The sequence below is a fragment of the Bacillus sp. FSL P4-0334 genome, assembly GCF_038004825.1.
GTDB lineage: Bacteria > Bacillota > Bacilli > Bacillales > Bacillaceae > Bacillus > Bacillus velezensis.
Map to the genome: position 1 here is coordinate 1257844 of NZ_JBBORX010000001.1, position 56542 is coordinate 1314385.

The 56542-nt window shown below is 46.9% G+C and carries 58 protein-coding genes, 2 pseudogenes and 1 other annotated feature (2 of these 61 running past the window's edge); of the genes and pseudogenes, 43 read left to right on the forward strand and 17 right to left on the reverse strand.

Going from position 1 to position 56542, the window contains the following annotated elements:
- The 8 genes from NSQ37_RS06535 to NSQ37_RS06570 all read left to right on the forward strand — a co-directional run.
- On the forward strand, window positions 1–209 hold the end of the coding sequence (locus tag NSQ37_RS06535) for a response regulator (RefSeq protein ID WP_015239065.1). It extends 436 nt beyond the left edge of the window; only the last 209 of its 645 coding nucleotides appear in the window; its start codon lies beyond the left edge, outside the window; its stop codon occupies window positions 207–209.
- Between the two features lie 141 nt (window positions 210–350).
- Window positions 351–1286, forward strand: coding sequence for an ABC transporter ATP-binding protein (locus tag NSQ37_RS06540; RefSeq protein ID WP_059366484.1), 936 nt, complete (start codon window positions 351–353; stop codon window positions 1284–1286).
- Between the two features lie 8 nt (window positions 1287–1294).
- A complete protein-coding gene (locus NSQ37_RS06545; RefSeq protein ID WP_341123423.1) occupies window positions 1295–2482 on the forward strand; it encodes an ABC transporter permease in 1188 nt (395 codons plus the stop codon).
- Window positions 2479–3621, forward strand: coding sequence for an ABC transporter permease (locus NSQ37_RS06550; RefSeq protein WP_253612695.1), 1143 nt, complete (start codon window positions 2479–2481; stop codon window positions 3619–3621). The genes NSQ37_RS06545 and NSQ37_RS06550 overlap by 4 nt, the downstream gene beginning before the upstream one ends.
- A 13-nt stretch (window positions 3622–3634) precedes the next feature.
- Entirely contained in the window at window positions 3635–3814 is a 180-nt protein-coding gene (locus NSQ37_RS06555; protein WP_032865246.1) for a hypothetical protein, read from the forward strand.
- Between the two features lie 103 nt (window positions 3815–3917).
- Window positions 3918–4394, forward strand: a complete 477-nt coding sequence (locus tag NSQ37_RS06560) for a DUF4879 domain-containing protein (RefSeq protein WP_007408988.1) — start codon at window positions 3918–3920, stop codon at window positions 4392–4394.
- A gap of 80 nt (window positions 4395–4474) precedes the next feature.
- Window positions 4475–4723, forward strand: a complete 249-nt coding sequence (locus tag NSQ37_RS06565; protein WP_031378862.1) for a sigma-G-dependent sporulation-specific acid-soluble spore protein CsgA — start codon at window positions 4475–4477, stop codon at window positions 4721–4723.
- A gap of 109 nt (window positions 4724–4832) precedes the next feature.
- On the forward strand, window positions 4833–5531 hold the full coding sequence (locus tag NSQ37_RS06570) for a YqeB family protein (RefSeq protein ID WP_043021522.1): 699 nt from the start codon (window positions 4833–4835) through the stop codon (window positions 5529–5531).
- A 45-nt stretch (window positions 5532–5576) separates the two neighbouring features.
- Here NSQ37_RS06570 and NSQ37_RS06575 read toward each other — a convergent pair whose 3' ends face one another.
- Window positions 5577–5837: a hypothetical protein gene (locus tag NSQ37_RS06575; RefSeq protein ID WP_003156732.1), complete on the reverse strand. Its 261-nt coding sequence runs from the start codon at window positions 5835–5837 to the stop codon at window positions 5577–5579.
- Window positions 5838–6022: 185 nt separating this feature from the next.
- Here NSQ37_RS06575 and NSQ37_RS06580 point away from each other — a divergent pair, with 185 nt between their 5' ends.
- From NSQ37_RS06580 to NSQ37_RS06595, 4 genes are all read left to right on the forward strand, one after another.
- Window positions 6023–7642 carry an APC family permease gene (locus tag NSQ37_RS06580; protein WP_007408992.1) on the forward strand — a complete coding sequence of 540 codons (1620 nt, stop codon included), beginning with the start codon at window positions 6023–6025 and terminating at the stop codon, window positions 7640–7642.
- Window positions 7642–7770: a hypothetical protein gene (locus NSQ37_RS06585; RefSeq protein WP_256994855.1), complete on the forward strand. Its 129-nt coding sequence runs from the start codon at window positions 7642–7644 to the stop codon at window positions 7768–7770. Before NSQ37_RS06580 ends, NSQ37_RS06585 begins: the two co-directional genes overlap by 1 nt.
- Before the next feature lie 431 nt (window positions 7771–8201).
- Window positions 8202–9425 (forward strand): hypothetical protein, encoded by a 1224-nt coding sequence (locus NSQ37_RS06590; RefSeq protein WP_085341695.1) that lies wholly within the window; start codon window positions 8202–8204, stop codon window positions 9423–9425.
- Window positions 9426–9478: 53 nt separating this feature from the next.
- A complete protein-coding gene (locus NSQ37_RS06595) occupies window positions 9479–9727 on the forward strand; it encodes a DUF2651 family protein (protein WP_041482172.1) in 249 nt (82 codons plus the stop codon).
- Window positions 9728–9908: 181 nt separating this feature from the next.
- Here the strand turns inward: NSQ37_RS06595 and NSQ37_RS06600 are convergent, their stop codons facing one another.
- Both NSQ37_RS06600 and glpT read right to left on the reverse strand, forming a co-directional pair.
- Entirely contained in the window at window positions 9909–10796 is an 888-nt protein-coding gene (locus tag NSQ37_RS06600; RefSeq protein ID WP_341123426.1) for a glycerophosphodiester phosphodiesterase, read from the reverse strand.
- Window positions 10797–10891: 95 nt separating this feature from the next.
- On the reverse strand, window positions 10892–12226 hold the full coding sequence (gene glpT, locus NSQ37_RS06605) for a glycerol-3-phosphate transporter (protein WP_003156725.1): 1335 nt from the start codon (window positions 12224–12226) through the stop codon (window positions 10892–10894).
- 334 nt (window positions 12227–12560) lie between these two features.
- On the opposite strand from glpT, the gene NSQ37_RS06610 reads away from it, so the two are divergent.
- Window positions 12561–12803, forward strand: coding sequence for a DUF2651 family protein (locus tag NSQ37_RS06610; protein ID WP_007408994.1), 243 nt, complete (start codon window positions 12561–12563; stop codon window positions 12801–12803).
- Between the two features lie 55 nt (window positions 12804–12858).
- Here NSQ37_RS06610 and hpaB read toward each other — a convergent pair whose 3' ends face one another.
- From hpaB to NSQ37_RS06625, 3 genes are all read right to left on the reverse strand, one after another.
- Entirely contained in the window at window positions 12859–14304 is a 1446-nt protein-coding gene (gene hpaB / locus NSQ37_RS06615) for a 4-hydroxyphenylacetate 3-monooxygenase, oxygenase component (protein WP_025284162.1), read from the reverse strand.
- A 147-nt stretch (window positions 14305–14451) separates the two neighbouring features.
- Window positions 14452–14877, reverse strand: a complete 426-nt coding sequence (locus tag NSQ37_RS06620) for a hypothetical protein (RefSeq protein WP_072588752.1) — start codon at window positions 14875–14877, stop codon at window positions 14452–14454.
- A 72-nt stretch (window positions 14878–14949) separates the two neighbouring features.
- Window positions 14950–17124 (reverse strand): glycoside hydrolase domain-containing protein, encoded by a 2175-nt coding sequence (locus NSQ37_RS06625; RefSeq protein ID WP_124692610.1) that lies wholly within the window; start codon window positions 17122–17124, stop codon window positions 14950–14952.
- A gap of 373 nt (window positions 17125–17497) precedes the next feature.
- Here NSQ37_RS06625 and NSQ37_RS06630 point away from each other — a divergent pair, with 373 nt between their 5' ends.
- The 9 genes from NSQ37_RS06630 to trhO all read left to right on the forward strand — a co-directional run bounded on the left by NSQ37_RS06630 (window position 17498) and on the right by trhO (window position 24739).
- Window positions 17498–17941, forward strand: coding sequence for a hypothetical protein (locus NSQ37_RS06630; protein WP_025284165.1), 444 nt, complete (start codon window positions 17498–17500; stop codon window positions 17939–17941).
- A gap of 264 nt (window positions 17942–18205) precedes the next feature.
- Window positions 18206–18676 carry a helix-turn-helix transcriptional regulator gene (locus NSQ37_RS06635; RefSeq protein WP_003156718.1) on the forward strand — a complete coding sequence of 157 codons (471 nt, stop codon included), beginning with the start codon at window positions 18206–18208 and terminating at the stop codon, window positions 18674–18676.
- A 71-nt stretch (window positions 18677–18747) separates the two neighbouring features.
- Window positions 18748–19815 (forward strand): iron-containing alcohol dehydrogenase family protein, encoded by a 1068-nt coding sequence (locus tag NSQ37_RS06640; RefSeq protein ID WP_025284167.1) that lies wholly within the window; start codon window positions 18748–18750, stop codon window positions 19813–19815.
- Between the two features lie 81 nt (window positions 19816–19896).
- Window positions 19897–21051: a phosphoribosylglycinamide formyltransferase 2 gene (gene purT / locus NSQ37_RS06645; protein WP_032870218.1), complete on the forward strand. Its 1155-nt coding sequence runs from the start codon at window positions 19897–19899 to the stop codon at window positions 21049–21051.
- A gap of 476 nt (window positions 21052–21527) precedes the next feature.
- Window positions 21528–22061 (forward strand): CDP-diacylglycerol--serine O-phosphatidyltransferase, encoded by a 534-nt coding sequence (pssA, locus tag NSQ37_RS06650; RefSeq protein ID WP_007409002.1) that lies wholly within the window; start codon window positions 21528–21530, stop codon window positions 22059–22061.
- Window positions 22052–22540 (forward strand): DedA family protein, encoded by a 489-nt coding sequence (locus NSQ37_RS06655; RefSeq protein WP_003156711.1) that lies wholly within the window; start codon window positions 22052–22054, stop codon window positions 22538–22540. Before pssA ends, NSQ37_RS06655 begins: the two co-directional genes overlap by 10 nt.
- The gene (locus tag NSQ37_RS06660) at window positions 22533–23348 is read left to right on the forward strand and encodes a phosphatidylserine decarboxylase (protein ID WP_007409003.1); all 816 of its coding nucleotides are present in this window, start codon (window positions 22533–22535) and stop codon (window positions 23346–23348) included. Before NSQ37_RS06655 ends, NSQ37_RS06660 begins: the two co-directional genes overlap by 8 nt.
- Before the next feature lie 42 nt (window positions 23349–23390).
- Window positions 23391–23666: a hypothetical protein gene (locus tag NSQ37_RS06665; protein ID WP_160222813.1), complete on the forward strand. Its 276-nt coding sequence runs from the start codon at window positions 23391–23393 to the stop codon at window positions 23664–23666.
- 104 nt (window positions 23667–23770) lie between these two features.
- Window positions 23771–24739 (forward strand): oxygen-dependent tRNA uridine(34) hydroxylase TrhO, encoded by a 969-nt coding sequence (gene trhO, locus NSQ37_RS06670; protein ID WP_052827005.1) that lies wholly within the window; start codon window positions 23771–23773, stop codon window positions 24737–24739.
- Window positions 24740–24775: 36 nt separating this feature from the next.
- On the opposite strand, the gene gltP is transcribed toward trhO, so the two are convergent.
- Window positions 24776–26026 (reverse strand): glutamate-aspartate/proton symporter GltP, encoded by a 1251-nt coding sequence (gltP, locus tag NSQ37_RS06675; RefSeq protein WP_007409006.1) that lies wholly within the window; start codon window positions 26024–26026, stop codon window positions 24776–24778.
- Window positions 26027–26395: 369 nt separating this feature from the next.
- Between gltP and NSQ37_RS06680 the strand changes: the two genes are divergently transcribed.
- Window positions 26396–27463, forward strand: coding sequence for a branched-chain amino acid aminotransferase (locus tag NSQ37_RS06680; RefSeq protein WP_341123432.1), 1068 nt, complete (start codon window positions 26396–26398; stop codon window positions 27461–27463).
- Window positions 27464–27503: 40 nt separating this feature from the next.
- Here NSQ37_RS06680 and NSQ37_RS06685 read toward each other — a convergent pair whose 3' ends face one another.
- The 4 genes from NSQ37_RS06685 to NSQ37_RS06700 all read right to left on the reverse strand — a co-directional run bounded on the left by NSQ37_RS06685 (window position 27504) and on the right by NSQ37_RS06700 (window position 32528).
- On the reverse strand, window positions 27504–28907 hold the full coding sequence (locus NSQ37_RS06685; RefSeq protein WP_161620106.1) for an amino acid permease: 1404 nt from the start codon (window positions 28905–28907) through the stop codon (window positions 27504–27506).
- 113 nt (window positions 28908–29020) lie between these two features.
- Window positions 29021–29968: a homocysteine S-methyltransferase gene (mmuM, locus tag NSQ37_RS06690; RefSeq protein WP_053104613.1), complete on the reverse strand. Its 948-nt coding sequence runs from the start codon at window positions 29966–29968 to the stop codon at window positions 29021–29023.
- A gap of 115 nt (window positions 29969–30083) precedes the next feature.
- Window positions 30084–31520: an alanine/glycine:cation symporter family protein gene (locus NSQ37_RS06695; RefSeq protein ID WP_025284172.1), complete on the reverse strand. Its 1437-nt coding sequence runs from the start codon at window positions 31518–31520 to the stop codon at window positions 30084–30086.
- Window positions 31521–31544: 24 nt separating this feature from the next.
- Window positions 31545–32528: a glutaminase gene (locus tag NSQ37_RS06700; protein WP_007409011.1), complete on the reverse strand. Its 984-nt coding sequence runs from the start codon at window positions 32526–32528 to the stop codon at window positions 31545–31547.
- 243 nt (window positions 32529–32771) lie between these two features.
- On the opposite strand from NSQ37_RS06700, the gene NSQ37_RS06705 reads away from it, so the two are divergent.
- The 5 genes and pseudogenes from NSQ37_RS06705 to NSQ37_RS06725 form a co-directional block, all read left to right on the forward strand.
- Entirely contained in the window at window positions 32772–34064 is a 1293-nt protein-coding gene (locus NSQ37_RS06705) for a sensor histidine kinase (RefSeq protein WP_326364959.1), read from the forward strand.
- Window position 34065: 1 nt separating this feature from the next.
- Window positions 34066–35013 (forward strand): DNA-binding domain-containing protein, encoded by a 948-nt coding sequence (locus NSQ37_RS06710; protein WP_011996260.1) that lies wholly within the window; start codon window positions 34066–34068, stop codon window positions 35011–35013.
- An 8-nt stretch (window positions 35014–35021) separates the two neighbouring features.
- A pseudogene (locus tag NSQ37_RS06715) lies at window positions 35022–35411 on the forward strand (phosphotransferase); the annotation flags it as partial.
- 48 nt (window positions 35412–35459) lie between these two features.
- Window positions 35460–35709, forward strand: a binding site (T-box leader).
- 88 nt (window positions 35710–35797) lie between these two features.
- Window positions 35798–35962, forward strand: coding sequence for a tryptophan RNA-binding attenuator protein inhibitory protein (locus tag NSQ37_RS06720; RefSeq protein WP_007409016.1), 165 nt, complete (start codon window positions 35798–35800; stop codon window positions 35960–35962).
- 115 nt (window positions 35963–36077) lie between these two features.
- Window positions 36078–36272: pseudogene (locus NSQ37_RS06725) on the forward strand (IS5/IS1182 family transposase); the annotation flags it as partial.
- Window positions 36273–36416: 144 nt separating this feature from the next.
- Here NSQ37_RS06725 and NSQ37_RS06730 read toward each other — a convergent pair.
- Complete coding sequence (locus NSQ37_RS06730) at window positions 36417–37310, reverse strand: cation diffusion facilitator family transporter (protein ID WP_011996263.1); 894 nt, start codon at window positions 37308–37310, stop codon at window positions 36417–36419.
- Window positions 37311–37738: 428 nt separating this feature from the next.
- Between NSQ37_RS06730 and NSQ37_RS06735 the strand changes: the two genes are divergently transcribed.
- The 4 genes from NSQ37_RS06735 to NSQ37_RS06750 all read left to right on the forward strand — a co-directional run bounded on the left by NSQ37_RS06735 (window position 37739) and on the right by NSQ37_RS06750 (window position 40360).
- Window positions 37739–38359 carry a nitroreductase family protein gene (locus NSQ37_RS06735; protein WP_011996264.1) on the forward strand — a complete coding sequence of 207 codons (621 nt, stop codon included), beginning with the start codon at window positions 37739–37741 and terminating at the stop codon, window positions 38357–38359.
- Window positions 38360–38383: 24 nt separating this feature from the next.
- A complete protein-coding gene (locus tag NSQ37_RS06740) occupies window positions 38384–39322 on the forward strand; it encodes a ring-cleaving dioxygenase (protein WP_059366501.1) in 939 nt (312 codons plus the stop codon).
- 130 nt (window positions 39323–39452) lie between these two features.
- Window positions 39453–39842, forward strand: a complete 390-nt coding sequence (locus NSQ37_RS06745; RefSeq protein WP_007609195.1) for a DoxX family protein — start codon at window positions 39453–39455, stop codon at window positions 39840–39842.
- 179 nt (window positions 39843–40021) lie between these two features.
- The gene (locus tag NSQ37_RS06750) at window positions 40022–40360 is read left to right on the forward strand and encodes a thioredoxin family protein (protein WP_007409022.1); all 339 of its coding nucleotides are present in this window, start codon (window positions 40022–40024) and stop codon (window positions 40358–40360) included.
- A gap of 63 nt (window positions 40361–40423) precedes the next feature.
- On the opposite strand, the gene NSQ37_RS06755 is transcribed toward NSQ37_RS06750, so the two are convergent.
- Window positions 40424–40807, reverse strand: a complete 384-nt coding sequence (locus NSQ37_RS06755) for a DUF2512 family protein (protein WP_003156684.1) — start codon at window positions 40805–40807, stop codon at window positions 40424–40426.
- Between the two features lie 153 nt (window positions 40808–40960).
- Here NSQ37_RS06755 and NSQ37_RS06760 point away from each other — a divergent pair, with 153 nt between their 5' ends.
- From NSQ37_RS06760 to tatC, 4 genes are all read left to right on the forward strand, one after another.
- Window positions 40961–41389, forward strand: a complete 429-nt coding sequence (locus NSQ37_RS06760; protein ID WP_011996267.1) for a cell wall hydrolase — start codon at window positions 40961–40963, stop codon at window positions 41387–41389.
- Between the two features lie 263 nt (window positions 41390–41652).
- A complete protein-coding gene (locus NSQ37_RS06765) occupies window positions 41653–43404 on the forward strand; it encodes an alkaline phosphatase D family protein (RefSeq protein WP_341123435.1) in 1752 nt (583 codons plus the stop codon).
- Between the two features lie 12 nt (window positions 43405–43416).
- On the forward strand, window positions 43417–43614 hold the full coding sequence (locus NSQ37_RS06770) for a twin-arginine translocase TatA/TatE family subunit (protein WP_003156681.1): 198 nt from the start codon (window positions 43417–43419) through the stop codon (window positions 43612–43614).
- A 61-nt stretch (window positions 43615–43675) separates the two neighbouring features.
- Window positions 43676–44401 carry a twin-arginine translocase subunit TatC gene (gene tatC, locus NSQ37_RS06775; protein ID WP_007409026.1) on the forward strand — a complete coding sequence of 242 codons (726 nt, stop codon included), beginning with the start codon at window positions 43676–43678 and terminating at the stop codon, window positions 44399–44401.
- On the opposite strand, the gene pcp is transcribed toward tatC, so the two are convergent.
- Complete coding sequence (gene pcp, locus NSQ37_RS06780) at window positions 44398–45045, reverse strand: pyroglutamyl-peptidase I (RefSeq protein ID WP_341123436.1); 648 nt, start codon at window positions 45043–45045, stop codon at window positions 44398–44400. The two genes, tatC and pcp, sit on opposite strands and share 4 nt — an antisense overlap.
- 71 nt (window positions 45046–45116) lie before the next feature.
- Here pcp and NSQ37_RS06785 point away from each other — a divergent pair, with 71 nt between their 5' ends.
- Complete coding sequence (locus NSQ37_RS06785) at window positions 45117–46244, forward strand: aminotransferase class V-fold PLP-dependent enzyme (protein WP_326146293.1); 1128 nt, start codon at window positions 45117–45119, stop codon at window positions 46242–46244.
- Window positions 46245–46279: 35 nt separating this feature from the next.
- On the opposite strand, the gene lmr(B) is transcribed toward NSQ37_RS06785, so the two are convergent.
- Entirely contained in the window at window positions 46280–47719 is a 1440-nt protein-coding gene (gene lmr(B) / locus NSQ37_RS06790; RefSeq protein WP_038455963.1) for a lincomycin efflux MFS transporter Lmr(B), read from the reverse strand.
- Window positions 47720–47755: 36 nt separating this feature from the next.
- Window positions 47756–48322 carry a TetR/AcrR family transcriptional regulator gene (locus NSQ37_RS06795; RefSeq protein ID WP_007409030.1) on the reverse strand — a complete coding sequence of 189 codons (567 nt, stop codon included), beginning with the start codon at window positions 48320–48322 and terminating at the stop codon, window positions 47756–47758.
- Between the two features lie 177 nt (window positions 48323–48499).
- Here NSQ37_RS06795 and NSQ37_RS06800 point away from each other — a divergent pair, with 177 nt between their 5' ends.
- The 4 genes from NSQ37_RS06800 (at window position 48500) to NSQ37_RS06815 (ending at window position 52726) form a co-directional block, all read left to right on the forward strand.
- Window positions 48500–49615, forward strand: coding sequence for a type II asparaginase (locus NSQ37_RS06800; RefSeq protein ID WP_076425776.1), 1116 nt, complete (start codon window positions 48500–48502; stop codon window positions 49613–49615).
- A gap of 196 nt (window positions 49616–49811) precedes the next feature.
- Window positions 49812–50456 (forward strand): esterase/lipase family protein, encoded by a 645-nt coding sequence (locus NSQ37_RS06805; protein WP_025284183.1) that lies wholly within the window; start codon window positions 49812–49814, stop codon window positions 50454–50456.
- 136 nt (window positions 50457–50592) lie between these two features.
- Complete coding sequence (locus tag NSQ37_RS06810) at window positions 50593–51663, forward strand: helix-turn-helix domain-containing protein (RefSeq protein ID WP_308973414.1); 1071 nt, start codon at window positions 50593–50595, stop codon at window positions 51661–51663.
- A 130-nt stretch (window positions 51664–51793) separates the two neighbouring features.
- The gene (locus NSQ37_RS06815) at window positions 51794–52726 is read left to right on the forward strand and encodes an aldo/keto reductase (protein ID WP_257726585.1); all 933 of its coding nucleotides are present in this window, start codon (window positions 51794–51796) and stop codon (window positions 52724–52726) included.
- Window positions 52727–52769: 43 nt separating this feature from the next.
- Here the strand turns inward: NSQ37_RS06815 and NSQ37_RS06820 are convergent, their stop codons facing one another.
- Complete coding sequence (locus NSQ37_RS06820; protein ID WP_025284186.1) at window positions 52770–53765, reverse strand: DUF5105 domain-containing protein; 996 nt, start codon at window positions 53763–53765, stop codon at window positions 52770–52772.
- A gap of 126 nt (window positions 53766–53891) precedes the next feature.
- On the opposite strand from NSQ37_RS06820, the gene NSQ37_RS06825 reads away from it, so the two are divergent.
- Window positions 53892–55292 carry a YcdB/YcdC domain-containing protein gene (locus NSQ37_RS06825; protein ID WP_341123437.1) on the forward strand — a complete coding sequence of 467 codons (1401 nt, stop codon included), beginning with the start codon at window positions 53892–53894 and terminating at the stop codon, window positions 55290–55292.
- Between the two features lie 200 nt (window positions 55293–55492).
- A protein-coding gene (locus NSQ37_RS06830; RefSeq protein WP_160222827.1) for a YcdB/YcdC domain-containing protein crosses the window boundary here: on the forward strand, window positions 55493–56542 show its 5' portion. Its footprint extends 309 nt past the window's final position; only the first 1050 of its 1359 coding nucleotides appear in the window; it begins with the start codon at window positions 55493–55495; the stop codon falls past the right edge of the window.

The following is a 56542-nucleotide window of genomic DNA, read 5'->3' on the forward strand; positions in this document are numbered from 1 at the left end:
AAGAGCCGCGGACAAAGCTGAAGGAGATTCTCACGCCGAGAGAGCTTGATGTGGCGAAACACATTATGGAAGGCAAAAGCAATAAACGCATTGCCGCAGACTTATTTCTGACTGAAGGCACTGTGAAAAACTATGTATCCAGAATCCTCGATAAACTAGAAGTGTCAAACAGAACTGAGCTTACCTTATATTTGCAAAAATTGCTATAACCCCGCTTCACCCTCCTCTCTCCCTTTTTATCACTAAACATATGACGAAAGTAATACCCATATCGAGTACGAAAGTGAATAGAAAACAAGGATTGCCGAGAGTAGAATAAGTGCAGACATGACACAAGGAGTGCTGCCCGAATGCTCGAATTAACGGATTTGACAAAGAAGTACGGCGATTTTACCGCTGTCAATCATATATCACTGCGCGTCGAAAAAGGAGAGATATTCGGTCTCCTGGGACCAAACGGCGCCGGTAAATCAACAACGGTGTCGATGATCAGCACCGTGCTCCCGCCGACGGGCGGAACAATCTGCATTGACGGAACCTCATTACAGGAGCAGCCTGCGGCCATAAAAAAAGTGATGGGCGTCGTCCCGCAGGAAATCGCTTTATATCAAGCGTTAAGCGCAAAGGATAATTTGGCTTTTTTTGGGAGTCTGTACGGACTTTCCGGTAAGGAACTTTGTAAACGGGTTGATGAAGTGCTGGACATCATCGAATTAAAGGAACAGCGACATCAAAGGATATCTGAATTTTCAGGCGGAATGAAAAGACGGGTGAATATCGGGGCCGCGCTAATGAATGAACCGAAACTATTCATTTTAGATGAACCGACCGTCGGAATTGATCCGCAATCCAGACACCATATTCTTGAAACCGTGAAGACGTTAAATCAAGAAAAAGGGATGACCGTCATCTACACGAGTCATTACATGGAAGAGGTTGAATACCTCTGTGAAAAAGCGGCGATCATGGATCACGGCTCAATCATTGCCTGCGGGACGAAAGACGACTTGAAGAAGTCAGCCAAAGCCTCTGATACCCTGATCGTGAATGCAGAGGGGCTGAATGATGATGCCGTTAAAAAAATCCGCCGCATTCCCGGTGTTGCCGAGGCTGCTGTCAGCCAGCAGACCATTACGATGCTCGTCTCTGCGGCAGATCGCAATATCCTTGATATTGCGGATGATATCAGGAAAACCGGTATCACCATTAAAGGCATTCATTTCGAGGAAGCCAATCTGGAAAGCATTTTCCTCCGGCTCACCGGCAAAACGCTGCGGGATTCATAGGGGGCGTCATGAAAATATTATTCAGGCTGATCTTATTAGATTTTCGGTTATTGGCCGGAGCAAAGTCTTTCTATATAAAACTGATTCTGTTTCCGGCACTGATGATTTTTATTTTAGGAACGGTTTTTCACGGCGATTCGAAAGTGAAGCCATTTCAGACCGCGTTTTATAATGCGGATCACGCGGAGAGTTCTTTGGGCGACGTATTAAAGAATGACGTGCTGAAACAAACTGATCTCATCCGTGTTAAAGACATAGGCAGTTACCAAGAAGGGAAACAGCTTGTCAAAAGCGGCAAAGTCTCCGTTTTTGTATACGTGCCGAAAGGCTTTGCAAAAGCGGCAGAACACAATGAAAAAACAAGTATCAAAGTCATCTCGGACCAACAAGGCTCTGTAAACGGAGACATTGTGGAAATGATGGCCGATTCGTTTGTCACCAGAGTAAAAGCGGAGATCAGTGAAGAGAAAGCGGTGCTGAAGCAGTCGGGACATCTGTCAAAGGAAGATGCCAGCAAAATCATCAGCGGCCTTTCGGGTGAACGTGAACAGGCTGTCACCATTCCGAAACAGTCGGCCGGCAATCACGCGGCCCCGATTGATGCGATGCAGTATTATTCAATCGCAATGGTCGTCATGTTCTCCATTATGACCGCGTTTGCGCTCATTCACGGGATAGTGGAAGAGAGACAGCAGCACACGTTATTCAGAATCAAATCAATGCCTGTTTTACGTATCCAGTACGTGGCGGGTAAGCTTTTGGGAATCATGCTTGCCATCCTTATGCAAATGGCTGCCGTCATCATCGCAAGCGGCATCTTGTATCAGGTAAAATGGGGCAATTTGTTTGAAATATTACTGGTTACGATCGTTTATTCATTTGCGATCGGCAGTATCGTGCTTCTTTGGGGGTTTACTGCAAAAAACCACGAGACCGTCTCAAGCATGGCGGCTCCCATTTTATACGGATTCAGTTTTTTAGGCGGAAGCTTTATCGCAAAAGACGGCTTGCCTGACAGTTTGAAAATCGTGCAGGAGCTGATACCGAACGGCAAAGCGATCAACAGCTATGTCAGTGTCACGCAGCATGCCGGTCTGAGCGGTATTTCGACGGATTTGGCAGAGCTTGCCGCCATCGGCGCCGTGTTTTTATGTTTGACCATCTGGGTGTTTAAACGGAAGGAGGCTGTTTCATGACGCAGCTGTTATTCATGATCAGACATCAGCTGAAACTGATGCTGCAAAATCGGGCTGCCATCTTTGCGACGATTTCCGCCCCGCTCCTTCTCACATATTTCTTTTCCTTTTCTGCGGATGGCAGTCAGCAGAAGGAAGTATATGTAGCTGATGAGGATCAGAGCGCCTATTCAGCGCAATTTATGAAAATGATTCAGAAAGCCGGCCATATAAAAGTCACGAAGGTCACGGAGGACGTATTAAAAACAAAGGTTCATCATCAGGATATATCCTTTGGATTGCTGATCGGCTCTCATTTTGAAGAGACGTTATTTTCCGGAGATGAATTGAACGTTTCATTTATTCAGAATGAAGAAAAGGGTGATGCTGTTTTGACAGAGCAGCTGATTGCGCAGCAGGCGGGCGCGCTGAAAAAAATAGTCCGCGATGCAAAAGTGATATCCCGCACGCTGCACACCGACGGGAAGCAGGCGGCAGCTGATCTCTTGAAGGATATTCAGGGTCATTCCGCCGTCAATGTTGACCGCCATCACGTTTATGAAGGCGGACAAGCAGCCGACAGACTTATCGGGTTTTTAGTGATGTTTATCTGGTTCGTTGCAGTCCAAAGCCTGCGATCATTTATAGATGAACAAGAAAATCATACATATGACAGATTGCTGAGCACGCCCGTTTCCTATACAGCATATGCAATCTCTAAGTTTGCGGCGGCGTATCTTTTCGGACTTCTCCATATTATCGTAATCCTCGCTGCCGGAACATTCATGCTGCATATCCGTTTTGCTGATCATGTTTTTGCTGCGGGAGCGGTGCTTGCGGCCTGCTCGTTTGCGCTGACTGCTGTAACGATGGCCGTGATACCGTTCATGAAGAGCCAAAAGCAATTCACGTCGCTTGCTTCGGTTTTTATAGCTGTCACGGGTTTATTGGGAGGGGCTTTCTTCACATTAGACGCGGCTCCGGAGTACATGCGCATGCTGTCGTTGTTTACTCCTGAAAAATGGGCGATCGGCGCGTTTCAAAACAATGGCGGAGGCAGCATGCAGATAGTGCCGCTGAGCCTGTTTCTTGCTGCCGGTGCAACGTCATTGGTCTTATCACTTTATATGATAAGCCGTCATATGAAAAAAAACGGTTAGAAGGGTGGCTGCTTTGTATATGGCAGAAATGATCGGAATCATAGAATTGCTCGCGGGAGTTGCAATGAACGTATGGATCGGGCGGCTCGGAAAAACCTTTTTCGGTAAAGATGACAGAAGTTCGAGAGTCGTGTTAAGAATCTGCGGCATCTTTCTCATGATCAACGGCGTTTCAAGAGCGTTTCATATCTAGTTCACAAAGTGTTCCGGACTCTTTTATAAAATGTAATCTTTTTCCTTGTAAATCGTGTAAAATAGTATAGGATTCTACGAAAAGAATAAGAGGGGGAAGAAACATGAAAAAGAGACTCGTTATGCTATTCGCGGCGGCCGCCGCTGTTTTGTTGCTTGTGAGCGGGTTGTGGGCTCCATCAGCGTCTGCGGCGCCGGCTCCTGCTTTAACACAAATCCGTATTATCGGTGTGACGTCTGACGGTCAGAGTTACCAATGGGAAAATATCGGGCCGAACCAAATCAGCGCATCAAAACCGATGAAGGGTACAACGGGTTATTTAGCCGTATATTTCCAAGGGTATCCGAACAATAACACGATCCAGGCATTTAACAACGGAACGAATATTACAAATCTTACGTCAAAAGCGCTGGAAGATGAATATACGAAAAACGGCAATATCGTTACAGGCTACATTAAATATTACAGTGTTCCTCTTTCTTATGTCAGTTCAGGAACGTTCTCTTTCTCCGCAACGGGGCTGAACGGGCCGTACACGCCGTTAAGCAGCGGATTTTTCTCCATTCAGGTACAGAGTTAAAACAGCCGCCCGGTGCTTTCATGTATAGTTTTTCTCTCTTTCCGGGAAGCTATTCCTATAGAAAAGGGAGGGCTTACATGATGGACAGGACACTCGGATATTTGCGCGAGTCGCTTTCGAACCACTTGGAGCATGATGTGTGCCGAGGGATTTATAAAAAGCTTCAGGTGAAGCATTATGCAAATGAGGGCGAGTTTGTGAAAGATCTAAATGATTTGGAAATGGATGCGCTGAATCAGCTGCTTGAAAAGGAAATCAAATATGCTGAGAACGAGCAGGATGAGAAGCGCACGATGGAATTGAATGAAGTATATGAGCTCCTGTTTTAAAAAGCCTCCCGGCGGTCGGGAGGCTTTTTATTGTTTCGGAAACAGTTTACAGAATCATCCAACCCTTTGTATAATGGATAGTTGTGAAAAACACAGACGGAGGAGAAACATGAACGAAATAAAAAAACAGACGGTTCTTGAGTTGTCATCGGTTGAAAAAACTTTGGTTTTTCTGGTGCCGCCATTATTGGGGCTGGTCATCGGATGGTTTCTGCCGGTCATTGCGAAGTGGGCCGTAACATTGGATTGGCTGCCTTTTCACGGGCCGCTGGACATTATCGCTTCTTTTCACGGATGGAAGGCTGCGGCTGCAACCGCCGTTATCGGCTTAATCGGGGGAGTGTGGCTGACGCGGGCAGCTTTTAAAGAAACTCTTGTGGCAGTCGTGACGGACAGCGAGGTGTCCTTAACCATATATAATGAAGAAAGCGTGTTTTCGAAAGACAGCATTTCCGGTGTGTTTACGGATGAAAAGCATCTTGTCTTATTGGGGACTAAAGGGCAGGAGCTTTTTCGGGAGAAGCTTGAGCCCGCGGTTGAAAAAGCGGCTGATGCGTTTCGCGCGCATGGGTATATCTGGCTGGGGACGGAAGATCCTTTTAAAGAAGAATACAAACGGTGGGTGCCGGACACGCCGGATTTGGAGCCTGGGGCAAATGCTCTTTTAAAAGCGAGAGAAAAGGCGCTGAAAGAGGAGGAAAAGGCTGATGCGAAAGAGCTGAAAGCGGAAATATCCAAACTGGGCATTACCGTGCGGGAGAAAGGATCGCGCCAATATTGGCGGATCTATCAAACGCCGTCTGCATAAAAAAAGCTGCCGCCGTTTGATACGGCCGGGCAGCCCGGGAACAGATTATTTCTTCTTGTCATCATAATATTGAACCGGGTACATGGAGCCTTCGGATACCATTTTGTTATCTTCAATATCTTCGGGATGCGGGTTGCCTGCTTTGTTGACGGGGAATGATTCAATATCCTGCTTCCCGGAGAGCGATGTTTTCATATTGCGGATAAAGTTCATCACCTTTTGGCGGTTTGATTTATCTTTGAGCAGGTAGGAAGTCACTCCGACAGTCGACACGGCAAGTCCTGAAATGAGCAGTTTTTGTTTCACGATAAAAACTCCTTTCTATTTCTGGCTTGCAGTAGTTATTCCCGCTTAACGGCTGTTTAAACATCGGAAGGGTAATTTTGGCTTTCTGCTTTAATGCGATAAAGATTGACAAAACTATTTTCAGAATAATATTATAAATATATGATAGCGCTGGAGTCATATTTTAATTGAAAGGTGTTAACTTTATGAATCAATTACATCGCAGAATGGGAACGTTTGCACTCATGATGGTCGGACTTGGGTCGATGATTGGCTCCGGTTGGTTATTCGGGGCGTGGCGGGCGGCTCAGATTGCGGGACCTGCCGCAATTATTTCCTGGATTATCGGTATGATCGTTATTTTGTTTATCGCACTTTCTTACAGTGAATTGGGTTCAATGTTCCCGGAAGCCGGGGGAATGGTAAAATATACTCAATATTCTCATGGATCATTTATTGGATTTATCGCAGGATGGGCAAACTGGATTGCGATTGTTTCCGTTATTCCGGTGGAAGCGGTTGCGTCTGTTCAATACATGAGCTCATGGCCGTGGGAATGGGCAAAATGGACAAGCAATCTCGTTCACAACGGCACTCTTACGGGAGAGGGGCTCGGCTTCGCATCCGTATTACTGATTATTTACTTTTTACTGAATTATTGGACAGTTAACTTATTTTCAAAAGCGAATTCATTGATTACCATCTTTAAAATCATTATTCCGGGGCTGACAATCGGAGCGCTGCTGTTTACCGGTTTTCACGGCGGAAACTTCACATCCGGTTCAAGCATTGCGCCGAACGGCTGGGCAAGCGTGCTGACGGCGGTGGCCACATCAGGTATCGTATTTGCGTTTAATGGGTTTCAAAGCCCGATTAACATGGCCGGAGAAGCAAAAAATCCCGGCAAATCGATTCCGATTGCGGTTGTCGGTTCGCTGCTGGTCGCAACCGTCATTTACGTCCTATTGCAAATCGCATTTATCGGTGCGGTTGAACCTTCCATGATCGTTCACGGCTGGAGTCACCTGAACTTCAACTCTCCATTTGCCGATTTGGCGATCGCATTGAATATCAACTGGCTTGTCATTATTCTTTATGCGGATGCGTTCGTATCTCCGTCAGGAACGGGTATTACTTATACCGCTACGACGTCCCGCATGATTTACGGCATGGAAAAAAATAAATATATGCCGAGCATTTTCGGAAAGCTTCATCCGCTGTACGGCGTGCCGCGCCAAGCGATGATTTTCAACCTGGTCGTATCGTTTATCTTTCTGTTTTTATTCAGAGGATGGGGCGTGCTTGCTGAAATCATTTCCGTTGCGACGCTGATTTCTTATATCACGGGTCCCGTGACGGTGATGACGCTGCGGCGGACGGCGGCGGATTTGTACCGGCCTCTCCGTCTGAAAGGCCTCAGCGTGGTTGCACCGCTCGGCTTCGTGTTCGCGTCTCTCGTGCTGTATTGGGCGCGCTGGCCGTTAACAGGGCAGGTGCTGTTTATCATTTTGATCGGCCTTCCGATTTATTTCTACTACCAAGCGAAAGCGAAGTGGAAAGGATTCCGCAGAAACTTTAAAGGCGGGGTCTGGATGGTTGTCTATCTGCTCAGCATGATGGTCATTTCATGGCTCGGAAGTGAAAAATTCGGCGGTCTGAACATCATTCCGTACGGCTGGGATATGGGGCTGATCGCAATCGTTGCCCTTGCCTTCTATGCGTGGGCGCTGAAGAGCGGATTCAAGACTGAGTATCTGAAAGACGCCAAAGCAATCAACGATCAATTAAAAGGCGGACAGGCGGAAGCCGCTGCCGGAAAAGAATAATGATTGATAAAAACCTTGCGGGAACGTTCCCGCAAGGTTTTTTGATCGGGCAAAAAAACATGGGTTCGGCATCATCCCCAAACCCATGCTGGCTCGATACAGACGTGACGATGAATGAGAAAGCCTAACGACAGGCAACCAGGGACAGTATTCTTTTTTTCTCATGATTTCTCCGCCTTATCAATAACTGTCTTCCATACTAAAGAATGAATCTAAAAGATATGTTGGGCAACTATTAATCTTTTATGTTTCTTCTTCTCCATGCTTCATCTTTTTCCTGTACTCCAAAGTCAAAGTTTTAGAGACAAAACAAATAATTAACCATAGAATAAATACAGTACGTAAGTTGAGATTACAATAATTGTATAATAAATTAAAATATAGGAAAGTAAATAGTTAGGGATAATAAGTATGAAAACGCGAAAATTAGGACTGGGCGTCTACCCAAGAGACATCAGAGATTCCGATTATACAAAAACTATCAAAACATTTAGATGAATTATTTTCACTCCCTAAGTTTATTTAGGGAGTCATATTATTTTAAGGAGAGAGATTATATTTGAACAAGATTAAGTGGCTTATTATAATTGCGGTCATAGTATTAATAGGTATATTTATATGTATTGGAACTTTTAAATATACTAATTCAGTTTCTAATGTTAAACAAACTGAAAAAGAAAAGGAAAAGTATTTCTTGAATGATAAAATTGCAGCTATATATTATTCAGCTACAATAGATTATCCTAAAGATGGGAGTTATACTGTATACATTGATGAAAAAGGAGCAGCAACAGCTGTAAAAGGAGATGCTATTGAGGTTGGAACCATTGCACAAGATGAAAAAAACATAGTTAGACAGGACAAAAAAGAAGTTTATATGATAGGCGATAACTTTAAAAAATTCCCGATGCAACATCAAGTACATACAAGTTATGGGCAATCATCAGGCCATTTAATAAAAGAAAATATCTTTTATTTTTTGAATAATCAAGGAGTCGGTGAAAACCATTATAATAGTTTAATTAGATGGGGTAACGGCAGTGGATTTCATGAAAAGATTATTCCGGGTTTCTATACAAGTACTGGTAATGACGGTGAATATATTTACGTGATAAATGAAGATTCTTCAATTAAAACACCGACTTTTCAGGGTATTAAAATAGATAAAGATAAAGTTACAGTAGGGAAAGGAACAACAATTCCTGTATTAAATGAAGAAAATTGGAGTGTTTATTCACAAATAATAGTTAAAAAAAGCTCAGCCTTTTTTATACTATATAACCAAACGGATAAATCAAACAAAGTACAATTCAAAGTAGCAGAAATTGATTTAAAGCATAAAAAGTTTAAAGGGGCATATCCTTTAGGCAGTTATCATATCCCTGATGAAATTTCTCAACTGGCAATTCCTCTTTCCACTAATAACTTTTTTGTGAAAAATGACACTTTATATCATTTGGCAGCTAATTCAATACTTTATACTTTCGATCTGAAAAGTATGAAGCCGGGAAAAAAAATCCCGTTAAATAGGTCGACAAAATTTGAAAACCAAGCAAAATTCACTTATTTTGACGAGTCTAAAATTTTCTTGTTAGAAATAAGCAAGGGTGGGAAATATGTGATTAATTCTTACTCTTATAAAAACGGAAAAAAATTAAAATCTACTCCTGTCAGAGGACTTGAAAAAATTATTAACAATACCCATGTTTCTGAATATGACTTTTTTATGATTAAGAAAAACAAAGAAGTATGGAGTGATTATATACATTTTTTAAATCGCTAGACAGCTGAGTGAGTATATTTAAAGGGAAATTAAATTCACAAAGGAGAATAATAATGGATGAGCTAGATCTTGCTTTTGGTATTTTACCACTTTCTATTATCGTCTTATCGATTATATTCACTTATATTTTCAAAAAAGTCTATATAATGCCGCTTGTCAGTATAGTTGTTTCAGTCATATTAATGTTCACTGTTTTTAATCTATCCTTCTGGGGATGGGTGGTTGTCTATGGTTTAGTATCACTTGTATTATCGTCTATTACAAATAGTATAAGAAAGAAACTAGATAATAGAAATAAATAATTATATTCCTTTGTTTAAAAAGGTATCACAAGTAATTCATCATTACAGTGATACCTTTTTACAATTAAGGTGAGTCTCAGCCTTTTAATAATATGCTCCGCCCGCTACATAACCCATGATGGCGTTTGCATTATCGGGCAAAAAAAATGGGTTCGGCATCATCCCCGAACCCATGCTGGCTTTATGATTTGTATTCTTTTTTAACCTTTTGGAATATATCCGCATAGTTGGTAAACACACCGGTTACGCTCCAATTCAGCAGACGGCGCATGTCCGCCTCGCTGTTTACGGTGTAAGGATGAAGCAGAAGGCCGTGGCTGCGAATGTTTCGGACATTTTGAGCGTTCAGCGCTTTGTAATCCGGTCCGATTCCGACGGCATATGTTTTAATGTCCGTTAAATCTGCGTCAGTCATTGACGTCATCTGTTCCGCTTCAAGTAATTGGACGGCGGGAAGTTTCGGATCGAGCTGTTTGATTTTCAGAAGGCTGTCCCTGCTGAAAGACTGAATGATAACTTGTCCAAGTTTCGCATGCTTACCTGCCAATTTGTATTTTTTCAGTGAAGCGATCAGTTTTTCTTCCATACCCGGATATGTTTCGGGCGCCTTTGTTTCAATATAATAGTTTGCATGTCTGCCGAACCGTTTTAACACGTCATCAAGTTTGGGAACGCGAAGTCCGGCGTATTGCGGTTTTGCTTTTTCCGGATAGGCCTTATTGAACCAAGAGCCGGCGTCGAGCTTTTGAATCTCGGCTAATGTATGATCCTTCACCCAGCCTTGTCCGTTTGTGGTGCGGTCCAGTTTTTCATCATGCATGACGATCAGCTTGCCGTCTTTTGTCATTTGTAAATCCAGCTCAATATAGTCAGCCTTCATTTTTTGCGCAGTTTCATAAGAAAGGATCGTGTGCTCCGGGACATACCCCGAAGCACCGCGATGGGCAATGGTCAAAATTCTGTCAGGAGACAAGAGGTTTCCTTTTCCCGCCGCCGATACAGGCGTGACGATGAATGACAATAAACCGAATGAAAGCAATACCAAAGCAAACAATTTATGTTTCCGCATGTTTTCTTCCCCCTTAAAAATCAATATCTGTCTCTAGTGTAGAAAATCGTTGTAAATGCTGTACTGCAAAAATATTAATCTTTTATGTTGTTTTCTTACACATGCTCCGCCCGCTTGCCCGTATTCCACGTCATAGCCAAGAAGACGATGGACAGCACGCATGAGGAGATAAGCATGATAAAGCCGCCGTTCCAGTCAAAGCGGTCTACGACATAACCCATGATGGCGTTGGCGAAAGCAGAGCCTCCGATGTAGCCGAAAAACCCGGTTAAGCCGGCTGCCGTTCCCGCCGCTTTTTTAGGCGCAAGGTCAATGGCCTGAAGCCCGATCAGCATGACAGGTCCATAGATTAAGAAGCCGATGCTGATCAGCGCGATATTATCGATGAGCGGATGACCGGCAGGGTTAAGCCAGTAGACCAATACAGCGATAAATACGCCGGCCATGAACAGTACGCCTGCCGGCGCGCGGCGGCTTTTGAAAAACCGGTCGCTGATCCAGCCGCACAAAATCGTTCCCGGAATTCCCGCATATTCATAAAGGAAATAAGACCATCTGGAATCTTCAGGAGAGAACCCTTTCGCTTCCGTCAAATAGGTCGGCGCCCAGTCAACGACACCGTACCGCACGAAATAAACAAAGACATTGGCAAATGCGATATACCACAGAAACTTATTATTCAGCACGTATTTGAAAAGAATTTCTTTGGTCGTCATCTCTTTTTCCTGGTCTTTGAACGCATGCTTCGGATAGTCATTCCGGTATTCTTCAATCGGCGGAAGCCCGCAGGATTGCGGCGTGTCCCGAACGAGAAGAACAATCACAAATGAAATGACGATGGCGATAATCGCCGGAAAGAAAAACACGCTTTTCCAAGTAACAAACATGGCGATGCCGAGAGTCACGAGCGGGGCGAGAATACCTCCGCCTATGTTATGGGCGACATTCCATATCGACATTTTCGTGCCGCGTTCACTGATGGAAAACCAATGAGCCATCGTCCGTCCGCAAGGCGGCCAGCCCATTCCTTGAAACCACCCGTTTATAAACATAAAAATAAACATAATCGTCACGCTTGACGTGACCCACGGCATGGAAACAAATAAAATGTTTACGACACCTGACAAAAACAGACCTGTCGCAAGGAAATACCTCGGGTTGCAGCGGTCAGACACCATCCCCATAATAAATTTACTGAAGCCGTAAGCGATTGATACGGCCGCAAGCACCAAGCCAAGTTCCCCTTTTGAAAACCCTTGTTCCTGAAAATAAGGAATAGCGAAGGCAAAGTTTTTGCGAAGCAAATAATACCCGGCATACCCGATGAAAATCCCCAAAAATACTTGCAGCCTGAGCCGTTTATAGGCCGCATCCGTCTTTGAATCATCCAATCTCTCAATATGCGGAGCCGGCTTAAACAATTGAAACATCATATCCTCCCCTTTGCTGAACGTCTATCATGATGTATGTATGACTCCTTTCCTTGAAAATGACAAAAAGAACCAGAAATCACCCTTGTGAAAGGGCGGGGTTTCCTGGTTCTCCTCATCTCCATCCAAAAATCATTAACTTGTGTATGATAGCGCTTTCTTAAATTATCATAGTCTGACGTGAATGTAAACGCTTTAAGGAAAGTTTTCATTTTTTTGAATAAATAACCGGAGGGAAAATCAGCCGGAGCGCGAAAGATTTGAAGTACTCGATTTTGTACTCAGGCATAAGATGTGTTAGGCCGGACTAAGAAAAGCGAAGGGAGTGCATCTGTTGATTGATGAATTGGATTTTGCGTTCGGTGTTCTGCCGCTTTGTATCATCATCTTGTCAGTCGCCGGAACGTACCTGTTTAAAAACGCGTTCATTATGCCGGCTGCCGCTTTGGCCGTTTGCCTTATATGCACCTTTACCGTATTGAATTTCTCGTTTATCGGGTGGGCCGTTGTGTATACGCTTGTCTCTTTCGCGTTATCGCATATTACGATGGTGGTGATCAGCCAAAATAAAAAATAGGATCGGCGGCAGCCGATCCAGCTATCATAAGCAGAGATGCGCTCTCTGCTTTGTTTTATTTATGAATGTGCAGGAATTCCTTGATGACCGCGGTCTGTTCTTCTTTCGGATAGCTTCTGTACAGATGGCTGGTTAAGCGGACGGGGTCACCGAAGAAGTACCGCTCATATTGTGTCTGTCTTGTTCCGAAGGGGCTCATGGTCAAATCCCATGCGAGGCGGAACACTTTTACCCGGTCCTCAGCGTTCAATTCGGCCGCCTGCAAATATTGGTCAAGGTCTCCTCTGATGTCAGAACGGAACGCTTTTTCAGTCGGCAAAGTCACCATTCCGCTTGCCCCGATCAGCTGAATGATTTCCGTGAAGCGCGGGTAGATGTCGGGAAAAATCGCGCTGACCACACGAAGCGGAGTGACACTCGGACGCATATAACCCCATTCATCTGTTTCCGCATCATTCTCCGACTTTTCCAAAAGGGCTTTCATCGTTTCCAGACCGGTGATGATTTCAGCCATCTTAGCCTGAATATGCTGATATTCGCCCACATCTATCGCTTCGACAAGCGTTTGGGCGAGGCCCAGGAGAAACTCCGTCTTTACAATTTGTCTCGTGATGACTTGATGAAATGCGAAGGCGTTAAAAGAGCTTTTCATATTAAAATCAAAAGCCGCCTCGTAATTATTATAAAAAAATACGCGTTCCCAAGGGACCAAAACGTGATCAAATACAACGATAGAATCCATTTCTTCATATCTTGAGCTGAGCGGATAATCAAACGATGATTTTCCGAGTACGAAAGATTCCCTGCAGATGAATTTTACTCCCTTTGTATTGGAAGGGATTGAAAAAGCGAACGCTTCATCCGATTCAAAATACATTTTAGGCAGAGAAACCACGAGCACTTCATCCGTCAGGCCGCCTTGTGTGGCTAAAATCCGGGCGCCGTGTATGATGAGGCCTTTTTCATTTTTATCGACGACTTTTGCCGAGATAGGTGTCGGCGATACGTTTACACCCATTTGTGAACGATTCACCTGAGGGGTGATAAACGTGTGCGTAAAAGAAAGATCCTGTGCAGCAGCGCGTTCGTACAGCGCTTGAACATGTTCCGGAAAACAATGATCGCGGTCTTTCAAAAGCGCGGCAGAGGAGGCGAAGCTCATCAGCACGGTATTCATATAATCCGGGCTTCGTCCCATCATTCCGTGCGTGTGTCTGGCCCAATGTTCGAACATGTTTCTTCTTCTTTTTACGTCTTCTTTCGTTTTCGGCTGCAGGTATGAAAGCCCGGCCCGTTCTTTTTTACCGGGAAGACTGTAAGTCATTTGATCTTTCATGTCCGGTTTCGTTTGCAAATCATAAAGAGAGCGCTTCGTTTCCAGAAGGCCCTTAAATGCGGGATGTTCAGAAATCTGTCCCTCGATCTTTTCACCATCAAGCCAAATCTCATTTCCAAGCTGATTTAATCGGTCAATGAACATTTTTCCATTAATGATACCCATCATGTCGCCCTTCTTTCTTTGCAGATCCACTACCTCATTATATTGAAAACGAAATTGGGTGTTCCGGTTATTTCCAAAGGGGAAGAGCCTTTTTGAAGGGGGGTGAAGGGATTGCATAATAAAAAAACCCCTTAAGCAGAGGGGTTTTTAACTGATCATGTCTTTGTATCGTTGTTCGAGGACAAAGTCTATCATTCCGGTGATACGGGTGTTTTCAGATTTTTGTCTGAAACGGTCAGACACTTGGATTTTTCTTGAAAACGGAAATACAGCAATAACCCAAACAAGGCCGGCCAGGCCGAAAACCATCTGCAGAGCCATTTCAATTAAATCATTAAAATGAGTGCTGAAAAAAAAGATATATAACGTGATGAATGTGACTGTACATACGATTTTGACAGTATGTTGGAAGGTGAGGGGCGGTTCAGTGAAACACATTTTCATTTGATTCAGTGTGAGCGAATCTTGTTTCATTAAGTATGTAAGCAGTTCTTTGTCATTTTGACTTCGCGGAATCAAATCGGTTTCTATTTTTTGAACGGTTTCCTTGTATGTCTGCATATCAATCTTCATGCGAATCCTCCTTTAGAAATAACTCCAAGAATACTCATTGAGCATTCCTGGAGCAAGGAGCTGCCTGTTCAATTATAGAAATAGTGATAAAACCGTGCTGAACAAGGCTGCAGCTCCTCCTAATTCAGGTGCTAAAACGACTAGAGCACCGATCCCTACAATAACAATAATTCCTGCGCCTGCAATAGCCATGGTATTCACGACAGAATCCCAATCCGGAGAGTACACTTTTTCGGAATCCGGCAACCTGAAGCTCTTTTGTTTTATTTTAAATGTAATGGTAGTTGTTAGTCCAGTTGTAGCACTGTCACCGACCGGAATATCAGGTGTATAAATTTTAAATTGAATATTCAGCGATCCCGCAGCCGGATTGACATACACTTCTAAATAACCGTTGCGGACTGACAAGCTCAGACTGTTAAGCAGGTTTTGATAGGAATCAATTTGTGATGCTGTAAAAGAGACTTGTGAATCCCCCATCAGACCGGTAATATAAGCTCCCGGTTTGCCATTTGTAATGGTAACTGTGTTGGGAGAACCTTCGCTTGGCACTGTTGCCAAAAGTGAAGTAGATAAAAGAATATCCATTTCAGGTGATGCATAAATGGTTTCTGTCTTGTCGAATTCAAACATGGCATTCGCAAGATTCGATATATTTTCTAAAGCAGGAATGGTTGTTAAAATATCCGTCAGTGTGCGCAGTCTTGCATCATACACAGGATCAGAAGGCGGATGGACGCTGCTTACACCCGAGTCTTTTCCGGAGTATCCGTCTTTGTCAATGGCGACTTTTCCCGCTCCGCTTCCGATCGTTCCTTCATAAAATTGATCAAAAGCCCAGTTTTTCGGCATCGGGTATCCGAGGTTGCCGCTGAATCCGGTCGACATGTTAGCCGTAAAGCTATATTTGGTCAGACCTGCTTCTGACGTCCGGATACAAATGTTTCTCGGTCCGTATACCCCGATTTCATATTTCGGCGCAGTTGAGAACGCCTGCATTTTCATAAAAGCTGACTTGATTTCTTGAAAGTAAGGGATGATTTTATCCGTGACTTCATAATCATACGCATCGAAATCGACCGCAAAGTAAATGGTCGTTCCTGACGGAAAACCTAATCTTCGGGCGGCTGATGCAGCGCTGTACGCATCTCTCGTTCCTTGGTCTTTTACAAAATAAGAAGATTCATAGCCGCCGTCCTGATAAATCGGAAACACGCTTAAGCCGGCATTGAAAATCGTGGAAAGTTCTTTTGACGTCAACGCTTTCGATGTCAGTCCGCTGCTTGTCCGCACATTCCCGGTCAGATATCTTCCCACGATCTTATAGCCATTCTCACGCAAAGTTTTGGCCGTATCTGCCGTCAAAATGGCAGCGGTGTCACAAGCTGAAGCAGCCCGTGTTGTGTCGCCTGAGCTTGATAATAAAGCCTTAATCGTCGGCATGTCCGCATAACCAGTCTGCGGCAGGCACATAAACTTTTGGAAAGCTTTCACTGCCGATACAACTCCGACGCCGTATTTTCCGTCGAATTCACCGGGATCAAACGCTTCCCCATTACAGTAAAGCGCGTATTGGACAATCAAAACAAAGCCTGTCCGTGAATCGCCGGGAGTCAAGGTAGGGCATAAGTCGGTCGTGCCGTTTCCGAAAAATCCATTGGCGACGCTTGTGCTCATGCCTTCTTCTTTTTGCAGGGCATAAATGAGAGCCTTGTTTGTATCGCGGGCGTATAAGCCGTCACAAGGCATCAAGCCGATGTAGTCATTGTAATCCCGGTTCAGGTTCTGCTGGATTTGGCGGATTCTTTTGTCGCCTCCCGCTACTAATCGAAAAGCGCTCATATCCAGCAAGGCTTTCATAATGAGTGCCGTGACGATGCCGTCTTGCTTAGTGAGCCCGGCCGCTTTTTGAAACTCTTTTACAGCCCTTTCGGTATTTTCATAGAAAACGCCTGAAAATCCGCCGGGGTTAAAACCTTTACACCACAGCGCCCCCTGCAGAATGTAATTCATGTTTGTCGGCTTAGAATCGGGAGCCTGCTTTTTCAACGGCTTAAACAATCTTTGTGTCGTCGGTCCGAAGTTATCGGCAGGTTCTGAAATACCAAGCTCAATTTGAAGCGCCCGTGTCAGACCGTAAATGGTATCCCAGCCCGTTTTTCCGTTTTCCGGCACTTTGTTGTACCCGTGTCTGCCTTTGTACGTCTCATTCAGCCATTGTTGTGTTTCCAGGACCATTTCGTCCATTGCAATCCCTCCATTATGTGTATTGTGCGTTCATTCATAGGTGGCAAACGTATGACAGTTTGTCATGGGTGCAGGGGTTTATCCAAGGAGAGCCCCATCACGGCAGCAGAACAAACGCCGAAAGAGAGGCATTGATAGGAAAAGACCTCGCTATGACAATTGATACAAAAACAACAAAATGAATAGCGGTTTAAAGTAACTTTATCACTTAATCAAAAATGACAAGAATCATAAGTAGTAGTCATATAGTCATTTTAAGGGCTGTTCACATCTCCTCCTGCGGTCAAAATGGTTAGTTGGACGGATTTATGATTGGCTATATTGTCATTAACATAAATAGGGTAAATAGTTACAGGAAGGAAGGATTTTCTCGATGAAAAGCAAAAAGATTTTTAAGTCGCTCATCATTATTTTTACTCTTTTAATCAGCGGAATTGGTTTTATGGGTTTTTCTTCTCCGCAAAAAGCAGAGGCTAAAGACTGGCTTCATACTTATAAAAGCGGGTATTTCACTAACTATGTGATCAATACATATCACCCTAAATTCACTAAAACGACAAAAAAGTACACCTTGAGAGCCGTGACTTTTAAATCCAACAGTAAAGGGAAGGGCACGTATAAAATATACGTCCAAAAGCAAGTCAACGGCAAAGGTGCCTGGAAAACAATCAAAACCGCCAATGCAAAGAAAAATGGAACGACTTATTTTGAAACACCTTCGTTGAAAAAAGGAGATTCATACAGATTTAAATTGGTCAATCAGGGTTCGAAAAAACGTGTCAATTATAGTGCAAGATGGATTGTATTCGCTTCATAATGCTGATCTTCCGGTCTATAAAGTTTTAGCTGCTGCAGCTGCGGCAGCTTTTTATTTTGTCCGGAGCTCAACCGCCAGGGAGCCAGCACCTGTCTCTTCGGGCGTGCGTTTGTATTTCACCGCATCATTCTGGATTATGCGGAAAGGTACATTGCTTCAATGATAAGCCAATCCAGGGTTCTTTTGATTCGTTTGAAAATGTTCTGATATAAAAAAGGCGTGCCGCGGTGTAAAATGGCTATATTGATAAATATGGAGGTTGAGATGGATCAAGATTATATGACTGAGCTTGTCTCAGTCCAGCTGAAGAAAATCCGGTCGGAGAGAGGCTACACACAGGAGAAAATGGCGGATGTGATCGGTCTTTCTAAAAAGTCGCTGGTGCAGATTGAGAAAGGGCGGGCGCTTGCGGAATGGCCGCATGTTGTGGCGGTTTGCGCGCTTTTCAGATCAAGTGAAACACTGCAATCCGTATTAGGAGATGATCCGCTGGAGGTCATTGAAACGGTTGCTCACCGCACAATTGACAGGCCGAAGGGGAAGACGATGGGCGGCAAGGTGTGGTGGAAAGCCATCGAGAAAAAAGGCGAGTTCCGCTTGCAGCAGCATTTGATTTCCCACCATTACCGCATCCTTGATTCTTATGATGATCTGTGGTTCAGCAGTTTTGAAAAGGCAGAGGCTTTGGAGCGGCTTGATGAGCTGTTTTTGGAGGCGGAAGAAGCGAAGCGCTAAGCACCTCCGGTTGATGTATTTTCTGACAAGTGGGAAAATATATATAAATTCCAGCCAAAGGAGAGATTCGAATGAAGCCTGAAGATATCGTCCGAAGCGGCCCGAATCAGTACATATGCAAGGAAGGAATCGCAAAAGAACTTCCGGGGCTGCTGGAGACATTCAGAAAACCCGTTATTGTGACCGGAATCAAATCCTATCAGGCGTTCTCCGATTACGGCGGCGGTTCTTCCTGGGATGTGATTCAGCATAAAGGATACTGTTCACCTGAGGCGGTGCGTAAGGTCTGTGAGCAGGCGGAAGACGCGGATGTGATCATCGGTATCGGAGGCGGCACGATATTGGATTTGGCAAAAGCGGCGGCAGACCGGCTTGATATTGAAGCTGTGATGGTTCCTTCCATTGCGGGGACGTGTGCGGCAAGTACGCCGTTGAGTGTCATATATGATGAGAGCGGCAATTTTATCAGAGTTGATTATCATAAGCGTTCAAGCTATTTGACGCTTGTTGATCCGCTGTTTTTGCTTTCCTCTCCCATTGAATATATGAAAAGCGGGATCGGTGATACGCTGGCGAAATGGTATGAGGCCGAGGCGGTCATCAGAAATACGGAGGCGGCGCCGCTGATGGCGCAGGCGGGTCTGAGACAGGCGGAATATATCCGTAATCTGTTATTGCGTTACAGTGAAGCGGCCGTCGGAAGCATGGAGAAAGGCGAGCTGTCCGTGCCGTTCATCCATACGGCGGAAACGATCATTATGCTTGCGGGGACGGTCGGCGGGTATGGCGGCCGTTTGTGCAGGATGGCAGGGGCGCATGCGGTCCACAACGGACTCAGTTTTCTTCAGGAGACACATCAGGTGCTGCATGGCCAGAAGGTTGCTTACGGCATATTGGTGCAGCTCGCGCTTGAGAATCGGAGACCTGAGATTGAAGAGCTGCTTCCGTTTTACCGCCGGCTCGGTTTCCCCGTCAGTCTCTGTGATCTCGGCATCCTTGACAACCATGAGGAAGCCAAGCGCTGTATTGCTTCTCACGCCTGCCGGGCGGAAGAATCGTTATGCTTAATGGGGCAATATCGCGAGAAGGACGTGTCAGCTGCGATTGAATCGCTCGAATCAGCGCAAAAGACAGGATAGAGCTTGTCATCTATCTTGTCTTTATTTTTTGAATATTTCCGTTATAATGAGTGGGGTATAGAAAGGGAGGGGCCAAAGGACATGTATCAGGCGAAGAAGATGTTGTTATTAGGATCAGGCGAGCTGGGGAAAGAAGTCGTCATTGAAGCGCAGCGGCTCGGGGTTGTCACTGTAGCCGTTGACAGCTATGAGCATGCTCCCGCCATGCAGGCCGCGCACAAAAGCTATGTGATTGATATGCTTGATAAAGCGCAGGTCAGAGAAGTCATTGAGAAAGAAAAACCGGACTTGATCGTGCCGGAAGTGGAAGCCATTGCGACGGATGAGCTGCTGAAGCTTGAGGAAGAAGGTTTTCACGTCATTCCGAATGCGCGTGCGGCAAAGCTGACGATGGACCGTGAAGGCATCAGACGGCTTGCGGCAGAGACGCTTCATCTTCCGACTGCCGGCTATGAATTCGCGAATACATATGAAGAATTTAAAGAAGCGGCGGAAACAATCGGCTTTCCGTGCGTGGTAAAACCGCTGATGAGCTCTTCCGGAAAAGGGCAAAGCGTGTGCCGCTCGGCTTCCGGGCTGAAAAGCTGCTGGGACATGGCGATGGAAGGCGGCCGGGTGAAAAACGGCCGGGTCATCGTTGAGGAATTCATTCCGTTTGAATCAGAAATCACTCTTCTGACAGTGCGCGCGGCGAACGGTACGTCCTTTTGCGCGCCGATCGGACATGAACAAAAAGACGGTGACTATATTGAATCATGGCAGCCTCATCATATGACGGAACAGCAGATCAAAGAGGCGAAACACATTGCGAAAAGCATAACGGACGAGCTCGGCGGATACGGTTTGTTCGGGGTGGAGCTTTTCCTTACTGAAGATAAAGTATATTTCAGCGAGGTGTCCCCCCGTCCGCATGATACGGGGCTCGTTACGCTTGTAACGCAAAATTTGTCAGAGTTTGCGCTGCATGTCCGCGCGGTATTGGGATTCCCGATTCCGGAAATCACTCAGCTGTCGCCGGGGGCAAGCCGTCCGCTGAAGGCGCCAAAAGAGCTTGCTGATTACGCGGTTGAAGGTTTGGAGAAGGCTTTGGGGGTAAAAAGCACTCAGGTCCGCGTATTCGGTAAACCCGTCACGAAAGTTGGACGCCGTATGGCGGTTGCGCTTTCTGCAGCTGAGACCGTTGAAGAGGCCAGAGAAAGAGCGGCCGAAGCACTCAGTCATTTATCAATTACATAAAATGATCTTAAAAGGCGTTTTTACCGTAATGGTAAGGCGCCTTTTTTGTTTGGCAGACTATATACTGGAAAACGGGGTTGTGAGATAATGTATGAGGCCGTTTTGTGCCGGCTTTTTAATTCATGAAACTTTTTATGTCCGCAATCGTTATATGTAATGTTCTCATTTCACGGAGAAGGAAATAACAATACATCATACGGCTTTTCATTCATCAAGAACGGACAATCCGGATCGCGGCATGGAATATTTAAGCAGGGTAATCCGGAATAGAGGAATCCATGATTGCTTACCTTAATATGAACGGCGAAAAAACAAAAATCACCAGATTAGATTGTTCAAATAACACCAAATGCTGTATAATAAAAGAATTTGAATGATAGCATTGAAAGAATTTCATTTTATGTTTCCGTAAAATGGAGCCTTTATGCATACGCAGTCCGATTTGATATGGTTTTAATTGGAGGTTTGTGTAAACTGTGAATTATATACCTAGTATGATTACAATTGGAAATTTTATTTGCGGGCTCTTATCGATTCATTCCCTTTTGTATCATAATATACACTCTGCGGTGATTTTTATTTTCACCGGGATGTTTCTTGATTTCTTTGATGGTTTGGCCGCCCGTAAGCTGAACGCGGTATCGGAGATGGGAAGGGAGCTTGACTCTTTTGCTGATCTCGTGACGTTCGGCGTTGCGCCGTCCATGCTCGCTTACAGTGTTTCACTATATACGATTCCGTTCATCGGAATTTTAATCGCGCTTTCCTACAGTATCTGCGGGATGATCCGTCTTTCCAGATTTAATATTGAACAAAGCAAGCTGCCGACGTTTATCGGGATGCCGATTCCGTTTGCGGGTATGTGTCTTGTCATTTTGAGCTTTATCAATAACGCTTTTCTTCTGGGGGCGGGAACGATCGCGCTCGGTTATTTAATGGTCAGCAACATTAAATTTCCGCACTTTAAAAAACAGGCGCCTGAAAACCTGGAGAGCAGAAGATGGAATTAGTTCAGCAATTAATATCCGATTACGGATATATCGCGATTTTTCTTATGCTGACACTCGGTATTATCGGATTGCCTATTCCGGATGAAGTCATGATGACGCTTGTAGGCTACTTCGCTCATTTAAACGTGCTGAATTACGGGCTCTCCATTCTGATCAGCTTTATCGGAGCGCTCCTGGGGATGATTATCAGCTACTTCATCGGCAGAAAAGCCGGCCGGCCGTTTATTAATAAGTTCGGGAAATGGGTCGGCCTGAAGGAAAAGAGGATGGAGAAAGTAGACAGGTGGATGAAGAAGTACGGGCCGTACACCATTATTTTAGGTTATTTCATCCCCGGCATCAGACACGTGACCTGCTACTTTTCCGGAATCGGCAGAATGGAATTCAAAACCTACTTATGCTTCGCCGCCATCGGAGCGTTTTTATGGTGTTTTATTTTTATTACTATAGGAAAATTCATAGGAGTAATCAATGTTTAATACTGCCGCTAAAGTTCTTTACCGTTCATTGATTGAACTGACTAATAATCGATTGACGTCTTATCTCATTAAAAACTTCTGTGAATCGAAACTGAGCAAGCCGATGATTCCGCTGTTTTCCAAACACTATCGCATCAACTGGAATGAAACGGAGCGCACGGCTTCTGACTTTGATTCACTGGCGTCATTTTTCATTCGTGATATTAATTTGAATCTCCGCCCCGTGGCAAAAGAGAAGAACGCCATCGTCAGCCCGGTGGACGGTGTCGTTCAGACGGTTGGCATGATTAAACCCAATCAAACTTTCATGGTAAAAGGGAAGGATTATTCGTTCGCCGAACTGACGGGGTTTAAAAGCGCCGATCACAAGTATAACGGCGGGTGTTTTGCCGTGCTTTACCTGAGCCCGAGACATTACCACCGCTTCCATTCTCCCGTCAGCTGCACGTATCAGAAGCTGGCCGAGCTGGGGAAACGCTCCTATCCCGTTAATACGATGGGGTTAAAGTACGGGAAAGATGTGCTCTCAAAAAATTACCGTTATGTGTACGAGCTGACCCGTGCTGACCAGCAGATGCTCATGATTCCGGTAGGTGCGATGAATATTAACTCGATCGTTCAGACAAACACCGGAAACAGGCTTGAGACGGGGGAAGAGCTGGGCTATTTTTCATTTGGATCGACCGTTATTTTAGTATTCGAGAAAGATATGTTTACCCCTTCGGATAACCTGACTGAAGGCCGTGAATTACAGGTCGGCCAGATCATCGGTTATGCGGAGTCACAGGAGGAGGCGTCCGCTTTATAAAAGCTGCTCCTCTTTTTTATATGGTGTAAGGAAGTGAATATTATGGAAGGAAAGGATTTGGCAAAGCTGATAGAGCAGTACCAGCATACAGGGGATCAGCAAATTCTTGAAGCCGTGCGGGACGCATGCCGGCCTGTCGTTGAGGCGCTCATCTCAGAACTGGCTGAAGACAGCGCCTATCTTTTGCGGGCAAAAGGCCGTGACCGTTTTCCGTTTATTATCGGCAAGTATCAGACCGCGGCCGGCCTTTCGCTTGAGACCTTTTTGCGCAACACGTATCGGTTTTATTTTCAGCAGGTTTTAAAAGGCGAAGCGTGACTGGAAGAAAGAGTACGGACGGAAATGTTCATCTTTCGCCCGTTTTCCTGTATGATATAGTAGAGTGTGCAATCATTAATATAATTGAACAGGGTGTATAAATCATGGAAAAACAATATAGAGTTTTACTTTATTATAAATATGTAAAGATTGATGAGCCTGAGGAGTTCACGGCTGAGCATTTGAAGTTTTGTAAGGAGCTCGGTCTGTTAGGCCGTATTTTGATTTCTGAGGAAGGCATTAACGGTACGGTGTCCGGAACGGTTGAACAGACGGAACAATACATGAATGCGCTGAAAGCTGATCCGCGCTTTGCCGACATGCCGATCAAAATTGACGAGGCTGACGGACATGCATTCCGCAAAATGTTTGTGCGCCATAAAAAAGAATTGGTGACGCTTCGTCTCGAAGATGATGTTGATCCGAATGTCACGACGGGCAAGCATTTGAAACCGAAAGACTTTTATGAGCAAATGCAGGATCCTGACACGATCGTGATCGACGCCAGAAACGACTATGAGTATGACCTCGGTCATTTCCGCGGAGCGGTCAGACCTGATATTGAGGCGTTCCGTGAGCTGCCGGACTGGATTGAAGAGCACAAAGACATGCTTGAAGGCAAAAAAATCCTCACGTACTGCACAGGCGGCGTACGCTGTGAAAAATTTTCCGGCTGGCTGCTGAAGAAGGGCTTTGAAGACGTGTCCCAGCTTGACGGCGGTATTGTCACTTACGGTAAAGATCCTGAAGTGAAAGGGCAACTGTGGGACGGACAGTGCTACGTGTTTGACGAAAGAATCAGCGTACCGGTCAACCGCGTAGAGCACGTTATCATCGGAAAAGACTATTTCACGGGCGAGCCGTGCGAGCGTTATGTGAACTGCGCAAATCCGGCATGTAATAAAAAAATGATCTGCACACCTGAGAATGAATACAAATACATGCGCAGCTGCAGTCACGAATGCCGTACGAACGAACGCAACATGTATGTGAAAGAGCACGAAATGACTCAGGAAGAAATCAATGAACGCCTTGCTTTGATTGAAAAAGAGGATCATGCGGCGATTGATTAATAGAAAAGACCACCAATAAGGTGGTCTTTTTTGTGTTTACATACTTTCTGTCCGGGCGGTCTGGTCTGCCGTGACGGGTCCTTTATATTTGAATGCTTTTTCCCACTTGGACACGACGATGCAGGCGACCGCATGGCCGGGCACGTTGACGCCAGTTCTCGCCATGTCCATGACGCGGTCGACACCGGCAATGATGGCGACGCCTTCCGCGGGGAGACCGACGGCATTCGCTGTCGCCAGAAGCACGACGAGTGAGCCTGACGGGACGGCGGCAATGCCTTTGCTTGTCATGACGAGCACAAGCATCATCAGAAGCTGCTGAGAAAGCGGCATCTCCACATGAAACGCCTGCGCCAGAAAAATACAGGACACCGATAAATAGAGGCTTGAGCCGTCACAGTTCAGCGATAAACCTGACGGAACCACAAAGGAGACGACCCGCTTCGGACAGCCGTATTTCTCCATCCGATCCATCAGCTGAGGCAGAATGGTTTCTGTGCTTGTCGTGGAGAAAGCGATCAAAAACAGATCCCAAATCATTTTCAGCACTTCAAAGTATTTGATTTTAAAGATAAGCCCCACGATCGGAAACAGAACGAAGAGTATCAGGAACAGCCCGAGGAACACAGTGCCGATCAGCTTCAGCATCGGAAGCAAAAGCGCGATTCCGAATTGCCCGACAGAGGCGGCCATCAGGGCGAGAACGCCGATCGGAGCGGTGACCATTACCATTTGCGTCAGCTTGAACATAATATTTGCCGTGGATTCGAAGAAACTCATGACAGGTGCGGAGGCTTTGCCGATGCCGGCTGCGGCAACACCGAATAAAATCGCGAAAAAAATGACGGCGAGAAGATCGTTTTTCGCCATGACGTCAATGATGTTAACGGGGATAATATCAAGAAGCATTTGTTTCAGGTCGACTACTTTTTCCGTATAACCGGAAAGCTCGTGAATATCTTTTTTAGCAAGATGAGAGAGGTTAAGGCCGACTCCCGGCTTCAGCACGTTCGCCAATAACAGACCGAGCGCCAGAACAAGCGTCGTAATCACTTCGAACCAAATAATCGTTTTGATGCCGAGACTGCCCATCTTTTTCATACTGCCGCTGCCGGCGGCTCCGATAACAATGGTCGAAAACACGATCGGCACGACAATCATTTTAATCAGGCGGATAAATCCGTCCCCGACGGGCCGCAGCGCCATCCCGAAATCCGGGAAGAAGTGGCCGATCAATGCTCCGATGGCTAAAGCGATCAAAATCTGGAATGCGATAAATTTTTTCAAGCGAATCCCCCTTTTACTTGCGCATTTCATACGTAATTCGTGAAGCAGGCGGCAACCACCTTCCTATTCGCCATAAATTTGTCACATGATTGACTGTGCGAAAGAAAGGATTGCTTTACATTATGTAAGCGCAATCATTTAATATGACAGAAAGTCCTCATTGAAAAAAATCAAGCAGAATAAAATAAAGTTAGATTTTCGCTTGAAAATATCAAAAATTTTGATAATTATCCTCTTATAAGTGGTATATTTGATATGATACGGTCAACTGCATCCTCATATATCTGTGCATACACGATTCAGGCAGAGAAAACAGGCAGCTTACAAAAGACTGAAAATTTGAACAATTACAAGAAAGGTGTGCTTTTGTTGAATCAACTGATTGAAAGACGTAAGGTCACAGCAAGAAAAGAAAAACCGGACTCCGCTTCATTGGGGTTTGGCAAGTACTTCACAGATTACATGTTTGTCATGGATTACGAAGAGGAGAGAGGGTGGCATGATCCGAGAATCACCCCTTATGAACCGGTCCATCTGGATCCTTCCGCATCGGTTTTCCATTACGGGCAGGCCGTATTTGAAGGGCTGAAGGCTTACAGGTCAGAAGACGGCCGGGTATTGATGTTCCGTCCTGACCAAAATATAAAACGGCTGAATAAATCGTTACGGCGGATGAGCATGCCGCCTCTTGACGAGAAGCTGGCGCTGGAGGCATTGATACAATTGGTGGAGCTGGAGCAGGAATGGATACCGATAGAAAAAGGAACCTCTTTATATATCCGTCCGTTTGTAATTGCGACTGAGCCTTCTTTAGGCGTCCGGCCGTCAAAGCGTTACAAGTTCATGGTAGTTCTGACGCCTGTCGGTTCGTACTACGGCGATCAGCTGAAACCGATCCGTATTTATGTGGAGGATGAGTATGTGCGTGCCGTCACCGGCGGAGTGGGCGAGGTCAAAACGTCCGGAAATTATGCGGCCAGCTTACAGGCTCAGCGGAAAGCCGAAGAACTGGGGTATGATCAGGTGCTTTGGCTCGATGGGGTGGAAAAGAAATATGCCGAAGAGGTAGGGAGTATGAATATCTTTTTCATTATAAACGGAGAGGCCGTAACGCCGGCGTTAAACGGAAGCATTCTCGGGGGCATCACACGCGCATCTGTGATAGAGCTGTTAAAAAGCTGGGGCATCCGCGTCAGGGAAGAACAGGTCGCCATTGATGACATCTATGAGGCTGCGATGAGAGGCGAGGTGTCAGAGGTATTCGGTACGGGAACCGCGGCCGTCATCTCGCCGGTCGGCGCGCTGCACATTCATGGAGAAACGATTGAACTGAATAACGGTTTGATCGGTGAAGTGTCAGAAAGGCTCTATGAAACGATTGCCGGCATCCAAGTCGGGAAGGTGCGGGATTCGTTCAGATGGGTGGTTGAAGTATAAATGAAAAAAGAACCCTTGCGCTGCAGGGTTCTTTTTTTGGTTATTGGGATTTTACGGCTTGCACGCGGGCTCTGCTTTTCCGGTTTTTCAAGTAATAAGCGGTGTAGCAAACGGCCATAAATGCAATTCCGCAATAAAGGGCGATGGCCTGGTTCGGATCAAAAGCGATGCCGATACAGGAGGCGAGGCACAGGAGAAAGGCCGCTATCGGTACGGCCGGATATCCCGGCGTCCTGTATTTCAAGTCTGAAAGCTGGTGCCCTTCTGTAAGAAACCGTCTTCGGAACAAAAATTGCGATGCGGCGATGCTCATCCACACAGCCACTACCGCAAATCCTGAGACGGAGACGAGAACAAGATAGACTGTATCCGCTGCAAATACGCTTGACAACAACGACAGAATGCCGCCGATCATACTGAAGATCAGAGCGTTAAAAGGAATGCCTTTAGAGGTCAGCCTGGCAAAGGCGGGATGAAGCTCCCCTTCTTTAGACAGGGACCACAGCATACGTGATGACGCGTACAGCCCTGAATTGGCCGCAGACAGAAGCGCCGTTAAAATGACGAAATTCATCAGATCGGCCGCATAAGGCACGCCGACTCTGTCAAATACCGTGACGAACGGGCTTTCAATCACACCGGCTTCCTTGATGGAGATCATCCCTGACAGCACAAAAATCGTTCCGATAAAGAAAAGCGCCAGCCGCCAGACTGTAGTCTTAATGGCGCGCGGAACGGTTTTTTCCGGATCGGCGCTTTCCCCTGCGGCGATTCCGATCAATTCCGTCCCTGAAAAAGCGAAGTTTACTGAAAGCATCGTCATCAGTATCGGGAAAAAGCCATTTGGAAAAAGGCTGCCGCCATCCGTAAAGTTCGACAGCATAGGTGCGGCCTCACCGCTTTTCATCGGGACGATGCCGAACATCGCCGCTCCGCCCAATAAAATAAACAGTAAGATGGCTAAGACTTTAATGCTTGAGAACCAAAACTCCGATTCAGCAAAAAATTTCACGGAGAAGGCGTTTAATAAAAAGATGAAAAGAGCGAATACCGCACTCCACATCCAAACTGAAGTATGCGGGAACCAACGCTGCATGAAAAGCCCGGCCGCCGTGAATTCAGAGCCCAGCGCCACCGCCCACGTCAGCCAGTACAGCCATGCGACCGTAAAGCCCGTCGCCGGCCCGATATAGGTTTTCGCATAGGTGTGGAATGCGCCCGTCACCGGCATGGCCACTGACAGTTCACCAAGGCAAAGCATGACAAGATAGACGATGCCCGCGCCCAAAAGGTAAGCGAAAATGGTGCCCGCCGGACCCGCCTGATGAATGGTATACCCAGAGCTTAAAAACAGCCCTGTTCCGATCACACCTCCAAGTGATAGCATAAAGAGGTGTCTGCTTTTCATACTTCTCTGAAAATTCGTCTCGTTCTTGTTGTTCATTGTTTTCCAACTTTCTGCGAGGGCCGTCCTAATAAAAAATCTCATGCCGGCGAACGGCACGAGATTCCGGCGAACCGGCTTTTTGAATAGAATATACAAACTATTCCGATTAGTCAAGTTGTTTTTAAGGTCTTGGCCCAATCGGCAATGGCCTGAATGTCCGCGGGTTTCGTCCGGCAGCAGCCGCCGATCAGGCTCACGCCGTTTTCGTACCAGCTTTGCGCGCTTTTTCCGAAATGGTTTTCGCACGCTGCGCCTTTCCAGGTTTTTGTCACTGGGTCATATTGTTCGCCGGAGTTCGGATAGGCGATAATCGGTTTGGATGCTGCCCGTTTGATTTCTTCTATCAGCGGCGGAATATGTTCAATCGGTGTGCAGTTGATGCCGATCGCTGCGATTTGGCTGCAGGAGTCGAGCAGGGCCGCACATTCGGAAATAGGCGTGCCTTCGCTGATATGCCGTCCGTCTTTGGCGCTGAAGCTGATCCATGCATAAGTGCCGGGGAATTCCTCCAGCAGCCTTGTGATCGCTTTTGCTTCTGACAGACACGGAATGGTTTCACAGGCCAAAAGATCGGCGCCGGATTCTATGAGGGCTTTCATCCGGGGGCGGTGAAAGCTGATCAGCTCATCCTCCGTCAGTCCGTAATGCCCGCGATATTCTGAGCCGTCAGCGAGGCTCGCGCCGTAAGGTCCGATAGAAGCGGCGACCAAAGGTTTGGGCCGGTGTAAACGGTTTTCTTCATGCGCCCAAAATTCATCGCGTGCTTGTGCGGCAAGTTCAACAGATGTCTGAATGAGACGTATCGCATCGGTTTCCGGGATGCCGCGCGCTGCAAATCCTTCAATTGTCGATTGATAACTGGCGGTGATCGCGCAATCAGCGCCGGCGGCAAAATATTCTGCATGCACCTGTTTGATCAGTTCTGGCCTCTCCAAAAGAATTTTGGCCGACCACAGATCGTCATGTAAATCACAGCCCATCCGCTCAAGCTCGGTTGCCATCGCGCCGTCTATGATCATAACCGGGTATTCATTTAATATTTGTGTAATGGGATTCATAGGCCCTCCTTTCTGACTTTACTGAAAATATATAAAAAGGGTAATGGATGCTATTCTCTTTGTCAATGAACCGGCAGAAAAAAGGTGTTCAGGACGCTGCCCGAACACCTTTTGTTTAGGAAATGTGTTTGCCTTTCGCACTTTTCGCGATGTCTGAATACTCCCAGCAGTCGATCCCGTCATCATCAGGGAGCACATCTCTGTAAAAGACGGGGTCCTTTCCGGCTTTCTTTTGCCGGGCATAATCGCTCAAAGCGGCAAACGCTTTTTTCGACAGAAGGAAAATCGCGATTAAGTTCACGACCACCATTAAGCCCATGAACAAGTCAGCCATATCCCACACAAGCTGGACTTTGGAAATACAGCCGAACAGTACCATTCCGAGCACGCAGATGCGGTAAATGAACAGCCATTTTTTGTTCTGGCTTAAAAATCCGATATTGGTTTCTCCGTAATAATAGTTGCCCATCAGAGCGCTGAAGCCGAACAAAAGCATTAAGACGGCAAGGAAACCTGACGCCCATGCGCCGACATGATCGCTCAAGGCGGCCTGAGAAAGCGCGATGCCGCTCAGTCCCGGCTGGTGATACGCGTCTGAAAATAAAATGATAAGCGCCGTGCTTGTACAAATGACGAGCGTATCCGTCAGGACGCCGAATGCCTGAATGAGCCCCTGTTTCACCGGGTGGCTCGTTGTAGCTGTCGCCGCCGCGTTCGGAGCGCTTCCCATACCCGCTTCATTTGAGAAAATCCCGCGTCTTACACCTTGCATCAAGGCCGCACCTAAAGCGCCGCCCGCTGCCTGATCAATGCCGAACGCATTTTTTACGATTAGCGACAGAACGCCGGGCAATTGGGTGATGTTCGTCAGAATGACAAAGAAAGCGACACCGATATATAAAACGGCCAAGACGACTACGATGTATTCCGCCATTTTCGCAATTCGTTTGACGCCGCCGAAGATTACGCCGCCGAAAACCACGATTAAAATAATGCCCAATGTAAGCCGGCTGGTGCCGAATGCGTTTTGAAAGGCGACGCTGATCGTATTGGATTGAACGGAATTAAAAACAACCCCGAATGACAGTGTGATTAATACGGCGAACAGCGCGCCCATCCAGCGTTTCTTCAGGCCCTTTTCCATGTAATAGGCCGGGCCCCCGCGGAATCCGTTTTGATCTTTTACTTTATAAATTTGGGCCAGCGTGCTTTCAACAAAGCTTGAAGCCGAACCGATGACTGCGATAATCCACATCCAGAAAATAGCGCCCGGACCGCCGAGTGAGATCGCAATGGCGATTCCGGTAATATTCCCGGTTCCGACACGCGCCGCCATACTGATGCAAAATGCCTGAAACGGGGAAATGCTGTTTTTTGTCCGGGCGGCCGCGCCTTCCTTCAAAACCCGGATCATTTCCTTCAGCATGCGGACTTGCAGACCCTTTGATCTGAACGTAAAAAACAGTCCCAGAGAAAGAAGCAGTACGATTAACAGTTTTGACCATAAAAAATCATTTGCCGAGCCGATTACATTTTCAAGGAATTCCTGCATCCAATCACCTCTTGGTTCGTTTGATTAAAAAATACTGAGCTCCCACTCCTGTGCGATATGTTTCAGCAGCATGCCGCCGGTCAGGCTGTTGCCGTATTCATCAATGGCCGGACCGTAAATGCCGATGCCGCAGCCGTTATGAAAAGGCTGTTCTCTTCTGGCGCTTGGGGGAACCAATGCCATAATGCCGCCGGATACCCCGCTTTTGGCCGGGACGCCGACGAAAGCCGCATATTTGCCTGACGCATTGTACATTCCGCACGTCAGCATCAGGGCTTTGGCGAGTTTCGCGACATCTTTCGGAATGACCTGTTCCCGTCGGATCGGATGGTATCCGTCATGCGCAAGTATCAATCCGATTAAAGCGATGTCCTCGGTTGTACCCTCCATGGCGCACTGCTTTAAATACACTTCAAGCGTTTCTTCCACATCCGCCTCGAGAAAGTTCGTTTCTTTTAAATAGTAGGCGAGCGCTCGGTTCCGATGCGCGGTCTGCCATTCAGAACGGAAGACCTCCTCGTGAATGTGTGGGCGTTTTCCTATTAATTTTTCAAAAACGGAAAAGAGATATTCTAATTTATCATGCGCCGTTTCACCCGGAAGCAGCGAGGCGACGGTAATGGCGCCGGCATTGATCATCGGGTTGAAGGGCTTCCCGGGTTTATGGATTTCAAGCCGGATGATAGAATTAAACGCATCACCCGTCGGTTCCACGTCCACACGATCCAGCACGTAAGAAATGCCTCTGTTCATGCAGGCGGCAATAAAGCTGATGACTTTTGAGATGCTCTGCAATGTGAACGGGACATTCCATTCACCGGCATGAATCATTGAGCCATCCGGCTCTAATATGCAAATGCCCAGCTGAGAGTCGTTGATTTCTCCGAGGGCGGGTATATAATTTGCGCTTTTTCCATTGACGGAAAACGGTCGGTAATGCTCGACCCAATCTTGTAAAAGTGAAGCCAGTTCCTCTTTTTCAAGGCGCTCTCTGACCATATCTTTCATAACATTCCTCCTCTATTGCAAGCCTGTCCGAAGCGGAAACCGGTCTTGGAAAACGTTTTCAAAAATAGCGTGTTCCATGTTAATGTATAATGACATCTACAGAATCATACAAAATACGACAAAATCATTCTTAAAATAAGCCGATAGATTTATAAATCAGCCGGAGCGTCCCGCCATTCGGGTCTAAAGAAATTTGCGGACTGTATCGGTCTTGTTCAAAATAGACAGAAGAAGGAAGTGATTATGATCAGGCTCGACTATTTACTGAAAAAAGACGGCTATCTTTTCGCCCTTATGCTGATCACCGTGCCGTTGGCGGGGGAACTGAAATTTTACCCCCTGAATGAGGTATATCGGATCAGCTTCGGCGCCCCGGCTTTTTTCTTTTTTCTGCTGCTGCTTCGGCATGTGCCGGCAGTATTGTCAGGGCTGTTGACAGGTGCAGCCGTTGTGGCATTCCGGATCGGCCTGGAGTGCTGGGGAGGAGAGCATGCCGGCTTTACGGAGGCTTTTTTCAGCCAATATCCCAGTTTCTTTTTTTACTTTACATATGCCTGCTTGTTTTATGTGCTGAAGGTCAGGCTTTTTTGGGATCGGCCGCTGATGATCGGGTTTCTCGGTTTTCTCATTGAAATTGCGTCCGATGCCGTTGAAATGACGGTTCAGTTTTCCGGCGGCCGGCAGATTATGATGCCGGACAAGCTGGCGGATATTGCGGTTATCGCTGTTTCTCACACATTTATTGTGCTGAGTTTTTTCAACGTGATGAAGCTGCACGAATCTCAGGTCAGGGAAAAACAAACGAGAAAGCAGCATGAGCACATGCTGATGATTGTGTCCAACTTATATGAAGAAACGATTCATTTGAAAAAAACGCTGAAAACGACGGAGCATGTGACGAAAGAATCCTATCAGCTATATCGGGAAATGAGCGGGAACGACCGGGAGCTCGGGAGCCGAATGCTGCGCCTTGCGGGAGAAATTCATGAAGTGAAAAAAGACAATCAGCGAATATTCGCCGGTTTGTCGAAGCTGATTTCCAATGAGAGATTCCGGGATTACATGAATGCCGCCGCTCTGGTCGGCATCGTCATCCGAATCAATGAAAAATACGCCGAATCTTTAGGCAAGGACATTCAATTCCGGAGCGTGATTGAAGGAGAACATTCCGATTATCACGTCTTTACCGTCCTGTCGATCTTAAATAACCTGACCGCCAATGCCGTCGAAGCCATGGGAGACAGGGGTGAGATCCGCCTCGCGCTGCGCAGGGCGGAAGGAGAAAAGGCTGAATTTCAGGCGGAAGATGACGGTCCCGGCATTCCGGAAAAAATCGGAGAGGTCGTTTATGATCCCGGGTTTACATCCAAATACGATGAATTCGGCACACCTTCAACGGGCATCGGGCTTACTTACGTGAAGGAAATCGTAACTGAACTTGACGGAGACATTTCCTTTCATAACAAGCCAAAAGGCGTCATATTTACGATTAAACTGCCGGTGAAGCATTTGATTGCAGAAAGGATGAACTCATAATATGCGTTTTTTTATAGCTGATGATGACCGGGCGATCCGTTCCATTTTAAAACAGATGATCGAGGACGAGGATTTAGGCGAAGTCGTCGGTGAGGCAGAGGACGGAAGCCAGATTGAAGGGCATTATCTCCATTTTAAACAAGTCGATATTTTATTAATTGATCTGCTGATGCCGGGTCGGGACGGGATTGAGACGATCCGGCATCTTCAGGGATCGTACAACGGAAAAGCGGTGATGATATCGCAGGTGGAGGCAAAGGAAATGGTGGGAGAAGCTTATTCTCTCGGCATCGAATACTTTATCCACAAACCGATCAACAAAATCGAGATCGTCACCGTTTTGCGAAAAGTAAAAGAGCGGATTGAACTGGAAACCTCGATCGGCGACATCCAACACTCGTTAAGCCGTCTTATTCAGCGGAATGAGCCGAAAAAAAGCGGGCCGGGGGGGATGCGCGAGAAATCAATCAAAGAAACAGGAAAATTTCTTTTATCGGAATTAGGCATCGTGGGAGAAAGCGGGGCGCATGACCTCATGGCCGTCCTTCACTATTTATTTGAGGATGAACAGGCGGAAAGAAACATCCCGTCTTTAAAGCAGATGTTTACAAACGTCGCCATCCGGAAGCTGGGGCCTGCGGCGGCACAAGCCGAGGTTAACAGGGAAATCAAAGCCTCGGAACAGCGGATCAGAAGGGCCGTCATTCATTCGTTAAACCATTTCGCTTCATTGGGCACAACTGATTTTTCAAACCCCAAATTTGAATATTACGCCTCGAAATTCTTTGATTTCCCCGCTGTCAGCAAGAGAATGAAAGAAATGCAGGCTAAGGAAACCGTGCCGCTTTCTCCGGTTAAAGTGAATATGAAAAAATTCATTCACGTCTTCTTTTTGGAGGCGAAAGATTTACGCGAGGGATCAAAATTTGTCAGCGGAGGCAGCCGGTAAGCTGGCATTGGAAAAGATGGCAAACGTGGATAAATGACAGTTCGTACTGGCCTGATTTTTCCGCGCTGATCCATGGCGACTTGCATCCTCCGCATATTTTGATCGGCGAAAATCAGCGTGTGACGGGTCTCCTCGATTGGACGGAGGCAAAGGTTGCCGATCCGGCCAAGGATTTTGTCCTTTATCAAGTGATATTAGGAGAAAATGAAACAAAACGGCTGATGAAGAGCTACGAAGCTGAAGGCGGGCGCGTTTGGCCGAAAATGCAGGAGCATGTGACAGAATGGCAGGCCGCTTACCCTGCGGAAACGGCGAAGTTCGCGCTTCAGACGGGGCAAGAGGAGCATATGCAAATGGCGCGGGACATGCTCGGCCTGACCGATCCGAAAGGTTATTGACTTCCGCCGGATGACAGCGTATGATACATTTTAAAATAAAAGAACGGATGAACAATGCTGAGGAAGAGTAAGTACGCATCAGCGCGCGGGGTTCAGAGAGTCGGTGGCCGCTGTGAACCGATCCCCGTCCGGTGCCGAATGGGCTTCTGAATTGCTGCGCTGAAATGACAGTAGGCGGTGCCGGGATTCTTCCCCGTTATCAAGAAAGGAGTATTGAAACCGTGTGTTTCTGTACTTTTTGAGAGAATGGCTCTTCAGCCGTTAATAAAGGTGGCACCGCGAAAACCTCGTCCTTTGATGGACGGGGTTTTTTTGTATTGTTAAGGAGGTGATGGCCATGGAAAGTGACTGGAGACGGACAAACAATCAAAAAAGGAGGGATATTCATGGTGATCGCAACCGACGATCTTGAGCTCACGTGTCCGCATTGTGAAGGAACCGGCGAGGAGAAGGAAGGGACGCCCTGTCCGAAGTGCGGCGCGAAGGGCGTCATATTGACCGCTCAAGGAAACACGCTGCTGCATTTTATCAGAAAGCATATTGATCAGTGAAATCAAACGAAAAAGGCCGTTATCCGGCCTTCAGGCTGTCGAGAAAATCTCGACAGCCTTTATTTTTCCCTTGTCATAAAATAAAAGAAAGACTGAAAAAAACGGTTTCTTTCTCATGTTCCGCACAAGAAATTTTTCTCAAAACAGAGCCGAATTCGTTCTGTTTGACCAACTCGTCGAAGAGGATCACCTTCTTCGAAAAATTGATAAATACATAGACTTCTCTTTCATCGTTGAAAAGGTCACACCTTACTGCAGCGAAAATAAAGGCCGCCCCTCACTTGATCCGCTGATCTTATTCAAAATGATGTTGAAGATTGCCACATACCCAGCCAAGCAAAGCTAGGCATGTGGGAGTGCTTTTTCTGCACCTGAAATCAAATGATATGTAAAGAAACAGCACAAAACAAAAAAGCTTGCAGAAAAAACATCGTTTTCTCTACAAGCTGCTTTTTCATTCTTCAAAATAAGGATTCACGTGGATGAGCACTTCTTCAACATCTGAAAAGTGTCTTTGGATTTCATTTCGGATTTCGCGGGCAATATCGTGTCCCTGCTTAATCGTCAAATCATGATCCAAAGATAACCGGACATCAAGCAATTTATAGTGGCCGTGTTCTCTTGCTCGGATTTTATCGAGCCGTTTGACTTGAGGGCAATGCAAAATAACGGCTTTATATTCCTCTATCAGTTCGGGATCAACACTTTTTTCCATGAGAACGTCAACAGACGGCTTGATTAATTCCATTGAAATCTTAAAAATAAGGTACGCCACGATGACACTGGCAATTGCATCGGCGTACAACAGATAGGACCATCCGCGTGTGTTCCCGATAATCGCCAATAGGACGCCGATAAAAGCGGCAAGAGAGGCAACGATATCGCCTTTATGATCGTATGCAATCGCTATAATCGCTTTACTGTTCCATTTTTCCCCTTGTTTGATCGAATAACGATATAAGATCTGCTTAGCCGCGTAGGATATCAGAGCCGCAAACAATGCGCTGTATTGCGGGATGCTTGGACCTTCAACAAAGGACGAAATCGCTTCTATCAGAATATACACGGAAACGAGCACTAATATGATTCCTACAATCGCTTCGCTGATGACCTCAGCTTTGCCATGCCCGAAAGGATGGTCTTGATCGGGCGGCTTATTAGAAATGCCGATGACGGCCAGGACAGCAATTGAAGCCACGACATCCGCTGCAGAATGTATACCGTCGGCAAAAACTGCTTCACTATCGCCTATCAGTCCAAAAAAGATCTTTCCTGCCATTAAGATCAGATTGGCTATCAATGCAATCAAAGCAACTTTTTTGCTTATTTGTTCTCTTTCACTTGTCATTTTTTCCTCCTATAAAACTGCACAAAAAAATAGAGGCGCTTTTGATTCGCTCTCCGTATCCTTTCTTGTGTAATCACTTTGCTTATCGTACCAATTCAGTTTCGAGTGGGTCTATAGCAAGGTTTTTTCCTGTTTACTAATAAATAAGGTGACAGAAAAAAAGTTGGAGCAGGGCTAAACAGTACACAGACAAAATGGGGCTGAATTAAAAAAAGAACTGTTGACATTTGAGTATTTATCTTTTATTATTATCTCGAATTCAAGATTTTTTAATTCAAGATAATTTAATTAGAGTGCAGGATAAGAACCTTCTGATCGTTTGAATCACGAAAAGATCAGTGAAGAGAACGTTTCGTTTTTTGATCATATGTTATTTGGTTTTTTATACTATAATATCTCGAATTCGAGATAAAGGGGGTACGAGGGAAATGGCTGAATTTGTACAGCTAGTGAATGAAAGAAGATCTGCAAGCAACTTTCTTCCAGAACATCCAATCACAAGAGATGAACTCAACGAAATGTTTGAATTGGTTGCGTTGGCTCCATCAGCTTTTAATTTGCAGCACACAAAATATGTGACGGTTCTTGACCCGGATGTAAAAGAAAAGCTGAAGCAGGCCGCAAACGGACAATATAAAGTGTTTAGCTCATCAGCTGTTCTTTTGGTTTTAGGGGATAAGCAGGCATATCAGCAAGCGGCTGACATCTATGAAGGATTGAAGATGCTGGGGGTATTAAATAAACAAGAGTATGATCACATGGTTCAAGACACCGTTTCGTTTTATGAAAACAGGGGAGAACCATTTAAGAGAGATGAGGCGATAAGAAATGCTTCACTTTCTGCGATGATGTTTATGCTGAGTGCTAAGGAAAAAGGCTGGGACACCTGTCCGATGATAGGGTTTGATGCTGAAGCCGTGAAACAGATTTTGAATATAGATGATCAATTTGAGGTCGTCATGATGATTACAATCGGGAAAGAAAAAATAGAAAGCAGAAGGCCGCGCGGCTACCGAAAGCCTGTGAATGAGTTTGTGGAGTATATTTAACTATTTGTAAAGGAGCGAATAAAAATGGCGAAAAAAACGATGGGCATCCATCATATTACAGCAATTGTCGGTCACCCTCAAGAGAATGCTGATTTCTACGCTGGAGTGCTGGGGCTGCGATTGGTCAAGCAAACGGTCAATTTTGATGATCCGGGTACGTATCACCTTTATTTTGGGGATGAAGGCGGGAAGCCGGGAACAATCATCACATTCTTTCCGTGGGCGGGCGCCCGCCAAGGCATCATTGGAGACGGACAGGTTGGCGTGACATCTTACGCCGTGCCGAAGGGTGCCATGGCGTTTTGGGAAAAGAGACTTGAAAAGTTCAACATTCCATACACAAAAATCGAGCGTTTTGGAGAACAATATATAGAATTTGATGACCCGCACGGTCTGCACTTAGAAATCGTGGAAAGAGAAGAAGGAGAAGCCAATACGTGGACGTTCAAAGACGTAACCCCGGATGTTGCCATTAAAGGCTTTGGCGGTGCGACCCTGTTATCAGCACAGCCTGAAAAAACAGGTAAACTGCTGGAAAACATCATGGGGCTTGAGCGAGTCGGTAAAGAAGGAGACTTCGTTCGTTATCGTTCTGCCGGTGATATCGGAAATGTGATTGACCTTAAGTTAACGCCTATCGGCCGCGGGCAAATGGGTGTCGGCACGGTCCATCACATCGCTTGGCGGGCTCAGGATGACGAAGATCAATTAGATTGGCAAAGGTTCATTGCTGCGCACGGATATGGTGTGACTCCTGTTCAGGATAGAAACTATTTTAATGCGGTTTACTTCAGAGAACATGGGGAAATCTTATTTGAGATCGCAACTGATCCGCCTGGCTTTGCCCATGATGAGTCACAAGAAACAATGGGCGGAAAACTGATGCTCCCTGAGCAGTATGAACCGCACCGGGCACAAATTGAACAAGGGCTGCTGCCGTTTGAAGTGAGAGAATTAGATTGATTGATAGATGAACGTGAAGCATGAAGAAAAATAACAAGACATACATTTAACAGATGTTTGCTGGAAGCGACTGTTGGTAAACAGCTGCCTTGCAGACATCATATAATATGAAAAATAAGGAGAGATAAAAATGGAAGATGCAGGACTATTACTTATTCGAATCATGATTGGTGTGGTGTTTCTGTTTTATGGATCACAAAAATTATTCGGCTGGTTTGGCGGATACGGAATTAAAGGAACCGGACAATGGTTCGAGTCAATTGGAGTTAAACCAGGCAATGCCGCGGCCGCTTTATCAGGTCTCGGGGAACTCGCAAGCGGAATTCTATTTATTTTAGGTGTTTTCCTCCCGCTCGGAGCTGCTATTATAACGATTATTATGTTAGGTGCCATCGTAAAAGTCCATGGAGCGAAAGGATTTGCCAACGGTGCCGGCGGTTTTGAATATAACTTGGTGCTGATTGCAGTCTCCATCGGAGTTGCACTCATCGGTTCAGGGGCGTACGCTTTGCATTTTTAATATAAGTATCTAAGAACAGTTACTGAAAAGCGGTAACTGTTCTTTTATTTTTCAAGCACAACGTTCAGGTGCTCTGAATAGCAAAAAAGCGGATATGTTCAATATAAATGTGTATAGTGAATGTACGAGTATCGATGAGCTTGGTCATAAAAGACGAGCCGATTTGGAGGAGGGTTTTGATGAAAGAGATGGCAGAATTACATTCATTAGATTCTATCGAGAATTTTATTAAACAGCATCAATTCAGTTTTATCTACATTTCAAGACCCGCCTGTACAGTATGTCACGCTGTTCTGCCGCAGCTCAGAAAAGTATTGGATCAGTTTCCGAATATCAAATTGGGGCATATCAATGCTGACGAGGTAGAAGAGGTGGCCGGCAGATTTTCAGTCTTCACTGTTCCCGTGCTTCTTTTGTTCATTGATGGGACTGAGTTTCTGAGAGAAGCCCGCTTTGTTCATTTTGAACAGCTCGAAGAAAGGCTGAAAAGGGTTTATCAGTTATATCAAGATGTATAAAGCGTTTATACTTTACAAATAAAAAGCCCCCTTTAAAGGGGCTTTTATCCGGCCTTTTTTAGGTTATTCGGACCGGGGTTCTAAAAAACGGGACCCGCCCAAGTCTTTTCTCATCAGATAGATATGGAAAAAATATTCTCCGACGGCGATGATGACGGCGGAAATAAGAGCGGCAAACGCCAGTCTTCCTCCGGAAATGCCCATGGACAGCGGCATTCCCATCAGCCAGACAACAAGAAACGCGATTCCGAAATCAGCGGACGCCGCCGTGATATTATTCCATCTCGGAAGCACGTACAGGTCGCCCGTAAAGTAAGAAACGGCTCCCAGCACAATGGTCATCAGCAGCACATCGCCGAATGTAAAGCGAAAACCTAAGCCGAGTATCAGATACAGAATAATGATGGTCATAATGCCTTTAATGGCAAGCGCTTTAATGTGTTCCATGCGAATTCCTCCTTATGGAAATCATGTTAGTATGTTTCCTCATCCCGTGAAATATAAACCCTTTTTTCGTGAACATTTGTTTTCTGGCTTTTGTCTGTCATCACTGGGCCGCGGCTGAATATGATGAAGGGAGAAAATACGGGAGGTGTCATGATGGCAGTCGTAAAAGCGTCGAGCGCCGATCTGGATCTAATGGCAAGGCTGCTCAGGGCGGAAGCGGAAGGCGAAGGGAAGCAGGGAATGCTTTTGGTCGGCAATGTGGGAATCAATCGGGTGCGGGCGAATTGTTCTGATTTTAAAGGCCTGCGCACCATCAGGCAGATGGTGTTTCAGCCGCACGCGTTTGAAGCGGTGACTCACGGATACTTTTACCAGAGACCGCGTGAATCCGAGCGGAGGCTTGCCCGCCGGACGATTAACGGAGAACGGTTTTGGCCGGCTAAGTTCAGTCTGTGGTATTTTAAGCCGCCGGGAAACTGCCCGCCGACTTGGTATGATCAGCCGTTTGTCGCGAGATTCAAATCCCACTGCTTCTATCAGCCGACAGGTGAGACGTGCGAAAACGTGTACAATACATTTTAATCCCGGGCGCACCGTTCTGAGAATGAACGGTGTTTTTTTAATTTTTTGTGAAGAAAAACAGGAAAAAAGTTCGCTTGACGGATGACAAGCCAAAAAGAAACAGAGGGGGTTTTCTCCCGGCGGGGCAAGGTTTGTCGAAACAATGTGAAAAATGTCTCCCGCCGTCCATTTTTCAGCCTTACAAACCCTTCACACTTCTTCATAGCGGTTTAACATTTCTTTTTTATAATAAGGGCGATCAATGAGACGAAAGGGGAACTGACATGACACATGACGGCCGTTTAGATGAATGGATCAAGGAATTGGAGAACAAAAGCTTTCAGAACAATACGTTTGACCGCCGCGCATTTATACAGGGCGCCGGTAAAATCGCCGGTCTTTCCCTCGGGTTAGCGATCGCGCAATCCATCGGCGCGTTTGAAGTGAATGCCGCTCCGAAATTTTCAAACTATCCGTTCACCCTCGGCGTAGCTTCCGGCGACCCGCTGTCTGACAGCGTCATTCTCTGGACGCGTCTTGCCCCTGACCCGCTGAATGGGGGCGGTATGCCGAAGCAGGCCGTGCCGGTAAAATGGGAAATCGCCGCTGATGAACATTTTCGTCACATCGTCAAACGCGGAACGGAAATGGCCAAGCCGAATCTCGGACACTCCGTCCATGTCGAGGCGGACGGGCTCAAGCCCAATAAAGTGTACTACTACCGGTTTAAAAGCGGGCATGAGCTCAGTCCCGTCGGCCGGACGAAAACGCTGCCCGCTCCCGGCGCTGACGTATCCGCCATGACGTTTGCATTTGCCTCATGCCAGCAGTATGAACACGGCTATTATACGGCATATAAACATATGGCGAATGAAAAGCTTGATCTCGTGTTCCATCTCGGAGATTACATTTATGAATACGGACCGAACGAATATGTGTCAAAAACGGGAAATGTCAGGACGCACAGCAGCGCTGAAGTGTATACACTGTCAGATTACCGCAACCGTCATGCCCAATACCGCTCTGATGCCAATCTGAAAGCCGCCCACGCCGCATTTCCGTGGGTCGTGACGTGGGACGATCATGAGGTGGAAAACAATTATGCCAATGTTATCCCTGAAAAAGGCCAATCCGTTGAAGCGTTTGTGCTCAGGAGGGCCGCAGCTTACCAGGCTTATTATGAACACATGCCGCTCAGGCGCATGTCATTGCCGAACGGTCCTGATATGCGGCTGTACAGGCAATTTTCTTATGGCAATTTGGCATCGTTCAATGTGCTTGATACAAGACAGTACAGAGATGATCAGGCCAACGGCGACGGGAATAAGCCGCCTTCTGATGAGTGGAGAGACCCGAAGCGTACATTGATGGGGACAGAACAGGAGCAATGGCTGTTCGGAAATTTAGCCGCCTCAAAAGCGAAGTGGAATGTGCTGGCGCAGCAAATCTTTTTCGCGCAATGGAATTTCGGAACAACCGCCAATCCGATATACAGCATGGATTCATGGGACGGCTACCCGGCTCAGCGGGAGCGGGTCATCAATTTTATAAAAAGCAAAAACCTGAACAATGTCATCGTGCTGACGGGTGATGTTCACGCAAGCTGGGCGTCAAACCTGCATACCGATTTTAATCAAACGAATTCAAAGATTTTCGGAGCCGAATTCGTCGGGACTTCCATTACATCTGGAGGAAACGGAGCGGATAAACGGGCCGATACGGATCAGATCTTAAAACAAAACCCGCATATTAAGTTTTTCAACGATTACCGCGGCTATGTCCGCTGTACGGTGACCCCTGCCCAATGGAGAGCGGATTACAGAGTGGTGCCGTACGTGACGGAGCCGGGGGCTGAGGTATCCACGCGGGCTTCATTCATTTATCAGAAAGACCAGACGGGGATTCGGAAGGTCTCTCAAGCTGCGGTTGCAGGCGGTGTAAAGCAGTCAAACGAGGTGGAAGAGGATCGTTTCTTCGCCCATAACAATGCGCATGAAAAGCAAATGAGAAGGAAACGGGCCAAAATCTCACAATAAGGAGGCACACTCATGTTTTCTAATATCGGCATTCCCGGGTTGATCCTGATCTTCGTCATCGCTCTCATCATTTTCGGGCCTTCAAAGCTTCCGGAAATCGGCCGTGCCGCCGGCCGCACGCTGCTTGAATTTAAAAGCGCCGCAAAAACACTGGTCTCAAATGAAGAGCCGGACAAGCAGACGGCTGAGAAAGACAAAACGGCAGGCTGAATCCTGACATGGGGGCAGACGAATCCGTTTCTGCCTCTTTCTCTATAAGGAGGATGTACGATTGGATAAAAAAGAAACCCACTTGATCGGGCATTTAGAGGAAGTTCGGCAGCGTCTCATTAAAACCGTTATCGCCTTTCTCGTGTTTTTTATCGGCGCCTGCTGGTTTGTGCAGGATATTTATGACTGGCTGATCAAGGATTTGGATGGCAGGCTGGCCGTTTTAGGGCCGAGCGAGATTTTATGGGTGTATATGATGATTGCGGGAATATGCGCCCTTACGGCAACGATTCCGGTTGCCGCTTTTCAGCTCTGGCGTTTTACGGCGCCGGCTTTGACCCCGTTTGAACGCCGCGCCGCTTTGCTTTACATTCCGGGGCTTTCGGTTTTGTTTATTATCGGAATTTCCTTCGGGTATTTTGTGCTGTTTCCGATTGTGCTCGGATTTTTAACACAATTATCCGCCGGCCATTTTGACATGGTATTTACGGCGGACAAGTATTTTACCTTTATGCTGAATCTTACATTGCCGTTCGGATTTTTGTTTGAAATGCCTCTGGCCGTCATGTTTCTGACACGGCTCGGAATCGTGAATCCAACCCGGCTGGCAAAGGCGCGGAAGCTTTCGTATTTTGTGCTGATCGTCGTCTCGGTGCTGATTACGCCTCCGGATTTTATGTCTGACTTTCTCGTCATGATTCCGCTGCTCGTCCTCTATGAAATCAGTGTGACGCTGTCCCGCATCGTTTACCGGAAGAAATGGGCCGAGGCGCCGTCTGCAGCTTAGTGAAGTTCGCCTCCGCCGGTCTCAATATCGTCCTCATGCGCCGCGGCGGTCACCGCGGCGATTTTGAGCGCTTTTGTCACGAGATCCAGGCTGAGGCTCGGCGCAGACTTCTGCAAGGTTTGCTCCGGAATGTACGGGATGTGTATAAACCCGCCGCGGAGGTGCGGATGATGGCGGCTGATTTCATCCATCAGCCCGTAAAAGAGGTGATTGCATACAAACGTCCCCGCCGTGTAGGATACAGCCGCGGGAATGCCTTCCTTTTTGATTTCCTCAACGATCCGTTTGATCGGAAGGCCGGTCCAATAGGCCGCGGGACCGTCTTGAGAAATGTTTTCCCCGACAGGCTGGTTTCCTTCGTTATCCGGTATGCGCGCCTCATTGAGATTGATCGCGACCCGTTCCGGCGTGATCTGCATTCTGCCGACTGCCTGTCCGACACAGATGATAATGTCAGGCTGATGTTTTTTGATCGCCTCGCGCAGCACGGCAAGAGACTTATAAAAAACGGTCGGCACTTGTTCAGATACGATAGAGGCGGGGCCCTCAGCGGCACCATTCAGCCGTTTGACCGCTTCCCATGAAGGATTGACCGTTTCCCCGCCGAAGGGGTCAAAGCCTGTCAGCAATACTTTTTTCTCCATATAAAACCCTCCTTTTCTTTTTACCATACTCTATAATGGACATATATTCCTGCCGAAGGGGGAAACACGTCTTGAATTCGCCTCTGGTGCAATACCGATCTTTATTTCCTGCGCTCCGCACACATACGATGCTCGCCAGCTGCTCTCAAAGCGCTCTTGCCCTGCCGGTTTCAAAAGCGGTCAATGACTATCAGGAAAGCCTGCTTCAGCATGGCGGAAACTGGGAAGAAGCCATTGGACGAACGGAGCGGGCAAGGTGTGAATTTGCGAAATTGATCGGCGCCCATCCTGAAGAAATCGCCGTTTTACCTTCAGTAACGGCTGCTGTCTCTGCCGTCGTTTCTGCTTTGCCGGATTGCCGAAAGAAACAGGCGGTGTATACGGAATTGGATTTTCCGGCGATCGCCCACATTTTGAAGGCACAGACTGAGATGAAGCTTTCAGTCGTGCCGTCTGAAGACGGAATGATCCCGTTAGAGCGGTATGAGACGTACATATCGGAACAGACGCTTTTCACCTGTGTGCCCCATGTGTCATATACGTCCGGTTTTGTCCAGGATATGAAGCGCATTGCCGAGATATCCGCAAAGAAGGGATCGCTTCTTTTTGTCGATGCTTATCAATCGGCGGGGCACATCCCGATTGATGTAAAAGACTGGGGAGTTGATATGCTGGCCGCGGGTGCGAGAAAGTATATGCTCGGCATACCGGGAACGGCGTTTCTTTATGTCAGAAAGGAACTCGCCGAACGGCTGAAGCCGAAAGTCACCGGGTGGTTCGGGCAGCAGCGGGCGTCGATGCTGGATTTAACCCGTTTTTCTTATGCGGACGGAGCCAAACGCTTTGAGACCGGAACCCCGGCATTTATCAGCATATATGCGGCACAGGCGGCTTTATCTCTAGTAAACGATGCCGGCACAGACCGCATTCACCGGGAAGTAAAAAAACTCAGCACATTTGCGTATGAATACGCTTTTGAAAAAGGGTTGCACCTCACAGGGCCGCCGTCTGCCGATGACAGACCCGGCATGATTTCCATACGGGATGAAAAAGCGGCGGAAACGGCTGCGCTGTTGAGGCGGAAAAACATCGTATGCGCACCCAGCGGACATATCATCCGGCTGGCGCCTCATTTCTATAACACGGCTGACGATCTGATCTATGCGATTGATGAACTGGCTGAAGCGCGCGGTATATAAAAAAACAGCAGACTCACGGGGAGCCTGCTGTTTTCTTATGAGTGATTCACTTTGACCCGTTTCATAAAGAAGGCGCTGATCAAGCCGATAGCGGCGACAATCATCGCGAAGATAAAGGCGTGCTGGACGCCCGCAATCAGCGCGTGAGAGTATGCGGAAGGATCATTCGGGTTTTTCACGGTGCTCATATAATTCTTCTGCCCGGCTGCCATGATGCTGACCGCCACCGCAGTGCCGATTGCGCCGGCCATCTGCTGGAGCGTATTCATAATGGCCGTTCCGTCCGGGTAAAATTCCGGCGGCAGCTGGTTTAAGCCATTCGTTTGCGCCGGCATCATGATCATGGAAATGCCGATCATCAGGCATGTGTGGAGCACGACGATGAGAATGGCCGTTGAAGTGCCGGTAATGTTTGAGAAAAACCAAAGTACGGCGGCCGTGATGACAAACCCGGGAATGACAAGCCACTTCGGTCCGTATTTGTCAAACAGGCGCCCCGTCACCGGAGACATAAAGCCGTTTAAAATACCGCCCGGCAACAGGATGAGCCCGGACGTAAACGCCGTCAGCATCAGTCCGCTTTGTAAATACATTGGCAATAGAAGCATTGTCGATAAGATAACCATCATACAGATAAATACAATCACGACACCGAGAACAAACATCGGATAGCGGAAAGCGCGCAGATTCATCATCGGCTGCTTCATTGTCAGCTGCCTGATGGAAAATAAGATGAGCGCGATCGCACCGACAGTGAGCGAACCGATAACCGTCGGGCTTGACCAGCCGTCTGATCCTTCGCCCGCATTGCTGAATCCGAATACGATGCCGCCAAACCCGATCGTAGACAGAATAATGGAAAGCACGTCAATTTTCGGTTTTGTAATGTCGGACACGTTCTGCATGTAGGCGATGCCGAATAAAAGAGCCAACACAAGAAACGGCAGGGAAATCCAGAAAATCCAATGCCAGTTCAAATGCTCTAACACGAGCCCTGAAAATGTCGGACCGATCGCAGGAGCGAACATGATGACAAGCCCGATCGTCCCCATCGCCGCTCCGCGCTTATGCGGCGGAAAGATGACGAGGATTGTATTAAACATCAGCGGCAGCAGCAGCCCGGTTCCTAAAGCCTGCACGATTCTTGCCGCCAAAAGAAACGGAAAGCTCGGCGCAAGCGCTGCAATCAGCGTGCCGATAATGGAAAAAGCAAGTGAAACGATAAACAGCTGTCTCGTCGTAAACCATTGCAAAAGCAGACCCGATACCGGGACAAGAATACCGAGAACGAGCAGATAGCCCGTCGTCAGCCACTGGACGGTCGCAGGAGTGATATGTAACTCCTTCATCAGGTCAGTCAGGGCGATATTCAGCGCCGTTTCACTGAACATGCCGATAAACCCTGCCGTCAGTAAAGAAATCATGATCGGCATGACTTTATATTGTTTGGAAGGCTGAGCGTTTTCCAAAATCATTCTCCTCTCTTTCTATACGTACATGTCTCTCGTATTTTATGTCTTCAGCAGGTTCGGGATTTGTTTAGAAATATGGAGGATCGGCATTTTGTCTTTTTTGGCTAAGGACACAATGATGCCGCCTTCTATCATGGCATTTAAAACAGTGCTGATTTCCGCCGCTTTCTCATCAGAAAAACCGGCTGATCTCAATTTGCCCGCGAACAGATTCTCCCATTCCTGATAAGCGCTTTGACAGGCCTGCTGGAGCTTTTCGCTCTTTAAAGCAGTCTCGGCAGCCAGTAAACCGACAGGAAACCCTTCAAAGTTCTCCGGACATGTGAATTGGCTTGATAAGTCCTGTAAAAACGCTTGAATGCTTTCCGCAGGATCAGGATGGGCATCAAGGCTTTCTTTTATTTTCATACGGATATAATGGCTCATTTCATTGACAGCCTCAATGGCGAGCTGCTCTTTGCCGTCCGGAAAATGATAGTAAAGAGAACCTTTCGGCGCACCGCTTTCTTTAATAATCTGATTCAGCCCCGTGCCGTAATACCCCTGAAGCTGAAACAGCCTGGTTGCCGCGGCGAGGATTTTTTCACGAGAATCTCCATAGCTCATAATGTTCCCACCTTACTGATTTTTGACAAATTTAAAATATAGTGACTGGTCTATTATCTTGATTTCACATGATGGTGTCAAGGTTTTTTAACGGTTATTTTCTTCGGGAGGTTGCCTGACAAGCGCGTTGACCGGTGAGAGGAAAATCTTCATAAATAAAGAAAAGGAGAGAAAAGAATGAAAAAACAATTTATGCCCTTCATTACATTTATCACGGCTCTGCTCTTCATCGCGGCCGGCTGCTCCCAATCTCCTCAAGCGAAAGAAACACCGCCCCGGATGGCAGCCGCAGCCCCAGCGAAAAAAGACGGACTTCCGAATGTTAAAATTCTTGCCACCGGCGGCACAATTGCAGGCGCTGCTCCTTCAAAGACGTCAGCTACGGAGTACACGGCGGGGGCAATCGGAGTTGATGCCCTGATTCAGGCCGTTCCGGAGATAAAAGAGGTCGCGCATGTGAGCGGAGAACAGGTTGTGAATATCGGCAGCCAGAATATGAATAACGAGACACTGCTGAAACTTGCAAAACGGGTAAACAAGCTGCTCAAGTCTGATGATACAGACGGCATTGTCATTACACATGGAACAGACACACTTGAGGAAACCGCCTACTTTCTCAATCTGACGGTCAAAAGTGACAAGCCCGTTGTTGTCGCCGGGTCAATGAGGCCGTCCACGGCGATCGGAGCGGACGGGCCATCCAACTTATATAACGCTGTAAAAACAGCGGCTGCGCCTGATGCGAAAGGTAAGGGGACGCTTGTCGTATTAAATGACAGAATCGCTTCGGCGCGCTATGTGACAAAAACCAATACAACCGCGGCCGACACATTCAAATCGGAAGAAATGGGTTATATCGGAACAATTGCTGATGACATCTATTTTAATAACATCATGACCCGAAAGCATACGAAGGATACAGATTTCAAGATAGATAAACTTGATAAACTGCCGCAGGTCGATATTATATACGGCTATCAAAATGACGGAAGCTATCTCTTTGAAGCTGCCGTAAAATCAGGGGCGCAAGGCATTATTTTTGCAGGCTCGGGAAACGGCTCAATGTCTGATGCGGCGCAAAAAGGCGCCGTAAAGTCGGTCAAAAGCGGGCTGGCGGTCGTCCGCTCCACAAGGACGGGAAACGGAACGGTAACACCTAATCGAGAGTATGAAAAAGACCATTTGACAGCTTCAAACTCTCTCAACCCTCAAAAAGCGCGGATTCTTCTGATGCTTGCGCTGACAAAAACGCATGACCCTAAGCGGATTCAAACCTATTTCAATGAGTACTAGGAGAAGAGAACTGGGTGTTCTCTCCTTTTTTGTTATGCCGTATTAAAGCATAAGCGTGCTTTCGGGAAAGGGGCGTCTTTCTCATTTTTCCGCTCTTTTTTTAATTGTTGAAAACAGTAAAAAATACACTATTTTTTCCTTTTCTTCTCTAATAGAATAAAAACTGCAAAAATATTACATAGCAGGAGGAAAGTTCATGAAACATATAAAAAGCAAAATTCTAGTTGTCCTTACAGTTTGTATGCTGTCCGTCATTTCCGTATTTGCCTTCCAGCCGACCGTATCGAAAGCCTCCTCAGGGCATAACCCTGTTGTCATGGTCCACGGAATCGGCGGGGCGTCCTTTAACTTCGCGGGAATCAAAACATACTTGGCATCCCAAGGCTGGTCAAGAAAAGAGATGTACGCCATCGATTTCTTAGACAAAACCGGAAACAACAGACACAATGCGCCGAGACTGTCCAATTACGTGAAAAAAGTGCTCAGCGAAACAGGTGCGAAAAAAGTCGATATCGTCGCGCACAGCATGGGCGGAGCCAACACGCTCTATTACATTAAAAATCTTGACGGCGGAGACAAAATTGCAAACGTCGTCACACTCGGCGGAGCGAACGGCCTTGTGACCAACCGGGCGCTTCCGGGGACTGATCCGAACCAAAAGATTTTATATACATCGATTTACAGCTCAGCGGACTTAATCGTCCTGAACCCGCTGTCACGGCTGATCGGCGGGAAAAACGTGCAGATTCACGGTGTCGGACACATCGGACTTTTGATGAACAGCCAAGTAAACGGGCTGATTAAAGAAGGTCTGAACGGCGGCGGACAAAATACAAATTAACAGTTTCAAAGCCCCGGAGAATGTGAATATCCCGGGGTCTTTTTTTCTTCCATATTCTTTTTTCGCCGTAAACCAAGCCCTCTGAAGTTATTTTTGTTAAAATAATAAAGTTATATCAGAATTCGGAGGGTTTATTGTGGGAAAAGTGAAAAGAAATGCCCCTTGCCCATGCGGCAGCGGGAAGAAATATAAAAAATGCTGCGGAAGCAAAGAAGCTGCCATTCCGGCAGACATCGCGGCAAAAGAAGCGAAACAGATTCAGGAAAGCCTAATGGAGTACGCCTTTACAGCACATAGAGACGGCATATCATCATTTATTAACCAGCACGCGTTCATTACGGAGCTGGACAGACAGACAAAAGACATCGGAGTCTTCAACCTCGGCATCTGGGGAATTTTCTTCCGTCCGCTGGCAGGCGGCAAGACGATTTTTGAAGAATATCTTCAGAAAAAAGCCGGCGGCATCAACCGCCCGAAAACACGGGAAATCGTTGAATCATGGAAAAGCATGACACCTGCCGTTATGGTGCTTGAAGATGTGAGAGAAGGAATGATTCACTTTGAAGATGTGATGACGAAAAAACAATTCAAAGTGGAAATGGACGTCAGCCAGCAGGATCTTCCGCCGGCGGGAAGCCTGATTCTCGGCTATCCGATCCACGAAGCGGAAAAAGCGGAGTTCTTCATGCAATTTACGATCTTCCCTGTGAAGCGGGCCGAAGCTCTAATCAGCAAAGTGAAAAAGGCGGCTGCCCCGGCTCTTGCGGAAGGAAAATCGCCTGAGCGCTTTATGCAGGAAAACTTCGACATTGTGCTGGCCGCTCTTTTAGGAACGGCGGAAGAGCCTGAGCAGGCTGCTGAAGAAAAACAGACAGAGTGGGCCAACGACATGGAGAAGGAAACGGCAGACGCCATTGAAAAAGGCCTGAGCGGGGATGAATACCCGGCTGAGCTGGTTCCGGCCGTAATTGATCTGTGGAAAACGTTCTGTATCAAAAAAACACCGACGATCAGAAAGCCTGAAGCTTTCGCGGCGGCGGTCGAATATTACGTAAACAGCATTTCTCTGAACGGCGCGTCCGTTTCTCAAGCCAAGCTGGCGAAGAAGTACGGCGTCAGCGCCTCAACGATTTCCAGCCGCTATAAGGAAATCGAGGGTGCTCTCACGGATGAAGCCGAACGCTTCGCCGCAGCTCTGACATCTTAATACACAGCCAAAAAAACCTTGAAGGGCAAACGCTTTTCAAGGTTTTTTTTGCAGATAGGCTCTCAGGCAGGATAATTCTTACCGTCTATCTAATACTAAACAGAGCGATAAAAGGAAGGGAGCCTGAGCCATGGATGAGACACGTACGCTGGGCAGGACGGATTTACGGGTAAAGCGTATCGGTTTTGGCGCAAATGCGGTCGGAGGACATAATCTGTTTCCGAATCTTAATGATGAAACGGGAAAAGAACTCATCCGCACAGCATTGGACGGCGGCGTCAATTTTATTGATACGGCGTTTATATACGGTTTGGGGCGTTCCGAAGAGTTAATCGGTGAAGTTGTCGGAGAGCGCGGCGTGCGGGACAGCCTCGTGATTGCGTCAAAAGGCGCGCACAAAGAGGTCAACGGACAAATCGAGCTGGACAACAGCCGTGAATTTCTCCGGAGTGAGGCGGAAAACAGCCTGAAGCGGCTGAAAACAGACGTGATTGATTTGTATTACGTCCACTTCCCTGACGGCAAAACACCGCTCTCCGAAGTGGCGGGCACGCTAAAAGAACTGAAGGACGAAGGGAAAATCAGAGCAATCGGCGCGTCCAATCTCAGCTTCCGGCAATTGCAGGAGTTTAACGCCGACGGCTATTTAGAGGTTTTTCAATCGGAATATTCACTGATTCAGCGTGAGGCGGAGCATGATCTGCTGCCTTATTGTGAAAAGAACGGCATTTCCTTTATTCCTTATTTTCCGCTTGCTTCCGGCTTGCTGACGGGAAAGTTTACAAAAGACACAGTCTTTGAGGACAGCCGAAAGAACAGGCCGCCGTTTCAGGGAGAAGCTTTTCACCAAAATCTGGAGCGAGTGGATAAGCTTCGGGCCGTTGCGGAGGAAAAAGGGGCGCAGACAGCGCATATCGCACTCGCATGGCTTCTGTCGCAGCCGGCGGTGGATGCGATCATTCCCGGAGCCAAACGCCCCGACCAGCTGAAACACAATCTGGACGCGCTTAATGTGCAGTTAACCGAGGATGAGGTTCAATATATCAGTGACATCTTTAAGTGAAAATAAAAAAAGGAAATAGCCTGCGCTATTTCCTTTCTTGTTGTCAGGACGTTTTCAAAAACGCTTCTGTCAATCCTTCCAGATCGGCGTCTGTATCCAGATACCACTGGCCGCGGGCGTTTTTCTTCATCTCGATTTCTCTTGTAACAGAAGAAGAAGCCGGCTTCAGGCGCATAAACTCTTCTGGATAGACAGAAAGCAGGTGGCTGACAATTTCGTTTTCATCAGCATCAGGGTGCTTTCCGGCATAGTCTTGCACGCGGTCTTGCAGCTGGCCCGCAAGCGGAGACATATCAAGCGGCGTCACTTTTGCTTCAAGGACGGCTTTTTTGCCTGACATGGATTTGGTATGCACCTTGAGCTCTGTGTTATCCCGAAGCGCTGATGACATGGCGTCAATAATAGCGGAAATGGATTTTGAATCCGCCTGTTCTTGTGAAATGCCTGCAGAAGCGATAAAGCTGGCTTTCGCCGATTCCTGATATGCGGCGGCCGTCATTTTTTCATTTACACCGGTCAGGCGGGTGAAATCTTTATTGTGCTTGCCGTACAGCATCACATCAATGTATGCGGATAATGCGTCCGCTGGGTCAGGTTTTGCGTTGGAGGCTGTGCCTTTGACTTTCAGTTTATAAGATAAAGGCTTCGCGTCTTTTGCCTGCGGCTGATATACCAATTCATAGGATTTGCCTTCGTCAGCCGTGAAGTACAGATTGCCCGTCACTGTCTTACCCGCATGAAGCGTGCCGCTCTGCATCAAGTCTTCCTTATCGGCCTTGGCTGTTTTCGCGTCATCCTGATAAAGCGAGAAGTCGCTGCTTTTGACGGTAAGCGGGTCTTTGCCCGTATTTTTGACGGTGACCGTTACTTTCAGCGCGGCCGGATGTTCAGTATCGTCTGAAGCGGCCCATGCCGTCTCTTTTATTTTCACTTTCGCCGTGCTGCTTTCCTGGCCGCCGCTCGTTTCGCTGCTGCACGCGGCGGTAAATGCCGTGAGAAGCAGAATGAAAAACACGGCGCTCATTTTTTTGATGGACATCTGGTTTACCCCCTGTTGTTAATGATTAATTCGATAGTCATGAAGACGGACAGGTTAATTATACTAGTTTTGTATAAAAGAGTCTTGGTAATCATCAATCTTTTTGGAAGAAAAGGAAGTGTTATGATGAATAAAGAAGAATTGAAACAGCTGGCTCTCCGAATCGGAAACGTACCTGCCCGCTACGAGAGTAATGTGGAAGAATACCGGGAAGATGAGGTTCTGTTTTGGTGGGAAGATAAGAATGATCCGGAAGCCGGCATCATGGTCGAATTAGACCGGGACGGAAAACTGAAATACTTATCCCGTCCGGCTTTCCAGACTGATCTGCTGGCTCTTTCGGAATCGGACATAAAAAAACGGATGCGGGCGTTTTTAGAAACCCATCGTCCTGGGGCATTGGCTGAGTTCGAATTGGAAAACAGCGGCTCCGCCAATGATGGCGATGTGAGATATTCCTATGTTCAGATGGCTGACGGTCTGCCGCTTCCGCTGACCGGGTTTTACATCGACCTGGCTGTGACAGGGGAAGTAACCGGCTTTTCTTACCATGGGAAGGCCGATGATCTGTTAAGACCGGAGACAATTGCGGACAAGCGGGAAGCGTTGGCTCACTTTGTCAAACATATTGAAGCAGAGCTGTTGTTCACCGTCCTGCATCAGTCCGTCTATGTGCAGGGGGATGACAAGCCCCATCTCGTCTATCAAATCGTGTCTCCGACGCGGCCGATATCGGCCGACCTGAAGGAAGAGAATGCAGAATTAGACGAATATGAAGAGCTGGAAGACGACACGCGGCCGTATGTCCCGATTTCACGCCCTGCACCTGAAGCGGAAAAGATGAGCATCAATGACATGATCGGGCTGCACGACGGTTTTTATAAAGAGAGGGAAAGCGACCTTGGAGAGGGCCGTATCGGCATTGCCTGGCGTCCTGAAAAAACAAAATCCGTACGGGAAGTTAAAAGCTTTGAAAGTCTGTTTAAAGAACGGAATGAACACGTATTGAAAACAATGCATGATAAAGAATCGGGCCGGCTCACCGGGGTGATGTCATTTATAAAAGTTGAAGGCGAACCGGTGTTTTCCGAGGAAGAATGCCATCACATGGCCATCCGCTTTTTATTCGCCATGTTTCCGGAAGCGGATCAGTATTTCCAGGTTCAATATGATGAACCGGATGATGAAGGAGAAAACGCAGGGCTTACATATAAGGCTTGTTCGGGCGGCGTTGATTTGCGATTCGGAGAGGGGAGAATCTGTGTCAGCAAAAAGACGGGTCTTGTCACTTTTTATATGCCGCCGGAAATTGATCCGAAAGAGCTCCAGGAAATCGATCCCGTTCCTTCATTGACAATGGAAGAGGCGAAAGACGCGATCCGCCGGGCCATCAAAGCCGAGCTCGCTTGGGATCGTTGTTACGATGACGACAGCTGCGGAAAAGTGTACAGGCTCGTATACAAGCCGGTTTTCCCGCTGTTTATTGAGGCTCATACAGGGGAAGCGATCACGAGTTTAATAGGTTGAAGGTCATGGGCGTTCGTCCCGGGGCTTTCGCGGGGAATGTGACATTTGTATGAAAAAGAGCCGCTCTGAATACGGCTCTTTTCCCTCTTTGCTAAAAATAGACACATAAAAGGCACTTTCTTCCCTTTAAAAGGATAAGGACGTTTTTATATAATAAAAAACAGTTCTTTTTTATACACTCTTCTGAAAGGATGACCCCATTGCTGAAAGAACATCTGAGAAAAAAAGCGCTGGAAATCGGGAACATACCGCCGGACTATGAGCTTGAAATAGAAGATTATGATGAAAAACAAAAAACGAAAGCCTATTATATATGGAAAGATCGTAACCAGCCGGATAAAACGGTCACGATTGAGCTGGGCGACGACGGATCTTTGCTTACCTATTCACGCAACGACTGTCCGGGTTCAGACATGCAGCTGTCAGACGCCGAATTAAAGCTGACGGCTCTTCGGTTTGCGGCGAGACACCGTCCGCTTACTTTTATGAATTTCATCTTTCAGGCGAGGGAAGAACGCAATGGGTGCATCCGATTTATCTATACAAAAAAAGTGCTCGGCCGGCCGCTTCCCGATTCAGGTTTTTTCGTTGATGTAAGCAGGAGCGGCTTCGTCGTGCAGTTTATCTATTACGGGGATAAGGGTGAAGCGCCCGTCCCGGAAACATTCGTCGATCGGGAAAAAGTCGTCTCGCATTACATGAGTGTGCTGACATTCAGTCTCGTCTATGATGTGGTCAATTTTGAGAAAATACCGCGTCTCGTCTATGAACCGATTCTGCCGGCTTACAGCTATCCGGCCGGTGAAGATGATATCGTGCCGGATCAGCAGCTTTGCGAAGACAGGAATGAGCCGGCAAAACCGCTTCCCGCGTTTGAACATAAACGGGAAATCAGCCTGGATGAATTAATGGGGTTTACCTCGGACATGGTTCAGACGCGCCGGCGCGATCTCGGGGATGAGATCGGAACGACATGGCGGAAAGGGTCGGTTCCGGAACGGAAAGATTTGAGTATCGAAAGCTATTTTGAAAGCAGCAACAAAAATACAATGAAGATGAAAACGGACAAAAAGACAGGGAAAATGACAGCCTTTAAATCCTTTATTGAGCATCAGGGCCCGGCCTTTTATTCTGCGGAAGAGTGTGAGGCCGTCGCGCTTCAATTTTTATACAAGCTTTATCCGAGAGCGGACGAGTTTTTTAAAATGAACCCGCTGAAAACGGACGGAAGGGGCAGGTTCCGCTTCCAT

Coding starts and splice junctions, on each gene's coding strand:
- NSQ37_RS06550 (WP_253612695.1), top strand. CDS start 2,479: ATGACGCAGCTGTTATTCATGATCAGACATCAGCTGAAACTGATGCTG.
- NSQ37_RS06595 (WP_041482172.1), top strand. CDS start 9,479: ATGGATGAGCTAGATCTTGCTTTTGGTATTTTACCACTTTCTATTATC.
- NSQ37_RS06625 (WP_124692610.1), bottom strand. CDS start 17,124: ATGGACGAAATGGTCCTGGAAACACAACAATGGCTGAATGAGACGTAC.
- NSQ37_RS06765 (WP_341123435.1), top strand. CDS start 41,653: ATGACACATGACGGCCGTTTAGATGAATGGATCAAGGAATTGGAGAAC.
- NSQ37_RS06545 (WP_341123423.1), top strand. CDS start 1,295: ATGAAAATATTATTCAGGCTGATCTTATTAGATTTTCGGTTATTGGCC.
- NSQ37_RS06695 (WP_025284172.1), bottom strand. CDS start 31,520: ATGCAGGAATTCCTTGAAAATGTAATCGGCTCGGCAAATGATTTTTTA.
- NSQ37_RS06560 (WP_007408988.1), top strand. CDS start 3,918: ATGAAAAAGAGACTCGTTATGCTATTCGCGGCGGCCGCCGCTGTTTTG.
- pcp (WP_341123436.1), bottom strand. CDS start 45,045: ATGGAGAAAAAAGTATTGCTGACAGGCTTTGACCCCTTCGGCGGGGAA.
- purT (WP_032870218.1), top strand. CDS start 19,897: ATGTATCAGGCGAAGAAGATGTTGTTATTAGGATCAGGCGAGCTGGGG.
- NSQ37_RS06665 (WP_160222813.1), top strand. CDS start 23,391: ATGGAAGGAAAGGATTTGGCAAAGCTGATAGAGCAGTACCAGCATACA.
- NSQ37_RS06720 (WP_007409016.1), top strand. CDS start 35,798: ATGGTGATCGCAACCGACGATCTTGAGCTCACGTGTCCGCATTGTGAA.
- NSQ37_RS06730 (WP_011996263.1), bottom strand. CDS start 37,310: ATGACAAGTGAAAGAGAACAAATAAGCAAAAAAGTTGCTTTGATTGCA.
- NSQ37_RS06770 (WP_003156681.1), top strand. CDS start 43,417: ATGTTTTCTAATATCGGCATTCCCGGGTTGATCCTGATCTTCGTCATC.
- NSQ37_RS06660 (WP_007409003.1), top strand. CDS start 22,533: ATGTTTAATACTGCCGCTAAAGTTCTTTACCGTTCATTGATTGAACTG.
- NSQ37_RS06685 (WP_161620106.1), bottom strand. CDS start 28,907: ATGAACAACAAGAACGAGACGAATTTTCAGAGAAGTATGAAAAGCAGA.
- NSQ37_RS06805 (WP_025284183.1), top strand. CDS start 49,812: ATGAAACATATAAAAAGCAAAATTCTAGTTGTCCTTACAGTTTGTATG.
- NSQ37_RS06565 (WP_031378862.1), top strand. CDS start 4,475: ATGGACAGGACACTCGGATATTTGCGCGAGTCGCTTTCGAACCACTTG.
- NSQ37_RS06700 (WP_007409011.1), bottom strand. CDS start 32,528: ATGAAAGATATGGTCAGAGAGCGCCTTGAAAAAGAGGAACTGGCTTCA.
- NSQ37_RS06580 (WP_007408992.1), top strand. CDS start 6,023: ATGAATCAATTACATCGCAGAATGGGAACGTTTGCACTCATGATGGTC.
- NSQ37_RS06635 (WP_003156718.1), top strand. CDS start 18,206: ATGGATCAAGATTATATGACTGAGCTTGTCTCAGTCCAGCTGAAGAAA.
- NSQ37_RS06740 (WP_059366501.1), top strand. CDS start 38,384: ATGGCGAAAAAAACGATGGGCATCCATCATATTACAGCAATTGTCGGT.
- glpT (WP_003156725.1), bottom strand. CDS start 12,226: ATGTTTCAATTGTTTAAGCCGGCTCCGCATATTGAGAGATTGGATGAT.
- hpaB (WP_025284162.1), bottom strand. CDS start 14,304: ATGGGTATCATTAATGGAAAAATGTTCATTGACCGATTAAATCAGCTT.
- NSQ37_RS06640 (WP_025284167.1), top strand. CDS start 18,748: ATGAAGCCTGAAGATATCGTCCGAAGCGGCCCGAATCAGTACATATGC.
- NSQ37_RS06760 (WP_011996267.1), top strand. CDS start 40,961: ATGGCAGTCGTAAAAGCGTCGAGCGCCGATCTGGATCTAATGGCAAGG.
- mmuM (WP_053104613.1), bottom strand. CDS start 29,968: ATGAATCCCATTACACAAATATTAAATGAATACCCGGTTATGATCATA.
- NSQ37_RS06820 (WP_025284186.1), bottom strand. CDS start 53,765: ATGTCCATCAAAAAAATGAGCGCCGTGTTTTTCATTCTGCTTCTCACG.
- NSQ37_RS06825 (WP_341123437.1), top strand. CDS start 53,892: ATGAATAAAGAAGAATTGAAACAGCTGGCTCTCCGAATCGGAAACGTA.
- NSQ37_RS06710 (WP_011996260.1), top strand. CDS start 34,066: ATGCGTTTTTTTATAGCTGATGATGACCGGGCGATCCGTTCCATTTTA.
- NSQ37_RS06655 (WP_003156711.1), top strand. CDS start 22,052: ATGGAATTAGTTCAGCAATTAATATCCGATTACGGATATATCGCGATT.
- NSQ37_RS06815 (WP_257726585.1), top strand. CDS start 51,794: ATGGATGAGACACGTACGCTGGGCAGGACGGATTTACGGGTAAAGCGT.
- NSQ37_RS06735 (WP_011996264.1), top strand. CDS start 37,739: ATGGCTGAATTTGTACAGCTAGTGAATGAAAGAAGATCTGCAAGCAAC.
- NSQ37_RS06620 (WP_072588752.1), bottom strand. CDS start 14,877: ATGAAGATTGATATGCAGACATACAAGGAAACCGTTCAAAAAATAGAA.
- NSQ37_RS06705 (WP_326364959.1), top strand. CDS start 32,772: ATGATCAGGCTCGACTATTTACTGAAAAAAGACGGCTATCTTTTCGCC.
- trhO (WP_052827005.1), top strand. CDS start 23,771: ATGGAAAAACAATATAGAGTTTTACTTTATTATAAATATGTAAAGATT.
- NSQ37_RS06750 (WP_007409022.1), top strand. CDS start 40,022: ATGAAAGAGATGGCAGAATTACATTCATTAGATTCTATCGAGAATTTT.
- NSQ37_RS06540 (WP_059366484.1), top strand. CDS start 351: ATGCTCGAATTAACGGATTTGACAAAGAAGTACGGCGATTTTACCGCT.
- NSQ37_RS06570 (WP_043021522.1), top strand. CDS start 4,833: ATGAACGAAATAAAAAAACAGACGGTTCTTGAGTTGTCATCGGTTGAA.
- NSQ37_RS06755 (WP_003156684.1), bottom strand. CDS start 40,807: ATGGAACACATTAAAGCGCTTGCCATTAAAGGCATTATGACCATCATT.
- NSQ37_RS06585 (WP_256994855.1), top strand. CDS start 7,642: ATGATTGATAAAAACCTTGCGGGAACGTTCCCGCAAGGTTTTTTGATC.
- NSQ37_RS06745 (WP_007609195.1), top strand. CDS start 39,453: ATGGAAGATGCAGGACTATTACTTATTCGAATCATGATTGGTGTGGTG.
- NSQ37_RS06800 (WP_076425776.1), top strand. CDS start 48,500: ATGAAAAAACAATTTATGCCCTTCATTACATTTATCACGGCTCTGCTC.
- NSQ37_RS06600 (WP_341123426.1), bottom strand. CDS start 10,796: ATGCGGAAACATAAATTGTTTGCTTTGGTATTGCTTTCATTCGGTTTA.
- NSQ37_RS06630 (WP_025284165.1), top strand. CDS start 17,498: ATGAAAAGCAAAAAGATTTTTAAGTCGCTCATCATTATTTTTACTCTT.
- NSQ37_RS06795 (WP_007409030.1), bottom strand. CDS start 48,322: ATGAGCTATGGAGATTCTCGTGAAAAAATCCTCGCCGCGGCAACCAGG.